This window comes from Pedobacter sp. GSP4 (assembly GCF_051857575.1).
Lineage (GTDB): Bacteria > Bacteroidota > Bacteroidia > Sphingobacteriales > Sphingobacteriaceae > Pedobacter.
Window position 1 is genome coordinate 458,989 of record NZ_JBPZIR010000001.1, and the last position, 57,671, is coordinate 516,659.

Sequence of the window (57,671 nt, forward strand, 5' to 3'; positions counted from 1 at the left end):
GATATTTTATAATATATTGATCGTCAGTTATTAACGTTAGGTTTTCTGCTAATGCTTGTGAAATAATCACTCTATCAAATGGATCTCTATGGATTAATGGCAATGTGAGGTATTTGCTGAGGTGTTGTTTTTGGATATTCAATACTGAAATTCCAAAATTGTTTATTACATCGTACATTTCTTCTAGGTTCCTGGTAACAGTGAGTTTTCCTATATTAAGTTTTATAATAATTTCCCATAAACTGGCAATACTTATAAACTTTTCATTTTCGGAATCTACAATGCGATTTACTATTGATCGGTCAAGATTATGGTCTTCATTGATTAATGCAATAAAGATATGCGTATCAAGTAAAAGGCGCATCACATATAATCTTTTAAATCATCTAATGGTTCGTTAAAATCTTTGGGGATGATAAATAGACCTTTTGCTGCTCCGTACAAGCTTTTTGGTTCTTCAACAATTTTATTTTCGGCATTTCCCGATTTGGGAAAGCTTTTGGCATGTTTGGCTTTTAAAAAATCAATAAAATCTTCTACCTCGTTTACCATGTTATCTGGTAAGGTTTCTAATTTGTGAATGATATTTTTTGTGGCCGTTGTCATAACCAAATATAACAATTTTCTTAAAACTTATCTTTTGCAGCTTTCATAAAGCGGCTGGCAAATACGAAATCGTTTAACTCTGCAATATCAGTATGGGCAATTTCTTTATTGCTGCCTTCCCAAAATTTCTTTCCTTCGTGCAAGAATAAAATATAATCGCCAATACCCATTACCGAGTTCATATCGTGCGTTACCACAATAGTTGTTGTTTTATATTCTTCTGTAATTTCCTGGATCAGCTCATCAATCACGATCGATGTTTTAGGATCGAGGCCCGAGTTGGGCTCATCGCAGAATAAATACTTCGGGTTCATGGAAATGGCGCGGGCAATACCTACGCGTTTCTTCATTCCGCCCGATAACTCTGCAGGAAACAATTTGTTCTTACCCGCCAGGTTAACCCTTTCTAAACAGAAATTAACCCGTTCTATTTTCTCTTTACGGCTTTGATCGGTAAACATGTTTAAGGGGAACATAATGTTTTCCTCAACAGTCATACTGTCAAAAAGTGCCGATCCCTGAAACAGCATGCCAATTTCTTTACGTACCTCAATGCGCTGTTCGTAGGTCATGGGCGTAAAATCACGGCCATCGTACAATACCGAACCCGAATCTGGCTGATGTAAACCCACCATGCACTTTAACAGCGTAGTTTTACCCGATCCAGAACCACCGATAATCAGGTTGGTAATTCCTTCTTGAAACTTTCCAGAAATCCCTTTTAAAACATCGTTCCCGGAGAACGATTTATAAATATCTTTAATTTCGATCATTACAATAACAATTGGGTCACGATATAATCGCAAGCTAAAATAGAAATACAGCTAATTACTACGGCCCTTGTACTGGCCTGAGAAACTTCTAAAGCACCGCCGCGAACGTAAAAACCTTCGTATGCCGGAACCGATGTAATGATAAAACCGAACACAAATGCCTTAACCAGGGCTACCGTAATGGTGTAAGGATTAAAATCAGTGGTAATACCCTGAATGTACTCTGCTGGAGTTACTGCGCCCGAAACCGAACCGCCAATATATCCACCGGTAATGCTTAAAAACATAGAGATAATAACCAGCATGGGTACCATGGTAATGCCCGAAATAATTTTGGGAAGTATAAGATACCCTGGTGCATTGATCCCCATAATTTCCAGTGCATCAATCTGTTCGGTAACGCGCATTGAGCCAATTTCTGATGAAATGGCCGACCCGATTTTACCTGCCAGTACAATTGCGCTGATGGTAGGACTTAACTCCAGGATACTCGAATCCCGGTTAACCGAACCAATAATGGTTTTAGGGATAAAATCGCTAACCAGCTGGAAAGCAATCTGTAAAGTCATTACCGCTCCAATAAATGTAGAAATAATGGCAATGAGGCCCAGCGAACCTACGCCCACGTAGTCCATTTGCTTGGCAATCTCTTTTAGGTATATTTTCAGTTTTTCCGGCCTTCTAAATACAGACTTAAGTAGCAGGATGTATCTGCCGAAATTGGTAAAATTCATTCCGTATGTTGCTTAATTTAAATGATCACTTCTAATACTACAAAGAAACGATAAAAAAGTTGTCGGTCTTTGCTAATTGCAAAAATATTCGTGGTTTTGAATATAAATATGGTTTTTTGTTAACAAAAATTAAACCACAAACAATGAAAGCGGTAATAACTGGTGCAACAAAAGGAATTGGTAGAGCTATTGCGATTAAACTGGCGCAAAACGGATATGATTTGATTTTGGCAGCCAGGGGAGAGCAGGAGCTTGTAAAACTGCAAAAGGAATTGGCTGCCTATGGCCCCGAAATTTTAACCTATGCTGTAGATTTTGCCATTAAAGCAGAGGTTTACCGTTTTTTAAATGCTGATATCAACTTCGGTGATGTAGCCTTATTGGTAAATAATGTAGGTACTTTTTTGCCGGGCAGTATGTTGGATGAGGATGATGAAACCTTTGAAAAACAGCTGGATTTAAACCTCAGTGCAGGTTATTACATCAGTAAGTTTTTTGGCAAAAAGATGCGTTCAGCACAGCGGGGGCATATATTTAACATCTGTTCAGTAGCCAGTAAGGCACCTGTTAAAAATGGCGGAAGTTATAGTGTAACAAAAGCAGCGATGTTAAGTCTTAATCATGTATTGCGGCAAGAGTTAGCACCTCACAATGTTAAAGTTACTGCATTTTTGCCCGGTTCTACCAAAACGTCATCATGGGAAGGAACAACCATTCCGGATGAAAAATTTGTACAGCCAGAAGATATTGCAGAAACATTATTTACCATTTTAAGCTTAAGTAAAGGGGTAAATGTTGATGAGGTATTGATTACCCCGCTCGATTTTTAAACACAAAATGAACAACGTTATGGAAAAGAAGCTTTTTAGAAACGAACACGATAAGATGATTGCCGGTGTAGCTTCGGGACTTGCAGATTACATGCAGGTGGAGGTTACCATAATCAGATTATTGTTTGCCTTATCGGCCATATTTATGGCTGGAGCCGGCTTGGTAGCCTATATAATTATGTGGATCATTGTTCCGGTGAATAACGACCCGGCTGCAAGGTTTTCAAAATTTAACGATTACTTTAACAAGAAAAACCCAGGTGCTGCACCTTTCGGATCGGCCGATCCTTTTACCGGCCCCGCAGGCACAGGCAATACCAATTGGACACAGCCGGTTGATGCCACACAAAAAACACCTTTCGAAACGCAGGCAGATTTTAGCGGTTTTAACAAACCAAACGATACTGGGCGTACCATTGGCGGATTGATTTTGCTCGTGGTAGGATGTTTTTTCCTGATGCGCGAACTCGATTTTATCCCGTATTGGTTCAGTATCAGAAACCTGTTCAGGTACATGTGGCCGTTAATATTTATTGCATTGGGTATTGCCATAATCGCTAAATCGAAAAGAAAAAATGATTGGGCAGCTTTTCAGCATCAACAGGAAGCTGAAAAACAGAAAGCCGATTTTTCTGAAACAATTGTAGAAAACGAGCCGGAAACGCCTGCAAATAAAGATGATAATTCAACAACCCCTAACCCTCAAGTATAAACAACATGAAATTAGATAGATTAATTTGGGGTATTTTACTGCTTTTTATCGGCGGTGTACTTTTACTCGAAAACTTTGGCGTGATTAACTTTTATTGGCGCAATATCTGGAGCTTTTGGCCAATATTCCTCATCATCGCAGGTGTAAATATCCTGTTCAATAAAAACAATTCGCAAACCGGTAGCATCATATCTATTGCGGTTCTGGTAGTGGCTTTATCATTCCTTTTTTATAAAGGGCAACAGGTACCCGATCGTGGTAACTGGTGGGGCAACCACTTTAAAAAAGATGTAGACATCAACATCGATGATAACGACCATGACGATGATAACGATAGTGATACAGCTTTCAACCAGTTAAATTTATCAGAACCCTTTGTAGTGGCTGATAATGCGAAAAAAACGGTTTTGAATATTTCTGGCGGCGGTATTTCATTCAATCTGGATGGCGAAACTTCTGAACTGATTAATGCCGACATTAAAAAAAGGCATGGCAATTTCTCACTAAAAAAATTACTTACTGATAGTGCTACTGTGCTTACTTTCCAAATGGACGATAAAAAGAACAAATGGAATTTTGGCGATGGGGGTAATGATGTAAACTTTAAATTAAATAAAGGAGCCAACTGGGATGTATTGATGAAGCTTGGTGCTGGCGAAGCCAACTTTGATTTTAAAGATTATAAAGTACGTACCTTCCGTTTTGACGGTGGAGCTGCGGCCTTAGATATTACATTTGGCGATTTGTTGCCAATTACCGATGTGGTCGTAAAATCGGGCGTGGCCGATGTTAAAATTAAGGTGCCAACCAATTCGGGCTGTAGGATTAAAACCAAAACCGGTTTATCGGCAAAAGATTTTGACGGATTTGAAAAATTAAGCGACGGTGTTTATGAAACTTCGAACTATAAAACCTCGACCAAAAAAATCTTTATCAATTTAGATGGCGGATTGAGTAACTTTGAGGTTAGCAGATATTAGGGAGGCGGAAGGTAGAGGGATTGAAGGTAGAAGGTGTAGGGTTTAAGGCGTAAGGTCGAAATTCTTTAGTAGAAATCTTTTAAAAAAAACCTGACCTTGCAATTCTAAAAACCCAACAATCCTGATTTTAAATGAGTCCTGATAAAGAATATATAGTTGTAGTTAACGGTAAGCCTCAGGGGCCTTATAGCTTAACCGAGCTTAAAGATTTAAACATCAGCCCGAATACTTTTGTACGCAAGCCAGGAATGGACGATTATAAAGAAGCTCATGCAATTGCAGAATTGCGTGAGCTTCTTGGTTTTAGCTATCAAAAAACAGCCCCTCAATATTTTGCAGCCTTCGATCAGCGCTTACTCGCATCGGTAATTGACCATTTTATCATTTTTGGGTTTTACACCATTATCATTTTAACGAGCTACCTCTTTATCGAAGGGAAAGATCAGCGGATTATGGCTTTCCTAATTCCATTCCCGTCTATATTTCTGGTAAAGCTTATTTATGGCAGCATAGCCGAGGCATCCGCCAGTCAGGCTACCATTGGCAAAAAACTGCTCAACATCAAAGTAACCGATTTAGAAGGCAGCCGGGTTTCTTTCGGAATCTCCATCATCAGGAATTTCTCGAAGATCCTATCTGTAATCCCCGTCTTTTTTGGCTACCTGTACAGTTTCCTGAATAAGAAAAACCAATGCTGGCACGATATAGCGGCCAATACACTGGTGATAAAAGATAGGTTGATATAAATTAGAAAAGCAGGGGCAAAGCAACTGTTACCGTTACCCGCGCTGTACGCTATATCTTTGGCTGGCCTTAAGCTACGCGCAGGCTAACAGCCAAAGGATGCCGCTTCCATCCCGTTTATTAAACCTGGGCCGGGTGCAATGTGGCCAAACCCACCCACCGTTAAAAAAATAAACCAGATCAAAGCGGGATGAGGCTGTCTCATAAATGAATACCTGTCATCCTGAGCCTGTCGAAGGACTTGCTTAAAAGTCTTGCTTGGCGTTTCGACTACTTGTCCCGAAATCGGGAAGCTCAACGTGACAAATTTGGATGAAATTTCAAGTTATGATACACCCTCAGAAGCGGGAGCGGGACTGCATCTGCCAAGCAATACTGCACTTCCGTTAGTGAAAAAGCTTTAAATTTTTTATGATAAAGATCCTTTGATTTAATTACAACTTTCCAACATTAAAACATTCTAACAATCCTTATCTTTGCAGCGCATGGAAAATATATTGGCAAAACATGATCTGGCTGGAGGATATTGCAACAGCCTAACCGCTTATTCGAGGTATTTAACCCGCGAGGTGAACATCGGCGATATTGCATTGGGCGGGCATAATCCAATCCGTATCCAATCAATGACTACCACTGATACTATGGATACCCTAGCTACCGTAGAGCAGACCATCCGTATGGTAGAGTCGGGCTGCGAATATGTGCGCATTACCGCTCCAAGCATTAAAGAAGCAGAAAATCTGGCCAATATTAAAAAGGAGCTGCGTTTGCGCGGTTATCAGGTTCCGTTAATTGCCGATATACATTTTACGCCAAATGCAGCCGAAATGGCCGCCAGGATTGTAGAAAAAGTAAGGGTTAACCCAGGTAATTATGCCGATAAGAAGAAATTCGAAAATATAGAATATACCCAGGATGCTTATAACGCCGAGCTGAGCCGGATTTATAAAAAGTTTATCCCCCTGGTAAAAATCTGCAAAGAATACGGTACCGCCATGCGTATTGGTACCAACCATGGTTCACTTTCCGACCGGATTATGAGCCATTATGGCGATACACCGCGGGGTATGGTAGAATCGGCTATGGAGTTTATCCGGATGTGCGAAGACCAGAATTATTACAATCTGGTAATTTCGATGAAGGCCAGTAATACACAGGTAATGGTTCAGGCGTACCGTTTACTGGTAGAAACCATGGCAAAAGAAGGGATGAACTATCCTTTACACCTGGGCGTAACAGAAGCTGGAGATGGTGAAGATGGACGTATTAAATCGGCTGTTGGTATCGGGACCTTACTGGAAGATGGTTTAGGCGATACCATCCGCGTTTCGTTAACAGAAGATCCTGAATTTGAAGCACCTGTTGCTAAAGCCTTGGCAGACCGTTATTCGAAAAGGAGTTCGGAGTCCGAAGTCGGAACTCCGGAGTTGATTAATTTACGCTCTACGCCCCACGCTCCGCGCCCAACTTATTCTCCATACGAATACAATCGCCGCGTTACAGCTCCAGTACAGCATATTGGTGGTCACTACCATCCAGTTGTGATGATCGATGTATCCAATGAAAATTTAAAGGACCCATATTTTTTAAGTCCGGTTGGTTACAATTACAGTGCTGGTTTAGATAAATATAATCTGGCCGATCAGGCTTGTGATCTGGCTTATTTAGGGGATAAATTGCCATCTTTTTCATTTCCCGGAAATTTAAAGCAGGTGTATAATTACCAAACCTGGTTAAAACTCACAGATAAAAACAACTGTCATCCATTATTTTCATTGGAAGAATTTAAAGGGGCTGAAACTAAGGATGAGTTTTTAAATTTCGTTGAGGTTGATGCCGAAACATTCCAACATGCTAACATCCCAACCTTTCAGGCTAATGTTGTTTTAATCTTAAAAACGACTTCAAGCCACGGAATGGCACAACAAAGGGCGGTTTTTGTTTGGTTACAGGAAAAGAATATTCAAATTCCGGTAATCATCAAAAGAACTTACGCCGATTTGGATGCAGATACTTTAATGCTTTATGCCGCAACTGATATCGGTGCTTTGTTTACCGATGGTTTTGGCGATGGGGTATGGATTGATGCACAAGGACAGAGCCTGGCCCTGATCAACTCGATGAGTTTTGGGATTTTGCAGGCCACACGCACACGTATCAGCAAAACAGAATACATTTCTTGTCCAAGCTGTGGGCGTACACTTTTCGATCTGCAAGAAACAACACAGCTGATCCGTTCCCGTACCGATCATTTAAAAGGGATCAAAATCGGTATTATGGGCTGTATTGTTAATGGCCCAGGTGAGATGGCCGATGCCGATTACGGATATGTGGGTACTGGCCCGGATAAAATTACATTGTACCGTGGTAAAGAAGTGGTAAAGAAAAATGTAACTACTGCTTACGCTTTGGATGAACTGATCGATATCATCAAAGGCGATGGAAATTGGGTGGAAAAAGCTTAATCATTTGAATTTGCCGTGGTGTGTCCCCACAGACCACAGTATGATTAAACTAATAGACTACGGTTTCGCTCTGTGAGGACACAGACCGAGGATTTAAGTTAAGCCACAGATGCACACAGATAAACACAGATTTAATTTTTTGTTATTTTTTGCGCCTTGGTCTTGAGCCGTGGTGTGTGTTCCCACAGACCACTATCTGGTTAAACTGATAGACTATGGTTTTCGTTCCGTGAGGACACAGACCGAGGATTAGATTTTATCTGTGTGTATCCTTTTTATCTGTAGTTAATAATTCATTCGGAAATATGGATAACCCATTTAATTTTCACTGCGCCTTGGTCTTGAGCCGTGGTGTGTGTCCACACAGACCAAGGTATGGTTAAAGTGATAGACTACGGTTTCGTTCTGTGAGGACGCAGACCGAGGATTAGATTTTATCTGTGTGTATCCTTTTTGTCTGTGGTTAATGATTCATTCATAAATACGAAACCCCATTTAATTTCTACTGCACCGTGGTCTGTGTCCTCACAGACCACTATCTGGTTAAACTAATAGACTACTTCGTTCTGTAAGGACACAGACCGAGGAGTTAGAATGACAGCATTAGGAATACCATTTAATTTTCTGCCCAATAAATCCTAAATTGCCTTGATGAAGATACCCGAGTTTCAATCCCTGTTTAACGAACTTAGAAATTGGTTGGCAGTTAAAGGCCTTGTAGGCAGTGAGCTTGTTTATGCTTATTTCTTTATTGGTTTGGTTGGGGTTATTTTATTTCTGTTTATCACCATATTCATCACCAGGCAGGTTTTTATCGGCGTGGTAAAGAGCGCCAAAACTAAGTCAGATTGGCAAAAGGCACTTTTCGAATTTCGCGTTTTCAGGGCATTTGCCTTAATTTTTGGTGCCTATATTATCTACAATGCAGTACCTTACCTGTTCATCGATTTTAAAAACTGGCTTTTTTACGCACTGATATTTGCCAAAATATATATGGTTTTGGCCGTGATGTTTGCCGTTAATGCTTTTTTAAATGCTTTGGTTTCCATTATGGAATCGTCAAAGAAATATGCCGATAAACCCGTTAGAAGTTATAAGCAGGTAGCCAAAATTATTTTTTACATTGTTGGTTTTGTACTTATCCTTTCCATTATTCTGGGCGAATCGCCGTTATATGTTTTTGGTGGTTTTGGTGCCGTTACGGCCGTTTTTATTCTCATTTTTAGAGATCCGATCCTAGGCTTTGTGGCTTCGGTACAAATGAGTGCAATAGATCTGGTTAGGGTTGGCGATTGGATTACGGTAGAAAAATATGGTGCCGATGGCGAAGTAACTGAAATCAATTTAACCACCATTAAAGTACGTAACTGGGATAAAACGGTAACCATTGTGCCCAGTTATGCCATTGTTAGCGAATCGTTTAAAAACTGGCGGGCCATGGAAGAAAGCGAGGGCAGGAGGATTAAACGCCACATCAATATCAAAATTTCGAGCATTAAATTTTGTGATGAGGAGCTGATTGGCAGACTCCAGCAAATCGATTTTTTGAAAGCTTACCTCAAAGAAACCCAGCAATTTATTGAAAGCTATAATGCAGAACATACGGTAGATCCAAATAATCTGGTTAACGGCCGCCACATGACCAATATTGGGACCTTTAGGGTTTATGCAGAAAAATATTTAGAGAGCAATCCACATATCAATACCGATCTAACCTTTATGGTGCGTCAGTTGCAGGCTACAGAGCATGGTCTTCCTATCGAAATTTATGTGTTCTCGAAAGAAAAGGGATTAAAGCGCTTTGAACAGGTTGCGGCCGATATTTTCGACCACCTATTGGCTGCAGTACCTTATTTCGATCTCGAGATATTCCAGAGCCCCAGCGGAAGCGATATGCGCAATTTTGTGAGGAGAGGAGATGATTAGAATTTGCGTTAAAACTCTAATAGGTAATTTTTGTTGAAATAATTTCTTAGGAAAATCAATGAAATAATAATCAAAAAGACTAGAATTCCTTGAAGGGTAATATTTTGTGCTAATCTTTTATTGAAATGCAATATAGTTGCAATAAAAATACCCAAGATTGTGGCTATTAGTCCTAAAAGATCATCCTTAATTATTTGTGATTTGAAGATGATGATCTCATTAGGTTTCTTTAAACCATAGTATTGGATAAAACCGGTTATTTTTGATCTATAAATTAATAATGGATCTTTAGGGTTCGTTACATTGAAGAGTCCAGCTGGAATCTTATATTTTTTATGCGGTGTTTGTGCAATGAAAATGTATCCTTTTCCATTGTTTGAACGACTACCCTTAAAATCATTAATAAATTCGGTATTTGATTCTGCTGTCGAAAAATTACTGTCTAGAAAAATAATGAAGCATAAAAGCAGAGCTAAACCAACTACAATCTGCTTTAATATAGCTTCGTTAAAGTTTGACAGATGAATTTGATCTTGAGCCATAGGTTATAATAGCTCAAGATAATTAATTTATTCTTCCCCCAAAAACGTCAAAACCTTTTCGCAAACTTTAAACAAAAGTGGCGGTAAAGTTTCGTTGGTATAAGGCTGGGTTGCGCCATAAACATGGTTGGCACCCTCAATTTTAACCAATCTGCTGGCCGGATTGGCATCTGCCAGTTGCTGTGCAGTTTCGAAAGCAACATTTACATCATCATCACCATGGATAATTAACCAGGGAATATTAATCCGTTTGGCCGCTTCTACAATGTTTAGGGTAGCAGCATTTTCTTCAAAATCCTTTAACAGTGTTAAGTTTAAAGGCATCTGCTCTTTGGTTCGGGCATTGGTTACAAATATTTTTCCGTTCTTTTTCCATTCGGTTTCCTGTTCCTTTTTCCAAAGGCTGCTAAAATCTGCAATGGCACTCCAGGTAATCAGCTTGTTTATCCTTAAATCGTTAGCCGCTTCAATAATCGATAAACCACCACCACGGCTATGGCCAATCAGGTTTATTTTAGTTGTTGCGCCATATGCTTTTCCGATAAAATCGAGTACGGCATTTAAATCGTAAAGTTCTTTTGACACCGTATTGCTGGCAAAGGCTTCCATATCGGTTACATCTTTAGGATCATTAACCGGAACACCGCTGTGCGATAAATTGAATTTGATGTACCGGAAACCATTGCTGGCAAAGTATCTGGCTACCAGATTATGGGCGCCCCAATCTTTAAAACCTTTAAAGCCGTGAACAAATAGTATGATTGGCGCATTTGGATTTTTCTCGTCGAAAGTAATATCGCCAATAATTAATTTCGCATCAGAACCGCTAAGGCTAAAATCGTTTTGTGTAATCATAGTTGAAATAATTGGTACAAAATATAAACCTACGAAATCTAATTTTGTTGTGTGTTTATAGACATGTCTTTAAGATGAAAACAGATAATTTAACAGCCTCGAATGTGAGCTAAACCTGTAGCAGCTTTCCGATCTTTCATCGGAATTAGCGGATAGCGGAACTAACAGAAAAATGAAAGGCAGGTTTTGCTTTTCGAAAAGAAAATATTTTTAACGGAATAAATTATCCTTTAACGTAATAAAACCAGGCCCATGCGATAAACAATAGCTGTATAGGCAACCTCAGCCAGGCAATAAGTGGGGTAACTAATATCTTTCCCAACATAAATGGCGCCATTTGTATCATGTAAATGTGTGCGGGCAAAAATGCAATTAACATCAGTATAATGCACACTGCAGCATACTTTCTTGTTTTCGTAAACAACAATAAGATGCCCAGAGCAATTTCAATGATGCCCGAAAGGTAAATTAAAAAGCCAGGTGCGGGCAACCATTTTGGCATAATTACGTAATATACAGCAGTGGATAAAAAGTGGTTACATCCGGCTAGAACGTAGAATAGTGCATAAATCCAAAGAAAAATTTTGCCTGTTGCTTTCATGATAAGGTAAATTAAGGGTAATTAATCGTTGGATATTGCTATTTAAAACCGTTCTAAATTAATGTAAATTACAGATCAATGACGTTGACATGCACCAAGCCTGTTACTTTTGTATCCCGATAATAGTTAATAACGGAAGCACTTGGAATATTTAAAAGTAATAGCTTTTACGCATCACCACATCGACCTGAAATCTTTAGGGAAATTAGTTATTTGTGATCAAAGTTTAGATAGCAGGTTGAAGAATGTTCAAGCAGAACTGCCCGTTAGCGAAATTTTTTACATTGGCACATGTAACCGTGTTGAATTTGTTTTTCTTACCAAAGAGAAAACCGATAAAGAATTCGTAACTAAATTTCTCACCGTTTTAGATATGGGACTGCCTCCTGAGTTTATGGAGCGTTTCTTGGATAATGTATCTGTTTACGAAAACGAAGAAGCTTTTAACCATTTGCTCAGAACATCTTGCTCGTTGGAGAGTTTGGTGGTTGGCGAAAAAGAAATCCTTGCCCAGATCCGTAAAGCTTACGAAAACTGCCGCGATGCTGGTTTTACCGGCGATTACATGCGGATGATTATGGATAGGGTAGTTAAAACAGCAAAAGAAGTTTATACCCATACCAACATTTCAAAAAACCCAGTATCGGTGGTTTCATTGGCTTACCGCAAGTTAAAAGAGTTAAATATGTGCGGCAACTCACGTATCCTCATTATTGGCGCAGGCGAAACCAATCAGAATATTGCAAAATACCTGAACAAACATAAATATTCTAACTTTTCGATTTTTAACCGTACGCTTTCTAAAGCACAGTCTTTGGCCGAAGAGTTAAACGGAAAGGCTTATCCATTGGCTGCCCTCGAAGATTTTAACGAAGGCTTTGATGTAATCATAACCTGTACAGGTGCTACAGAAGCCATTATTACCGAAGAGCTTTATGCCAAACTGCTTAATGGCGAAACGGGTAAAAAGGTGATTGTAGATTTAGCCATTCCGAATGATGTTACACCAGCGGTTATCCACAATAATCTGGTACATTATATCGAGGTAGAATCGCTTAAAGAAGTGGCGCGCAAAAATATCCAGGAACGCTATAACGAACTGGTACATGCCGAAGATATTATCAGTAATAACATTACCGAGTTTTTCTCTGTTTTAAAACAACGCCGCATCGAGCTGGCCATGCAAGAAGTGCCCAGAAAGATTAAGGAAATCAAAAATACAGCTATAAACGGTGTGTTTGCTGATGAAATCAGTCAGATGGACGATGCTTCACGCGAAGTTTTAGAGCGTGTAATGAACTACATGGAGAAAAAATACATCAGCGTACCGATGGTTATGGCCAAAGAAATCCTGGTCAATCAATCCTAGGTTTAACCGCAAAGATCGCCAAGCTTGTTTTTTATTATTCTTCTTTCTGTTATTCTGAACGCAGTGAAGAATCTTTATTGTTAATGAAGAATTCAATACAGTAATTCCAAGTTATAATTCTAGCTCATCACCTTGCTGAACTTGTTTCAGTATCTTTCTTGCATAAGATTTTATTCAATAAGAAGCTGTTATCCCTATACCATAACTATCAGGTCTGCTTATAATGATTTATTTCTAATGTTTCGATAATCAGTTTTTTATGATTTTCTTGCAAATGTATAGGCTAGTATGGTTCCAATATTACTAATACGGTAAAATAGGATGTTCAAAAATGGACTTTTAAAACTTAGCTATTCTCTGGTGCCTCAGGTGGTTGATTAAATTCACCCCTTTTTTTTAAATGACCACCTTAGACATCTTAGTTAACAACCGACCTGAATTTAAAGTAAAAAGTAAATGTAAGATGATAACATTTTGTCAAGGAGAGATTCTTCGCTGCGCTCAGAATGACAAACCAGTTCTAATGTCACAGAAATCCTTTAAATTATCCATTCTGTAACCTCACTGTCTCATTTTTAAACAAATCATGGTATAAACCACTATTTAATTTAAATTTGCAGTTCATTTAACCTTTATAGTGAAGAAATTAACCATCGGAACACGCGGTAGCGACCTAGCTTTATGGCAAGCAAATCACATCAAAGATGAGTTGGCTGCAATTGGAATTGAAGCAGAAATAAAAATCATTAAAACACAGGGTGATAAAATCCTGAATTTAAGATTGGACAAACTGGAAGGCAAAGGCTTTTTTACCAAAGAACTGGAAGAAGAGCTTTTGGGCGGAACAATTGATCTGGCTGTACACTGCCTTAAAGATTTACCCACCACACATCCTGAAGGATTGGTTATTGCTGCTTTGCCTCCACGCGAGGAAGCAAGCGAATACCTGTTGATTTTGAAAGACTGTGTTGATGTTTCGCAGAAACTTTCGCTTAAAAAAGGTGCAATGGTTGGTACTTCATCCAACCGCCGTAAAGCGCAGTTATTGGGCTTGCGTCCCGATTTGGAGATTGAAGACTTACGTGGAAACGTGCCAACGCGCATCCAAAAACTCAGAGATGAGGATTATGATGCCATCCTGATTGCAAAAGCAGGTGTAAAGCGTTTAAATCTTGATGTGAGCGATTTACACGTAGAAGAACTCGAAACTACCGAATTTATTCCGGCGCCGGCACAGGGCGCTCTGGCCATCCAGATCAGGGAAAACGATACCGAACTTTTTGACGCACTTCAAAAACTGCACGACCCAGAAACGGCTGAAACCGTAAATGTTGAACGCAAGGTTTTAAACCTTTTTGAAGGCGGTTGCCACATGCCTTTGGGCTGTTATTGCCAAAAGGAAAATGGAAAATTCGAAGTTTGGACTTCAAAAGCCGATACGGCAGATGATTTTCCTGAACGTTTATTTTTACGTGCAGACACCACAGAAGGCTTAGCTGAAAAAATTGTGGCCAAGTTCAGTGCCGAAAGAAAGAAACCGGCAAAGGTTTTTATTTCGCGAGAAATTGGTGAGCACAGTTATTTCCGTAGGGCTTTAGAAAACAATAATATAGAGATAGAAGGCCGTTCTTTAATCCGTACATTTCCAATCGTAACTGTTTTAGATCAGTTTATTTTAAGACATGTAGATTGGATTTTCTTCAGTAGCCGCAACAGTGTTGAATATTTTTTCAACCTAAAACCAGTGCTACCAAAGAAAACCAAGTTCGGTGTAGTGGGCAGGGGCTCGGAAGATGCCTTGCGTAAATTTAACCATTTTGCCGATTTTGTTGGGGCTAGTGGCGATATTACCGAAGTTGCTGAAGATTTTGCACAATTGGTTGCTGGCCAGCAGGTGCTGTTCCCTAGGGCGCAGGATTCTTTGCAATCGATCCAAAAATCGTTACCGGCCGATGCTAAAATAATCGATCTGCCAATTTACGAAACCGTAATCGAAGAAGATATCGATCAGAGTTATGCCGATGTGCTGATTTTTACCAGTCCATCTAATGTTGACGCCTATTTTGCCGATAATTTATTAGAACCGGGCCAGCAGGTAATTGCGATAGGAAACTCTACAGGTAAGAAATTTGATGAGATGGGGGTGACGTACGCTTTGCCATACTCGCCAGATGAACTTGGCTTGGCAGAAGCCGTTTTTGGCATTGAAATGAGGTAGGGTTGGAAGGTAGAAGTTTTAGGGTAAGGTGGAAAGCTGAAAGACAAAAGCGTAAAGCTGATTACCTTTCTTTGGAAAACCATATGTGAAATCCAAAAACTGTATAATCATCCCATAAGGAAAAAATAAAAAGATATTCAGTTCTTGATACTAAAATCATGATACTCGATACTAATAATACAAAAAAATGTTAAACCGTCCGCGTAGATTACGGAAAAATCCGTTGGTGAGAGAGATGGTAGCCGAAACCAGGTTATCGAAAGATATGTTTGTGTATCCTTATTTTGTGGTGCCAGGCAATAATGTTACCCATGCCATTGATGCCATGCCTGGGGTAAACCATTATTCGGTAGATGCATTGGTAAAAGATGTGGAAGCCGGATTAAAAAAAGGACTGAATAAAATCATGCTTTTTGGTGTTGGCGATGAAAAATCGGAAGATGCAAGATCAGCCTATCACGATCATTCTCTGGTCCCTAACGCTGTACGCGAGCTTAAAAAACAGTTTGGTGATGATTTATATGTAATTACGGATGTTTGCGTTTGTTCTTACACTACCCATGGCCATTGTGGTATTATAGAAAACGATTACGTTCAAAACGATAAAACGGTTGAGGTAATTGCTAAAATGGCATTAACACATGCCCAAGCAGGTGCCGATATGTTTGCACCCTCAGATATGATGGATGGCAGAATTGCTGCGATCCGTAATCTGTTAGATGAAAACGGCTTTGTAAATGCGGCTATTATGAGCCATGCTACTAAGTTTGCTTCGGCTTATTATGGTCCGTTTAGAGAAGCTGCAGATTGTGCCCCAAGCAAAGGCGATAGAAAAGCTTATCAGATGGATTTTAGGAACCCAACAGAAGCTTTGCGCGAAGCACAGCTGGATGAGCAGGAGGGAGCCGATGTTTTAATGGTAAAACCAGGATTGGCCTATCTCGATATCATTCAACGCTTAAAACAAGATACCAACTTACCGATTGCAGTTTATAACGTTTCGGGCGAATACTCGATGGTTAAAGCAGCTGCCGAGCGCGGATGGATAGATGAACAGAAAGTAGTAATGGAAACCATGCATGCTTTTGCCCGCGCAGGTGCAAGCATTATTACCACTTACCACATTAAAGATATTTTAAATAACGATTGGATGTAGACAAGCGGAAAGCTTAAAGCTGAAAGACCAAAGGCCAGGTTAGGCGATTGATTCTTTCTTTAGGCTTTAGTCTTTCTGCTTTTAGCTTAATAAAATGTTAGATTCATTAAAGAAAATGTTTTCAGGCAATGAGGCCGATATTCCGGTAAATACAGGTAGCAAACCCGATATTTCGAGAGTAAAATCTGCCGAGCTGTACGAGAAATCAAAAACGTATTTTCCTGGCGGGGTTAACTCTCCCGTAAGGGCCTTCAAATCAGTTTATGGTACGCCACTTTTTATCGAAAAAGGCGATGGCTGCTATATCTGGGATGCCGATGGTAATCAGTTTATCGATTTCTGTGGCAGCTGGGGACCATTAATTTTAGGACATAACAACCCTAAAATCCGCGAAAAAGTTACCGAGGTAATGCAGAACGGAATGAGTTTCGGCGCACCAACCGCATTAGAAAATGAATTGGCTGAGCTAATTATTAAAAACAACCGTTTTGTAGAGAAAATACGTTTCACCAGTTCGGGTACCGAGGCCGTAATGTCGGCCATCCGTTTAGCTAGGGGATTTACAGGTCGTGATAAAATTTTAAAGTTCGAAGGCTGTTACCATGGTCATAGCGATTCGTTACTGGTTAAAGCCGGTTCGGGCCTGGTTACCTTTGGCGAAACTTCTTCTGCTGGTGTGCCTAAATCTTTCGCTGAAGAAACAATCGTAGTACCATTAAATGATACTGCTGCTATTGAGCAGGCTTTTGCCCAATTTAAAGATCAAATTGCTGCGGTAATTATCGAAGGTATTCCGGCCAACAACGGATTAATTATGCAGGATGAAGCCTACATTCAGTTCTTGCGCAAAATATGTACAGATAACGGTTCACTTCTCATTTTTGACGAAGTAATTACTGGATTTAGGGTTGGTTTTGAAGGTGCGGCAGCACACTACGGCATTACACCAGATATCGTAACCTATGGAAAAATCATCGGAGGTGGTTTACCTGTAGGTATGTATGGTGCACGTGCTGAAATTATGGCACACATTTCTCCTGATGGAGGGGTGTATCAGGCTGGAACCTTATCCGGTAATCCGGTGGCTATGGCAGCAGGTATTGCAACATTAACTGAGCTTAATAAATCAAGCTTTTATAAAGATCTAAATGCTAAAGCACAAGAGTTTGTGGCCAGTATTCAGCGTTTTGCAACTGCACGCAATTATAAATTCAAAGTGTTTACCATTGGTTCTATTTTCTGGTTTGCTTTTACCGATAAAGATAAAATCCAATCGGCTGATGATATTGATGCTGGTAGCATGGAGAAATTCAAAATAATGCACCGCGAATTATTAAATAGGGGAATTTATTTAGGCCCATCAGGATATGAAGTTGGTTTCGTATCTTCAGCACATACTAAGATCGAATTGGAGAAAGCCAAACGTGCCATATTTGAGGCATTGGATCTGGTATTTAAGAAGTAAACAGCTTAATACGATATAAATATAACTTTGCACGATGGTTCGTGGCGACACGAACCATGACACACGACCCATGGGGAAACAGTAAATCTGTGTAATCAAACACTTGTGTAATCAAACCGTAAGGAAAAACCTAAAAATGAAGAAATCAATTATCATATTTTACGCGTTATTACTTTACGCACTCATTCAGCTCATTTCGTGGGGTACATTAGTGGTGCGTTTGCAGCCAAGCCGTATGACGATGATTATGGGCGAAGGCTCAGTTTTTTTATTTTTGCTCTGCATAGGCGGGTATTTTTTGCATCAATCTTTAAAGCGCGAGGATAAATTGAGAGAGCAGCAGCAAAACTTTCTCATGTCGATTACACATGAGCTTAAATCTCCTTTGGCCGCCATTAAACTTTCTATACAAACCATTGTAAAAAGAGATTTGGACAAAGCCAGGCAAACTTCATTGTTAAATAATTCATTAAAAGATATAGAGCGGTTGGATGATCTGGTAGAAAATATGCTGTTGGCCACCAAGATCGAAAACCGGTCGTACACCTTTCCGAAAGAAGAATTTAATTTTTCGGAGCTGGTATATAAAATTACCGATAGGCTTCAGGTTCATTCGTGCGGTAACGAACAATTGATCAGCACCCAAATTCAGCCAAATTTGCAGGTTATGGGTGACAAATTTGCCTTATCGTCAGTAGTGACCAATTTAATCGAGAATGCAGTAAAGTATTCGAGCCCTTGTGATGAGATAAATGTGCATTTAAACAAAGTGGATGGACATATTCAACTAAGTGTGATTGATAAAGGACCAGGTATTTCAGATGCCGAAAAAATGTTGATATTTGATAAGTTTTACCGCGTTGGTAACGAGAATGTCAGAAAAGCGAAAGGAACAGGTTTAGGCTTGTTTATTGTGAAAGAGGTTTTACAATACCATGATGCAGATATTACAGTAAAAGACAATTTGCCTCAAGGAAGTATTTTTGAAGTAACATTTAGTTAATCTCAATTATGTCACAAAAATTAAGAATTCTGTTGGTAGAAGACGAAGATCATTTGTTGGATGCCATTAAATTAAACCTCGAACTTGAGGGTTATAAAGTTCACGCCGTTAAAGATGGCAAAACCGCTCTTAAAATTTTCAAAGAAGAACGCTTCAATCTCATTGTTTTAGATGTAATGTTGCCAGAAATGGATGGTTTCCAGGTTTGTGAAACAATCCGTCTGGAAAATGCTGAGGTTCCGATTATGTTTTTAACGGCTAAAAACACTTCAGAAGACCGTGTTTTAGGTTTGAAAAAAGGAGCTGACGATTATTTGGTTAAACCATTTAACTTAGAAGAACTGATTCTCCGCGTAGGTATTTTGGTTAAACGCAGTTTAAAATCTGATGATTTAAAAGAATTGAATTCTTACAAAATCGGCGATAAAACAATCTATTTTAACTCTTTCGAATTAAAACACGATGATGGTACCATTACACCGTTAACCAAAAAGGAAACGATGTTGCTGAAACTGTTAATCGAGCGTAAAAACGACGCCGTTTCTAGAGAGCAGATTTTGGAAACCGTTTGGAATTATGATGTTTATCCATCAACCAGAACAATTGATAACTTTATCTTAACGTTCCGTAAGTATTTCGAGCCAGATCAAAAAAATCCAGTTTATTTTCATTCGATCCGTGGCGTTGGTTATAAATTCACTGATAGTCATTAATGTACAATAACAAGGGCAGGTATGCTTTAATGGCAGTTTTTGTGCTTGCTGCATTGGTTTGTATGTTCTATAACCAATATCAGCTGGCTGCTGTTTCGGGGCTTTTATTTGCCTTCGTGGTTTGGAGCCATTTCAAGCACAGCTCGGTATTAATGGCGTCGAAGCATTTCAAGAATAACGAATTTGCTAAAACCAGAGCGCTATTGGCCGAGGTGGCAAAACCCGAGCGGTTAGCGAAAAGCCGCAGGGGCTATTACGAATTTATGCAGGGCAATATGGCCCTTAAAGAGCAGGATTACGATAAGGCCGAATATCATTTTCAGCTGGCCAGCCGTTTTCCGGTAGGAGGGAAGAACGAGAAATCTTACGTGCTTATCCATTTGGCTAATCTTGCCTTGAGAAAAAAAGATAAAGAACGTGCAGAAGCTTATACCAAGTTGGCCAAAGAACTTGCCGAAACGCAACGTTCAAAAGATATTATTGTTAAAATAGAAAAGGAAATCAGCAAAATACAATAGAAGTATTGTCATTTTGAACAACGAAGCACCGGTTTAGTGATAAAAAGGTACTTCGTTTTTTTTTTATTTATACCTTTGCAAAATTAAAAATTTAGGCAGCCCGTCATCCTGATCAGATAAATATCGGATTCAGTCAGGATCTAACTAAAGAAAGATGCTGAAATAAATTCAGCATGACGCGTAGTGTGATACCAAATACAGATCAATGAAGAATAACTTATTTTTAGACGCAGCATTTTCAAAACAAACAGAACGCCCACCCGTATGGATGATGCGTCAGGCAGGTCGTTTTATGCCGCAATATTGGGAAATTAAAAACAAATACTCTTTTTTAGAGATGTGTAAAAATCCTGAAATTGCCGCTGATGTAACGATGTTGCCGGTTGATTTGTTGGATATTGATGCCGCGATTTTGTTCTGTGATATTTTGGTAACAGGCGAAGCCATGGGTGGCGATTTAAGTTTTACCCAGGGTGTTGGTCCTAAGTTTGCCAACCCGGTTCGTACGGCGAAAGATATTGAAAACCTAAATGTTGATTGTATTGGTGAATTACAATATGTTGCCGATGCCATTAAGGTAATTCAGCAGCGTTTAAATGGAAGTATTCCTTTAATCGGTTTCGCAGGTGCCCCTTTCACTGTAATGAGCTATTTAATTGAAGGAGGCTCATCTAAAGATTTCAAATTAACGAAACTTTTTATACACAACCAACCAGAACTGGCACACCAGCTTTTGGCTAAAATTGCCAAAGTAACTGCCGATTATCTTAACCTTCAGATTGCTGCCGGTGTAAATGCCATTCAGATTTTTGATAGCTGGGCGCTTGCCCTATCTTGGAACGATTACCAGGAATTTTCTCACCGCTACATTCAGGAAATCATTGCTAATTTAAACAGAAAAGATATTCCGGTAATTTCTTTCTGTAAGGGAAGTTCGGTTTTTGCACCAATGATGGCAGAAGCCAGGCCAGATGTAATTTCGGTTGATTGGAATGCAGATTTATTGAACATTAAAAATGCTTTACCAAAAGGTATTGCTGTACAGGGAAATTTAGATCCACATATTTTATATGCCGATAAAGCGGTAATTAAAGCGCAGATCCATAAATTATTTGAGCGCATGCGCGGTACCGAAGGCTTTATCTTTAACTTGGGTCATGGCATTATGCCTGATATTCCTTTCGATAATGTGAAGTATGCGATTGAAGTAGTGAAGGAGTTTAGGTATTAATCAAATCGTTTTGATTTTCGTATATTAGCTCTGTAACTCAAATAGTATGACTGTTAAATCATTAGATGACGAGGATAAGTTGCCAATTAAGCAATTAATTAAGGCTGTTAATAAGAAAATGGATGATGTTCTGAGGGTTGTTGATGCTTTAAACCTGGGCAGGACTGAAGTAAAGGCCGATGGCGTGTACAGAACATTTAATAACGGAGATACAGTTAAAGTAGCCGATGGCAATTTTAAAAAAAGAAGGGTTTCTGTAAAAAGAATTAAACTTTTTTAATGCCTCGAAAGCCCAAATTGAGAATTTTTGCAGGCCCGAATGGCTCTGGTAAAACGACTTTATTCGATTCTATAAGACCAAGTTATTTTTCCACAAAAATTTTTGTCAATGCTGATTTGTTGGAAGAGGAGTTTAAAAGAAAAAGTTTTCTAAACTTATCTGATTTCGAAATTGATGTTGATAATGCTGATTTTGAATTGTTTTGTTTTCAAAACGGACTTTTTGTAAAAGCAGGTTTTGACAAGATTAGCTGGAATCTGATTATAAAAGAAAATGTTATTGTAAAAAATACATCTGAACTGGTAACATACAATTCCTATCACTTTGCCATTATCGCTGATTTTATTCGACATGAGTTAATCAAAGGCAAAAAATCTTTTAGTTTTGAAACGGTATTTTCTCACCCTGCAAAATTGGATCTAATCGATTTTGCCCATCTTAATGGTTATAAGGTTTATCTCTATTTCATTGGTACAGAAACACCAAAAATGAATGTTGAGCGGGTAAAAGATAGGGTTTTAAAAGGTGGGCATTTAGTTGATGCAGAAAAGATTGAGAAGCGATACTTTTTGACATTTAATTTATTACTTGAGATTATAAAAAAGGCAGACCAAACTTATCTTTGGGATAATTCGGAAAGTAAGCATAGCTATGTTGGTGAAATCCGTAATGGAATTTTAGATTTAAAACTTACCAATATACCAAACTGGATTGATACCTATATTTTGAATAAAATTAAACAATGATAGAAACCTTATTGCCATACTACCAATATTTTAAAGCAGTACACATTGTGTTTGTAATTAGCTGGATGGCTGGGTTATTTTATATTTTAAGTCTTTTTATTTACCATACCGAGGCTAACGATAAGCCCGAACCGGAAAAAAGTATCCTCCAGAAACAGTTTGTTAAAATGGAGGCTACTTTATGGAAAATTATCGCCACCCCGGCCATGATTATTTCGGTATTGGCTGGAGCTGGCATGCTTACCTTAAACAGTTCGCTGTTACAGGCCGATTGGATGTGGGTAAAACTGGCTTTTGTTGTAGGTTTACTCATTTATCATTTCATTTGCCAAAACATCGTAAAACAACTTAAAAACCATCAATACAAGCTAACCAGCTTTCAGTTGCGTTTGTGGCGCGAGTTGGCCACCATTTTTATGATTGCCATTGTATTTGTGGTTATCCTCAAAAATGCCCTAAACTGGGTTTATGGTTTAATTGGCATCATGGGCGTTGCCATGGCCATCATGATTGCGGTAAAGCTGTATAAAAACTATCGTTTGAGGAAATGAGCAGAAAGCTCAAAGACTAAAGCTAGAGGCTAAATGAGGAAGTCTTAAAATTAATTTACTGAGTCTTTGTTTCCTTTGCGTAAACTTAGTATTCTTTGCGGTTAAATAAACCAAAAACTATCCTAAATTTGGTCCATAAAATCCATTCGCATGTTTACAGCCACAGGTTTGAAAAAGACCTTACTCTCCATAACCTTACTTTTTAGTACCTATCTTGCTTCGGCACAGTTTAATCAATCGGCTTTTGAAAACAGGATCCGTCCTGATAGCAGCTTGACCAACGAGGTACACTTTAATTTTTACAATTTAAATTACGTCCGCAATTACGAGTATACCAACGATTTCCATGATGGTTATACACTCTACGGAACACAGTTGCAGCCCCAACTGGTTTATTATGCTCATCCAAACCTGGCCATTACTGCCGGTGCTTTTATCAGAAAGGATTTTGGCCGGAACGGCATTACGGATGCAAAACCTTTATTCAGCGTTAAATACCATAAAAGAAACCTCACTTTAATTTTTGGAAGTTTGGAAGGTAACATTCAGCACAAATACATCGAACCTTTGTACGATTTTGAACGAACCTTAACTACCCCGATTGAGTACGGAACGCAGTTATTGGTTGAACGTAAAAAGTTTATCCTGGATGCCTGGATTGCCTGGCAGAAAATGATTTATAAAGGAGAGCCGGCCAAAGAAGAAATTATCGGCGGTTTATCTACTGAAAGCTTTTTAGTAAAAAATGATGGCTGGCAATTGAGTATTCCGGCGCAATTTTTAGCTTTTCACCAGGGCGGTCAGATTGATGTGCTTAAAGAAATCCCAATCAGTACCGTATTTAATGGTGCCACCGGCTTTAAACTTCATAAAATGGTTAATACCAACATTAAACAGGTATACACCGATAACTATGTGGCCGTTTACAAAGATTTATCTCCAGATAAAAGAAGGGCATTCGAAGGTGGCTTTGGCTTATGGCTAAATGCAGGGGTAGAAAGTAAATGGGGGAGTTTAGTGGCCTCATACTGGAAAGGCAATAATTTTATTTCGATTAAAGGTATGCCACTTTATGAATCAGTTTCAGATAATTTATACAGTCCGGGTTTAAGGCAGAGTGCCCGAAACATTGTTTCGTTGCGTTATGCTTATCAAAAAGAATTGATCCCGCATTTATATCTTGATGTTCGTTTCGAACCACATATTGATCTCGATCATACCGATAAACAGCTTCAGTTTAACCATTCATTTTTCTTAACCTATAAGCAGGATTTCAAATTGTTTAAGGTCAATAAAGGTAAAAGCGAAAACTAAACCCTTGTTTCTTCATTCATAGCTTCTGACTGAAGTCAGAAGCTATGAAATAATTTTTAAACCTCGTAGATTTCTAAAACCTACAGGGTTTATTATTTTTGAGCACTACATTATGTTTTTAAACCCGATAGAAGCGAAAAACCCGAAGGTGAAGAATGAACCGAGGCTTTGAAGCGGATAGCGGGACTGCTGCCCACCATGAAATGCTGAATGTTCATTTTCAAATAAAAATCTATATCTTTCCTGAAAAATGCTTAGAATCATCTTGCTGATAATCAGTTGGTATATGGTTAATTTTAACTTTATTTAACTTTTTTTTCTCCCCCCATGCAACCATTGTTTGTAATCTGCCATCTTCTATATACAAACACACAATGAAATTGACGCATACCTATACAATAAACGATTTGATGGAAGGCTGCAAAGCTGGCGACCGGAAGATGCAAGAGCTGCTTTACAAGCAAACTGCATCGAAAATGTTGGCCGTTTGTATGCGCTACGCCAAAGATAAAATGGAGGCTGAGGATGTGCTGCAGGTAGGCTACATTAAGGTTTTCCAAAAAATAAAAGAGTACCGTGGAGAGGGATCTTTTGAGGGATGGATTAGAAGGGTGATGGTGAATACTGCAATTGAAAGTTACCGCAAAAATTTACGGAGCTTAAATGTAGTTGAAATTGATGAAGCTTACGAGCAACCATCAACAGGCTTTGATTTTGGCACTTTAGGCATGCAGGATTTGATGAAAGTGATACAAAAACTGGCAGATGGTTACCGCATGGTTTTTAACATGTACGTAATTGAAGGCTATTCGCACAAAGAAATTGGAGAAACGCTTGGCATTTCGGAAGGTGCGAGTAAATCGCAACTATCAAGAGCAAGGGCAATATTAAAAGAAGAAATTATAAAAATGGAGGGATTTGGTTATGCAACCTATACGGGATAAGGATTTCGATCAGTTATTTAAGGATGCTTTTGCTGATGCAGAGGTAACACCTTCGAGGGATTTGTGGAGCGGTATTGAAAGCGAAATAACCCCAAAGAAAAAAAGGATTGTACCGGTTTATTGGCTATCGGCTGCCGCGGTATTGTTAATGGCCACCATCGGTATTTTGGTTTACCAACAGCAGGATACCGTTACAAGTGGAGGTAAAAAATTAGCCAGCAATGCCATTGAAAAAACTAAACCGGTGGTAGAAGTACCAGCAGTAAAAGACTCAGCAGTTGCGGGTGTTGAACCGGTTGAAAATACAGCGCCAATTTTGCCCCTTCGCCATAAAGCAGTAAGTACTGTTGCTAAAACGAAGGTTAAGCAAGAGGTTGTTAAACCGGTAGAAAAACCAATTATTGTTACAGCACCCGATGCGCAAAAACAGGATGCAATGATTGCCCAGGTTCAAGCACCTAAAAATGATATCAAAACAATAATTGATGATGTTGTTGCACAAACCAAAACGGAGACTGTAACCGCAAGCGACATTACATCAATTAAAACTGATGATCCAATTAATGATAACGAGCAGAGCAGTAAAGGCATCCGTAATGTTGGAGATGTGGTAAACCTGATTGTAAACAAAATGGACAAAAGAAAGGATAAGCTGATCCAGTTCCGTACAGATGATGATGATTCTTCTTTAGCCTCGATCAATATTGGGCCCTTTAAAATTGGTAAACGCAAAAAATAATAGTTTTCAATTGGCAATTATCGGTTTCCAGTATCTAACATTATAAATTACAACATTTAATATTCAACATAGTACCCATTCAATCAATAATTCACTCATTAAAATAACAAACACACAGATATGAAACGTCTAATTTTTACAACACTTTTGGTAAGCGGGCTTGCCGGTGTTATGGCTCCAGGTGCTTTTGCACAACAAGATACCACTAAAAAGAAAATGGATTATAGCGAAGGGCATGGTATTATCATAAAAACTAAAGCAGCTGATTCTGCTAAAAAAGGCCGTTTTGTAGGCGGAATTACCTTTACCCGCGTTGATTTAGGCTTTTCGAGACTGATAGATAATGGTAGTTTCAATTTATCGCCATCCAACGATTTTTTGGATTATAAAGGAGGAAAAACCAGTACATTCTCTTTTGATGTTTTACAGCTAGGTTACCGTTTTAACTCCAATTTTAAGGTATACGTAGCCGGTGGGTTTGATTGGACTTTGATCCGCCTAAGAAAAGACATTACCATTGCCAAAAACTCTAATGAGTTTGTTTACAGCCAATCGGATGTACACTTTTCTAAAAACCGTTTCTCGAGCAGCTATGTACATATTCCATTAAACTTCGAGTTCCGTACCAAAGAAAATAACAACGGTAAAAGATTTTACCTGGTTTTAGGTCCTGAAGTTAGCTTTTTGTTAAATGGAAAAATTAAACAGATCAGTGATGAGCGCGGTAAAGAAAAACAGTACGATAGCTATCACTTCCAATCGGTTCGTTACGGAGGTACAGTAAGGTTTGGTTACGGAGGTTTAGGCTTATTTACCAAATACTACTTTAACGATATGTTTACCACCGGTCAGCAAGCTGGTTTGAAAAATATGAGTTTCGGGGTTACTTTTGGATTAAACTAACTCCTAAGTCCTTACCGCGTCTTAATCTCCCCTTCAGGAAGTCCGAAGGACAGCGAGGTGCACACAAATAAACAGATCCTGTTTCGGTTAGGCGAAACAGGATTTTTTGTTTTACCCTTACCCTAAACCTTCCACCTCAAAACCCTCTACCTTTTTCTTATCTTTACCCTGTGAGCAATACCATAATCAGCGTTAAAAATTTAACCAAGCAATATCAGGCAGAACAGGCCGGAGGGATTAAAAATGTAAGTTTTGAAATCAAAAGAGGTGATGTTGTGGCCATTATCGGCGAGAGCGGAAGCGGAAAATCGACCTTGTTGAAATCCATTTACGGGCTTTTAAAAACCGATGAGGGAGAAATTTACTTTGAAGACAAAAGGGTTAAAGGACCGGATGAGCAGTTGATTCCCGGCCACAAGCAGATGAAAATGGTTACGCAGGATTTTTCGTTAAACATTTACGCTAAAGTTTATGATAACATTGCCTCACAGTTATCAAATACGGATCTTAAAACCAAAGCCGAAAAAACGCTTCAGATTATGGAGCATCTCCGCATTTTACCGCTTCAGCACAAAAAAATTATTGAACTGAGCGGCGGAGAGCAACAGCGTGTAGCCATTGCAAAGGCTATGGTTGCCGATACACAGGTGCTACTGTTGGATGAGCCTTTTAGTCAGGTTGATGCTTTGCTTAAAAACCAGCTGAGGGCAGATATTAAACGGGTAGCTTCGGAAACAGGTGTTACCGTAATTCTGGTTTCTCACGACCCCGCCGATGGTTTATTTTTGGCGGATCAGTTACTGATCTTAAAAAACGGCGAATTGCTGCAGACCGGAAAACCTGCCGAAATTTATCAACATCCGAAACACATTTACACCGCTCAGATTTTAGGCAATGCTGTGGTTTTGCCCAAAGAAGAAGCGGAGAAAATAGGCTTAAAAACGCAAAAAGATACTGTTGTATTTTATCCGGAATGGGCAGAGATGAACAGCAACTGGAGCAGCAGGCGCTTTGAAGTAAAGGATGTTTACTATAAAGGTTTTTACGATGAACTGCTTTTAGAGCGGAATGGGGTTAGCATCCGTGCACTGCAATTGAACAGGGGAGAACATAAAAAAAACGACCACGTTCAATTGAACATCAGTCGTTTTTTAGAGTTTTAAATATTTTAATTAGAAGAAGAAGCAACCAAAACAATCCTGGCTCCTATACTTGCCGAAGGTCTTAGTGGCGCACTGTTTCTATTGTCTCTATTTTGCAGGTACACCCTAATCCTACCAGGAAAAGAACTGTAACTGTAAGAATCTACACCGTAGGTAAATGGTAAAGCGTCATAACCATCATCGTTAAAACGGGCAAATGATAAAATAATACCATCATCTTCATATTGCTCTATTCGCGAATCGGCAATATCAACATATAGGTACGAACCATTACTATCACTTGTACTTATCCAACTATTGGGCTGGATCGTTTTGTAAATAGTAATATTAGGTGTGTTTTCAACAATGGTGTCTTTTTTGCAGGAAGCTAGGCCTAGCGTAGCGATGCAAAGCATTAAGATGGTCAGTTTTTTCATTGTGATTAGTTTTATTTGTGTGTGTGATATTGGTATTACAAATCTTTTGCCAAAAAAATACAATCGGAGATTTATGGATTAATTATTGTGCAACAGATTAAATACAAAAATATTGGACCCCTATTTTTTTAGCTATGAAGCTCTTTTTTCGCCTCTTACCTTGGTTAATTTTAGTCGTTGCAGGATACCTTTTTATTTTCAAAAAGTTCAGCATCAATACCTCTGTTGAAAGCAAACATCAACTTTTGGTAGAGAAAATTGAGGCTATTGGTAAATTGGAGCTGGTAAGGTATCAGATCAGCGATGTTTTGGAACACAAGAACAAAACCGATTTTTTGCCCGAAGCCAGTGTGCTGTTAATTGTGAAAGCCGAAGCAGTAGGCTGTATCGATTTAAATAAAATTACAAAATCGGATATTGATATTGATGCAGATACAGCTGTAGTAAATTTACCACAGCCCGAAATCTGTTATGTAAAAATCGATCATAAAAACTCGCGGGTTTACGATACCAAGATGGCTTTTTTCCGTGAGGCCAGTTTGGTTGATGAAGCCTATAAAGCGGCTGAAAGACAGGTAACTGCCGAAGTTAAAAAATCGAGTATTTTAGCGCAGACCAAAACCAATGCTACAACAGTACTTAAGCCGATTATTGAAGGTTTGGGATATAAAAATGTGAAGTTTACCTTTGAATGAAGTGGAAGGTAAAACGTTAAAGGTTCCTAACGATCGGCACTTTAGATCCCGTCATCTCAACCGAAACGCAGTGTAGCGGAGAGATCTATCTTGAGACAGATGGTAGACTTCCGAAGGTTGCCAAGCATTTGGGGTTAGAAAACTTCGGAAGTCTGAAAGCGTATCCAAACCTGCGACTTTCCGACTGCGGACCTCGGTCTCATTTCAAAAAATCTTCCCTATGTGGATTAAAAACATCGATCAATAATCCTGCTTGTAAGCAAAGCACACCATGGAATACGTTTGATGGTGCAAAGAAAACATCGCCTTCGTTCAGTATCTTTTTTTCATTGCCCATGGTTACTTCAAAACTACCTTTGGCCACATAACTCAATTGCAGGTGTGGGTGGTTGTGGATAGTACCGATGGCACCTTTTTCAAAATCAACCTTAACCAACATCAGTTGATCATCGTAAGCCATAATTTTGCGTTTCACACCTGCACCTAAGTCTTCCCAGTCGATATCGCTATCGGAAATTAATGTTTTGTTTGTTAGGTTTTTGAAATTCATTTTACTTAATTTTTTTGTGAGGAAAGCCGTCATCTCTCCATTCCGCTCGAAATGACGGCTTGGTTTTGCGGTTATCCTTCGACAGGCTCAGGATGACAAGTTGATTCGATTACATAACACTTAGTGCCCTTTGCGAAAAACTTCGTGTGCTTTGCGGTTAACCCTTAAACCAAATACTCAAACAAAGTCTGATCCTGGTTCAGTTCAATTATTTCAAATTTAAAATCTTTCATGCGCTGCAATAAGCTGGCATAATCATTTTTGTTAGAAAGCTCTATACCAACCAGGGCAGGGCCATTTTCTTTATTGGTTTTTTTAATAAACTCGAAACGGGTAATATCATCCTGTGGACCTAAAACCTCGTTCACAAATAATTTCAAAGCACCTGGTCTTTGCGGAAAACGTACAATGAAATAATGTTTCAAACCTTCAAAGAGCAAAGATTTCTCTTTAATCTCCTGCATGCGCTCTATGTCGTTGTTTCCGCCGCTTACAATACAAACTACTGTTTTGCCTGCAATCTGGTCTTTCAGTTGATCTAAAGCCGCAACAGATAGTGCTCCTGCAGGTTCAACAACTATGGCATCTTCATTATAGAGTTTTAATATGGTTGTGCATATTTTTCCTTCAGGGATTAAGTGCATCTGATCTAAAAGCTCTTTACAGTACTCGTAAGTAATATGGCCTATTCGTTTTACGGCAGCTCCATCCACAAAACGGTCTATTTCCTCTAAAGTAAAAGGGCCGCCATGTTCCATTGCAGTAACCATAGATGGGGCACCCAGTGGCTCAACGCCTACCAGTTTTACATCAGGTTTAACGGTTTTCATGTAAGCACTAACACCCGATGCCAAGCCACCACCGCCAACAGGCATTACCACGATATCCAAATCGGGTAAATCTTCATAAATTTCAACACCAACTGTGGCCTGTCCCTCAATTACTTTTTCATCATCAAAAGGAGGAATAAACGTAGCCGAGTTTGCGGCACTGTATGCAAGCGCTTCTTTCAAACAATCGTCAAAAGTATCGCCAACTAAAACAACTTCAACATTATCGCCACCGAACATGTAGGTTTGTTTAACCTTTTGTTTAGGGGTAATTTCGGGCATAAAAATAACACCTTTAATGCCCAGTTTTTTGCACGAATAGGCAACACCCTGCGCGTGGTTTCCGGCACTTGCGCAAACTACACCGTTAATTAAGGCATCTTGCGGCAACGAGCTGATTTTATTGTATGCACCACGTAATTTGTATGAACGTACAATTTGAAGGTCTTCTCTTTTTAAATAAATATTGGCATTGTAATGAGAAGAAAGTCCGGCGTTAAACTCTAAAGGGGTACGTTTTACCACGCCCTTTAACCGTTGCGATGCAGATTGAAAATCTAATGTATTCGGTGTTGTTGTATTCATTTTTTTAGTATCAGGAAGAGAGAAATCTGTTTGATGTGCTTAGAATTAATTATCTGGTATCAAAACTGATGTTCTCGCTTATATGTTTTTGTAAAGCAGGGGTTGGCATTCCATCGGGTGCAGCAGTCCTGCTTTACATTTTATTCCGCTACCGATATAAAATCGGCACGAGTTACGCTTCATGCTCATTCCAATCAGGTTTAAAGGGCAAAGCTTGTGTTTCAAACTCAGACCCTCCCCCCTTGCCCCCTCCGAAGGGGACACCCCTTAAAGTTTTTTAGGCAATCAGCTAGTTGCTTTTAGCTTTGTTTTTTAACCTTTCGGCTTTTATGCTAGGTGCAAAGCTACCAACTGGTTCAAATCAGTATCGTTAATCCCCTGTTTGCTATCAGCTAAAACCAAAAACTGTTTGTAAACGATATCTAAGTGGTCTTTTTCCAAATTATGGCCTAAGCGCTCTAAATGGTGTTTTAAGGCATGGCGACCGCTTCTTGCTGTTAACACGATGGTGGCATCAGGGAAACCCACATCTTCAGGTTTAATGATTTCGTAGTTCTCGCGGTTTTTTAAGAAACCATCCTGGTGGATGCCCGAGCTATGCGAAAATGCGTTTCCGCCAACAATGGCTTTATTTGGCTGTACCGGCATATTCATCTGGTTTCTGACCATGTGGCTTATTTCGTAAAAACGGGTAGCATCTATCTGGGTGTTTAAGCCTAAAACTTTGTGCGTTTTCAAAATCATCACCACTTCTTCCATAGAGGTATTGCCTGCACGCTCGCCGATACCGTTAATGGTACATTCTACCTGGCGGGCACCGTTCTGTAAACCAGCAATAGAGTTTGCTGTAGCCAAGCCTAAATCGTTGTGGCAATGCACTGAGATAATGGCATTGTCGATATTTTTAACATTTTCTTTCAAGAAAAGGATTTTCGAACCATATTGGTCGGGAAGGCAATAGCCATTCGTATCTGGGATGTTAACCACCGTTGCACCAGCAGCAATTACAGCTTCAACCATTTTAGCTAAAAACTCAATATCTGCACGGCCAGCATCTTCGGCATAAAACTCTACATCCTCTACATATTTTTTGGCATATTTTACGGCTTCAACGGCACGTTCCAGAATATCTTCGCGCGTACTGTTAAATTTATGTTTGATGTGAAAATCAGAAGCACCTATTCCAGTATGGATACGTGGTCTTTTTGCATAACGCAAAGCATCTGCAGCCACATCGATATCGTTTTTGTTTGCACGGGTTAAAGCGCAGATAATCGGGTTGTTTACCGCTTTCGATAACTCGATAACGCTGTTAAAATCGCCAGGGCTAGATACCGGGAAACCAGCTTCAATCACATCAACACCTAAAAGTTCAAGTGATTTTGCGATTTCTACTTTTTGGTTTGTATCCAATTGGCAGCCTGGAACCTGCTCACCGTCACGTAATGTCGTGTCGAAAATATAAACTTTGTTCGGGTCGTGAATCATAATCTTAAGTTTAGGATGTGATTAATTTTTGGGATAAGAATTTTAATACCAATTTACCCATTTCGGCTGTGCCCAAAACTTTAAATCGGTTTGTGTTTTGATCGGCAATATCGTGTGTTCTAAAACCTTCTTTCAATACCTGATCGATGGTATCGACCAATAATTTGGCTTCTTCTTTTAATCCGAAACCAATTTCGAGCATTAAAGCTGCTGATAGGATAGAGGCTAGCGGATTAGCCAGATCTTTCCCGGCAATATCATGTGCCGAGCCGTGTATCGGTTCGAAGAAACCTGTACTTTCGCCAACTGATGCGGAAGCCAGCATACCCATTGACCCTGCAATCTGCGAAGCCTCGTCTGTTAAAATATCCCCAAACAAATTGGCGGTTAACACCACATCAAATTTCTTAGGGTTTTTGATCAACTGCATGGCTGCATTATCGATAAACATGTGCTCGGTTTCTACGTCCGGATATTGTTTTGCAATTTCCTGAACGGTTTCGCGCCACAAGCGCGAGCTTTCCAAAACGTTTGCCTTATCTACCGAACATAATCTTTTGTTACGCTGTTGTGCAGCCTGGTAAGCTTTGTGGGCAATACGCTCCACCTCATAACGGTGATAGATCATTAAATCGGAAGCTGTATTACGGTCTTCTGAACGCGTTTTCTCGCCAAAATAAACATCACCAGTTAATTCACGGAAGAATAAAATATCGGTTCCCCTTAAAATTTCTGGTTTAATGCTCGAAGCCTGAAGAAGTTCGTCGAATAGTAATATTGGGCGGAGGTTGGCAAATAAACCGAGCTCTTTACGGATTTTTAATAAACCTTGCTCTGGTCTAACTTTTAAACTTGGATCGTTATCGTATTTGGCATGACCAATGGCTCCAAAGAGGATGGCGTCGCTTTGTCTTGCTTTTTCCAAGGTTTCATCTGGCAGTGGCTCGCCGGTAACTTCTATGGCCGCATGGCCCATTAAAGCCTCTTCAAATACAAATTCATGGCCAAAAATTTCGCCAATTTTTTCTAATGCTGCTTTTCCCCAAGTGGTAACTTCGGGTCCAATACCATCTCCAGGTATTACTAAAATGTTCTTCTTCATTGTTGACTCCTCTTTTGCCGGTGCTGTTTTTGCCACAGATGATCACAGATAAACACAGATTGATCTCTGCCATGGTTTGTGTCTTTAACAAACCATTGGGTTTTTATCTGTGTCCATCTTTTTTATCTGTGGTAATTATGCATCAGCTTAATATTTCTGTGTTTAACCTTTCGACGACTTTTACTTCGCCTTTTTCTAACAATATTCTTTTTTCAATGCAGGTTGGCAGCTGCGATTCAAAATGGCCAACGTAAATTAAAGTCATTCCATTGCTGCACAGTTCATCAACCAGTTGGTTAAAATGCTGTGTTTGCTGCTGGTCTAAACCTTGACAAGGCTCATCCAGAATTAACAATTCCGGATTTTTTATAATGGTGCGCGCCAACAGTACCAACCGTTGTTTGCCCAGTGGGAGTGCGCTTAACAGTTCATTTTTGTTTTCGGTTAAGCCAAAGTAGGCTACCAATTCATCAACCTGAGTACTTTTGGTGTACGGCAATTGCTGAAATAAGCCTACGGTATCATAAAATCCTGAGGCAATGCTCTGCCAAACGGTTGCTGTAGCATCGAAATACCAGTGAAATTCTGGCGATATTAAACCAATGTGCTGCTTAATATCCCAAATGCTTTCGCCGGTACCGCGCCTGTTGCCGAACAGATAAAGTTCGTTGGCATAGGATTGTGGATGATCACCGTTTACCAAGCTCAGCAGGGTAGATTTCCCAGAACCATTGTGGCCTTGTAAAAGCCATTTTTCTCCTGCTTTAACTTCCCAGTTGATGTTTTTTAAAACCTGTTTTTCGCCATAACTGATGTTTACATTAACCATTTTAACAATGTTTGTTGAGCTGTAAACAGGCGATTGTTTTAAGAAAGCAGGAATCTCCCTGAAATTGCTTTCGGTAATGGCAGGAGTTTCCAAGGCATCTACTTCAACCAGATGACCGTCTTTAATTTCGGCAAATGATGTAATGCATGTGGGCAGTTCCGTATCATTGCTGATCAAGATCAATTGCACACCTTCATTGGCAATTTTATCCAGTAAAATATTTAAGTTTTTGCGCGATGCGGCATCTAAACCGGTATAAGGCTGATCGATGATCAACAATTGTGGTTTTAACCATAACGCTTTAACCAGTTGAAGCTTTTTGTGTTCGCCGCTTGATAATTCAATCAATTGTGAACTGGCAAATGTAGCAAAGCCCAAAGCTTCTAAAATAGGTTCAACCCGATCGAAATGAAGTTCTTTTTCTTTGCCATAAGCAACCAGTTCTGCGTGAACGGTTAAAGTTTCTTTGGCCTGCTGGCTGGTATAGCGTTGTTGGTAGTAAAAATTAGCAACGCCTTCCAAATTTTTAAATTGGTACCAGCTTTCTACAAATAAGGTTTCGGCCGGTAATTGACTTGTATGATCGAAGTTAATGTTGATATCTCCCGAAGCACTTTGTAAGCCAGCTATCATTTTGGCTAATGAAGTTTTTCCGCTTCCACTGATTCCGCCCAATACCCAGTTTTCTCCGCGATTGGTAAGCCAATTCAAATCCCTTAGCACAGCTTTTTGCTGAAACTTTAGGTTTAAATTTTGAATGCTGACGAAACTTTCTTTCATATTTCCTGCGGCTTGATTACCCAGATTAGGGGATTACACCGATTTTTTATCTTTGGTATTTTTGCCTTAGTCTTTTAGCTATACTCTGGCTTGTTCAAATTCTTCGATTAATTTTGTTTGTGCCAGGATGAAATCGATATCATCATAACCATTGATCAGGCACGATTTTTTATAGGCATTGATCTCAAAAGATTCTTGTGCTCCTGTTTCTACGATGGTAACGGTTTGGTTTTCCAAGTCAACTTCTAATGCTGATTTTGGATTCTGCTCAACCGCTTTGAAAATCTCCGCCAAGAACTCATCGCTTACCTGGATAGGCAACAAACCATTGTTGAGTGCATTTCCTTTAAAGATATCGGCAAAGAAGCTGCTGATTACAGCATCAAAGCCAGCATCTTGAATGGCCCAAGCAGCATGCTCGCGGCTACTGCCACAACCAAAATTTTTGCCTGCAACTAAAACCTGACCGCTGTAGGTTGGGTTATTCATCACGAAATCGGCTTTGGGCTGATTATCGTTTTCATAGCGCCAATCGCGGAATAGATTTTCGCCAAAACCCTCGCGGGTAGTTGCTTTCAAAAACCTCGCAGGAATAATCTGGTCGGTATCGATGTTTTCTATATTTAAAGGCACTACTGCCGATGTTAATTTTGTGAATTTTTTCATGTCAATTAGTATCAAGTAGGGAATAATAAGTATCAAAACTTATATTCAACTTTTTATCTTTTATCTTAGGCCTTTTGCTTGATCGTGGTAACTTTATATTTTACCCTCCACCTTAAGCCTTAAACCTTATACCTTAGTAAAGTGTTCCACTGTTGGAAAAGGATCATAAAAATGGTGCAATAACTTTTTCCAGTCCTGGTATGCCGCCGATCCTCTGAAACCTTCGGTATGTGCCTCCAGCGTTTCCCAATTTACCAGCAGTACATATTTGTTTTCTACTTCCAAGCATTTTTGAAGCTGATGCGAAATGTAACCCTCCATTGAAGAGATGATTTTTTGTGCTTCGTTAAAAGCTTTTTCAAAATCAGCCGATAATCCGGCTTTAACATTTAATATGGCAACTTCTAGAACCCCCAACCCCCTTGAGGGGGCTTTTGATTGCGTGCTAATAGTATTATTATTCATCGTACTAAAGTCCCCTTTAGGGGTTAACCTTCTCCAAAAGATCCCTTACATCGGTAATTTTCCCGGTTACTGCTGCTGCTGCTGCGGTAAGTGGGCTTGCCAATAAGGTACGTGCATTTTGCCCCTGTCTTCCTTCAAAGTTTCTGTTCGATGTAGATACACAATATTTACCTGCAGGAATTTTATCTTCGTTCATTCCTAAACAGGCACTACAGCCCGGTTCGCGCAACTGGAAACCAGCGGCTTCGAAAATTTTATCCAAACCTTCGTTTTTAGCCTGCTGCTCTACCTGTTTCGATCCTGGAACAATCCAAACCGTAACATTATCGGCTTTGCGTTTATCTTTAACAAAATCGGCCACTTCACGTAAATCTTCAATACGGGAGTTGGTACAGCTTCCGATGAAAACATAATCAATCGGTTTTCCGATTAGCGATGCATCATCATCAAAGCCCATATAATCTAAAGCTTTTTTGTACGATACTTTTTCAGTTTCTGGTTGTGCAACTGTAGCCGGGATATGTTCCTGTATACCCATGCCCATACCTGGGTTGGTACCATAGGTAATCATTGGCGCAATGTCTGTAGCATCAAAAGTTAAAACACTATCAAATTTTGCATCAGCATCGCTATACAATGTTTTCCAGTAAGCCAAAGCTTTATCCCATTCTTCGCCGGCAGGAGCAAACTCTCTTCCTTTTATGTAATCGAATGTGGTTTGATCTGGGGCAATTAATCCACCGCGTGCACCCATTTCGATGCTCATGTTACAGATGGTCATACGGGCTTCCATACTTAAAGCCTCGATTGCAGAACCTGCATATTCAATAAAATAACCTGTACCGCCAGCGGCAGAGATTTTGGCAATAATGTATAAGATAATGTCTTTTGCACCAACACCTTTCCCAAGTTCGCCATTAACTTCAATTTTCATGGTTTTCGGTTTCGATTGCAATAAACATTGCGTGGCGAAAACCTGCTCCACCTGTGAAGTACCGATACCAAATGCAATGGCACCAAAAGCACCATGGGTAGAAGTATGGCTATCGCCGCAAACCATTGTCTTACCTGGTAGGGTAATGCCCAGCTCGGGGCCGATAACGTGAACAATTCCTTGAAATGGATGGCCTAAACCATACAGCTCTACGCCGAATTCTGCACAGTTTTTGGTAAGCATATCTACCTGATAGCGCGAAAGTTCTTCTTTAATCGGCAACAACTGGTTTAACGTAGGTACGTTATGATCGGCAGTTGCTACGGTTTGTTTAGGACGGAAAACAGGTAAACCTCTTTTGCGCAGGCCATCAAATGCCTGTGGAGAAGTTACCTCGTGTATTAAGTGTGTATCAATGTATAAAATATCAGGAAATCCTTCTTCACTTTTTACAACGTGAGCATCCCAAATTTTTTCTACTAATGTTTTTGACATTTTAACCCCCGGCCCCCTAAAGGGGGAATTTAAGTTTGTAATTATTATTTTTATAAGACCTTCCAAAGTCCCCTTTCCTAAAGGAGAGGGGATTTAGGGGAGAGGTTATGCTGTTTTAATCGCCTTCATTGCAGTCATTGCCTTACGCAAAGTTGCCCCAATTTGTTCTACCTCGTGCGAGCGGATAGCCTCGTTAACATCAATTAACTGCCTGTTATCCACAGCACCATCTTTACCTTCGTTAAAGTTTTTACCAACAAGATCGGTATCTACTTTTTTCATGAAATCGCCTAAAAGTGGTTTACATGCCTGATCGAACAGGTAACAGCCGTACTCTGCAGTATCAGAAATTACACGGTTCATTTCGAACAGTTTTTTACGGGCAATGGTATTGGCAATAAGTGGCGTTTCGTGTAACGATTCGTAATAAGCAGACTCTGGTTTAATACCTGCCTGAACCATCGTTTCGAAAGCCAATTCAACACCTGCACGGACAAAAGCTACCATTAAAGTATAGTTGTCGAAATATTCCTGCTCACCGATTTTTACATCACCAGCTGGCGTTTTTTCAAATGCAGTTTCGCCGGTTTCAGCTCTCCATTTTAATAGGTTTTTATCGCCATTTGCCCAATCTTCCATCATGGTACGGCTAAATTCGCCACTCATGATATCATCTTGGTGTTTTTGGAACAATGGACGCATAATGTCTTTCAATTCTTCTGAGATTTCGAAAGCTTTGATTTTGGCCACATTGCTCAATCTATCCATCATTGCAGTAATACCGCCTTGTTTTAAGGCTTCGGTAATTACCTCAACTCCGTATTGAACCAATTTAGAAGCGTAACCGGCATCAATTCCTTTTTCTACCATTTTATCAAACGATAGGATAGAACCGGTCTGCAATAAACCACAAAGGATGGTTTGCTCGCCCATTAAATCAGATTTTACCTCAGCTACGAACGATGATTTTAAAACACCTGCCCTGTGACCGCCTGTACCTGCACAATAGGCTTTTGCCTGTGCCAATCCTTTACCTTGAGGATCGTTTTCAGGGTGAACAGCAATTAAGGTAGGTACACCAAAACCACGAACATATTCTGCCCTTACCTCACTACCCGGACATTTAGGCGCAACCATAATAACCGTTAAATCTTTACGGATCTGCATGCCTTCTTCTACGATATTGAAACCGTGAGAATATAATAAAGTAGCACCTTCTTTCATTAAAGGCATAATTGCATTTACTACTGCAGTGTGCTGTTTATCTGGAGTAAGGTTAATTACCACATCTGCATTTGGAATCAGCTCTTCGTAGGTACCAACTGTAAAATTGTTTTCAGTTGCATTTTTCCACGAATCGCGTTTGCCTTCAATTGCTTCCTTACGTAAAGTGTAGCTTACATCTAAACCACTATCTCTTAAATTTAAACCTTGGTTTAAGCCTTGAGCGCCGCAACCTACAATTACCAGTTTTTTGCCTTTTAATGCGCTAACGCCGTCTAAAAATTCAGAACTGTCCATGAAGTCGCAAACACCTAATTGGTTTAATTTTTCTCTAAGAGGTAATGTGTTAAAATAATTTGCCATTGTTTTTTATTGGTTAATTTCTAGTTTAATTATCGTTTTATATATTATTTTTTTCCTTCGGTATGATTTCACAGATTTATAGATTTCACTGATTTTTCTTTTATTCTTCAGGTGCTATATCCCTCATCCATTTTCCATCACACCTCTTCCATGTTACACGAATTTCTTCAGCGCATTTGCATAACCATAATGCACATTATCATGCCCAACGGTTGTAATCAGTATTTCTTCTATGCTGTTTAATTGTTTACCATAGGTTGCTGTTGTAAAAGGAGTGATGTTCGCAAATGCACCATTGGCATAATCATGTTTTATTTTTTCAATGCTCTCCATGGCTATCGCTTTCAATTCTGCAACTTCCTCAGCTGATACAGTATAAACAGGTTTGGTATCTTTTTTATAATAGTCGTTAAACTTTACCGAATCAGCATTTTGCAATACTCCGGTACGCACATAACAAAGTGTTTGCGTGCTCACTACGATGTGCCCAAAATTCCAGATGATGTTGTTGTTATAACCATCGGGGATTTTATTCAGCGCTTCGATGGTTAAGCTATCGATTAACTGGATAAATGCTTTTCGTGAGTTTATGATAAATTCAAATACTTCGTTCATGTAGTTTTCTATCTTAATTTGTGTTTTAGTTTTGGTCTTCAGTTTTTGAGCTTTCGGCCTCACTTAACACTTCATTAAAGGTAATCTTGTTAAAAAATGGATCGTTTACGGTTACGGCCCAGGTTCCATAAAAAGTTTTCTCCAAACCCGGTCGGTTATATTTGTACTTCTTATCGATGAGTTCTTTATGAAATGCTTTTAAGCCTGTACAATCGATATGGACATGTGCGCCCGGCGAACTGTCGCCATGATGCTCGCTCAAATGCAGTTCGATACCGTTTAACGAAACCTGCATGTAAACCGGGGTATTTTCTTCAAAAGTATGTTCCCAGTCTATTTTAAAACCCAACCAGTTTACATAAAACTCAACTGCTTTATCGTAATCGAATATTCTTAAAATCGGTATGGTTTTATTGCATTTCATATTTTGTTTTTTTACCGCAGAGGGCGCTAAAGTTTTCGCAAAGTTCGCTGAGCATTATGCTTTTACCTTCAACCTTCCACCCTCTACCTTTTACCTTACATAGTGAAGATCTTCCCGCCTTTTTCTAAAAACTCGTTTTCCACTAATTCTTCTCCTGGTTCGAAAGCCTCAAATTCTTTAAGTTTTTCATGAAAACCAGCGCTATCTTTAATAATGGCTACACGTGCCGAACGGACAAACTCAATCAGTTCGTAAGGTTCTAAGGCTTTTACCAGGGCATCGGTTTCTTCTCTATGACCAGTAACTGCAAAAACAGTGTAATCTTTGCGGATTACTACCGCGCTAGCGCCAAATTGTCTTAATAACCGCTCTACAGTTACTTTTTCGGCAATCTCATCTGTAGAAACCTTGTAAAGTGCCAATTCTTGCCAAATGATTTCTTCGTTGGTGTTAAAATAAACTTTAAGTACTTCAATCTGTTTTTCAATCTGGCGGGCAAGCTTCCTTACCACTTCATAACCTTCGTGGATTACGATATTAAAACGGTGGATACCATCAATTTCTGATGGAGAGGTGTTCAAGCTTTCGATATTGATCTTCCTTTTGGAGAAAATGATCGCAATCCTGTTTAACAAACCGATACGGTTTTCGGCATAAACCGTGATGGTATATTCCTGCTTTCCGTCTAAATCGGCCTTATCTATTTTATGTTGTATTGTGTTTTCAGTACTCATGATAATTCTTTTGACAATAATTCGTTTTGGATTGACTTTCTATCGCTTTAGGATTGCTTCGTGCCTCGCAATGACGATTTTGGCTATCGGATTTTAACCTTAAACCTTCCGCCTTCCTACCTTCAACCTTATTTCAATCTGATTTCGCTTACACTCATTCCTTGTGGAACCATTGGGAAAACGTTGTTTTCTCTTCCAACCATAACCTCTAATAAGTAAGAGCCTTCGTGGTTGATCATGGTTTCTAAAGCCTGTCGTAAGTTGGCGCGTTCATCAACTTTGCTGGCTTCGATATAGTAAGATTTAGCCAGGGCTACAAAATCAGGGCTGGTGATATTGACGAAAGAATAGCGTTTATCGTGAAATAACTGTTGCCATTGGCGAACCATGCCTAAAAAGCGGTTGTTTAAAATCAGGATTTTAACGGCGGCACCAAACTGCATAATGGTACCTAGCTCTTGCGGGGTCATTTGGAAACCGCCATCACCAATAATGGCGATAACCGTTTTATCAGGAGCGCCATATTTAGCCCCAATAGCAGCCGGTAAACCAAAGCCCATGGTACCTAAACCACCAGAAGTAATGTTACTGCGGGTATTGTTAAATTTAGCGTAACGGCAAGCTACCATTTGGTGCTGACCAACATCGGTAACTATTACAGCATCGCCGCCACAAATTTCATTAATGTTGCGCAATACTTCGCCCATGGTCATTTCATCACCCGTTGGGTAAAGTTCAGGCGTAATAACCTGGTCTATTTCCTGTTGATTGTAATCTCTGAACTTAGCTAACCAATCTTCGTGTTTATTTTCGTTAACCAAATTGGTTAATAGGGGTAGAGTTTCTTTACAGTCGCCCCAAACACCCACTTCGGCCTTAACATTTTTATCTATTTCGGCTGGATCGATATCTAAGTGAACCACTTTTGCCTGTTTTGCATATTTATCTAAACGGCCGGTTACACGGTCATCAAAACGCATACCGATGGCAATAATTACATCGGCTTCATTGGTCAATACATTTGGTCCGTAATTACCATGCATACCCAACATACCAACGTTTAAAGAGTGTGACGTCGGAATAGCGCCTTCGCCCATAATGGTCCATGCGGCAGGAATTCCGGCTTTATCAATGAAAGCTTTAAACTCTTCTTCGGCTTTACCTAAAACTACACCTTGACCAAATAAAACAAATGGCTTTTTAGCTGAGTTGATTAATGCTGCTGCCTGTTCAATATACTCTACCCTAACTTTTGGTTTTGGGCGGTAACTGCGGATGTGGTTACATTTTATATACTCGGGAAACTCCTCTAACTGTAACTGTGCATTCTTGGTAATATCAATTAATACGGGGCCCGGCCTGCCACTTTTTGCAATGTAAAAAGCTTTGGCCAGTACCTCTTGGATTTCTTTTGCATCGGTAACCTGATAGTTCCATTTGGTAACTGGGGTGGTAATGTTAATTACATCCGTTTCCTGAAAGGCATCGGTACCTAATAAGTGTGCGAAAACCTGTCCGGTAATACAAACTAAAGGTGTACTATCTATCTGTGCATCGGCTAAACCGGTAACCAGGTTGGTTGCGCCCGGTCCGCTGGTTGCGAAAACTACACCAACTTCGCCACTGGCTCTTGCGAAACCTTGAGCGGCGTGGATACCACCTTGTTCATGGCGGACTAATATATGTTCTAATTTATCGGCATAATCGTAAAGGGCATCATAAATAGGCATGATTGCTCCACCCGGATAACCAAAGATTGTGGTTACACCTTCTTCAATTAATCCATTCAACAAAACCTGCGAGCCTGTTCCTTTAAAGGTTTTTGAGGTTCCTGCTTTCGCCTCTGTTTGTTGTATTGTTTCTTGTGCAGTTTCCATAGTTATGTTTTTGCGGTTCTATTATTCTTTAATTTTAAACCCTATTCTTTCTCTGTCTTTCCACTTTATCTGAGCAATTTTCTCATCGATTAAATTTTCCATTGCATCATAAAGCTCGTTTAGCTGAATATCGTGTTCGCCAATGCGCTCTTTAATCTCTGTTAACTGTTCGTTAATGCTGCTTTGTTTGAGCAAAATTTTACGTACATCAACAAAAGCCCTCATAATGGCGATGTTCATATTAATGGCTTTATCGCTATTTAAAACACCGCTCAACATGGCTACACCTTGTTCTGTAAAGGCGTAGGGCAAATATTTGCTTGTCCTATTTTGTGGTATGTTACCCATCATCACAATTTGTGATGATGGATTTTTAACTTGGGATGCAGTCACAATTTGCGACTGCATCTCTTGCCACTCTACAGGTGTAAGCTGAAACATAAAATCATCCGGAAAACGTTTGATGTTGCGCTTTACGGCTTGATTTAATACTCTTGTTTCAACTTCATAAAGTGATGCCAGATCGAAATCGAGCATTACTCTTTGTCCCCTGATTTCATAAATCCTATGCTGAATACTTTTAATTATTTGCATAAACTGTTTTTAAATAATCAATTAATCTAGGGGATGATTTTTTGATCTTAATACTCGTCGGTTACGCAACCATTCGCTGCATCCGATACTGTTTTAGCATATTTATATAAAACACCTTTTGTTACTTTTAATGCAGGTTGAACATAGTTCTTTCTGCGTTCGGCAATTACTTCTTCGCTTACTTGTAAACTGATGATATTATTCACAGCGTCGATTAAAATCGGATCTTCATCCTCAACAAGGCCAATTAAACCACCTTTGTATGATTCAGGAGTAATGTGTCCAACTACAAAACCATGTGTACCACCAGAGAAACGTCCATCGGTAATTAAAGCAACCGATTTACCTAAACCGGCACCGATAATGGCTGAAGTTGGTTTTAACATTTCGGGCATACCCGGGGCACCAACCGGACCAGCGTTTTTAATTACGATAACATCACCAGGTTTTACGCGCCCGCTGGAGATACCGGCAATTAAATCGTGCTCGCCATCAAATACACGGGCAGGACCTTCAAATTTCTCGCCTTCTTTTCCACTGATTTTAGCAACAGAACCTTTTTCGGCCAAGTTGCCGTAAAGAATCTGTAGGTGGCCTGTAGCTTTAATCGGCTCGCTTAGTTTTTGAACAATTTTCTGATCGTAATCCATGATTGATTTTACATCAGCAAGGTTTTCAGCTATTGTTTTTCCGGTTACGGTTAAACAATCGCCATGTAGCAAACCTTCGTTCAATAAATATTTTAGTACTGCTGGTATACCGCCATATTGGTGCAGATCCTGCATCAGGTATTTACCACTTGGTTTAAAATCGGCCAAAACTGGTGTTTCATCACTCATGCGCTGAAAATCATCCTGGGTAATTTCTACACCAATAGCTTTACCCATAGCGATAAAGTGCAATACTGCATTTGTACTTCCACCTAAAATAATGATAGAACGGATTGCGTTTTCGAAAGCCTTTCTGGTCATGATATCAGATGGTTTGATATCTTTTTCTAATAAGATCCTGATGTATTTACCAGCATCTAAACATTCTTGTTTTTTTTCTTCACTAACCGCCGGATTTGAAGAAGAATAAGGTAAACTCATACCCAAAGCTTCAATTGCCGAAGCCATTGTGTTGGCCGTGTACATCCCGCCGCAGGCTCCTGCACCTGGACAGGTATGTTTAATGATACCCTGATAATCTTCTTCAGAAAGATTGCCGCAGATTTTTTGCCCTAAGGCTTCGAAAGCCGAAACAATATTCAGTTCTTCGCCTTTATAGTGGCCTGGGGCAATTGTACCGCCGTAAACCATAATTGATGGACGGTTTAAACGCGCCATTGCCATAATGGCTCCCGGCATATTTTTATCGCAGCCCGGTATCGAGATAATCCCGTCGTAATATTGACCACCACAGATGGTTTCGATGCTATCGGCAATTACATCGCGGCTTACCAATGAGTAACGCATACCATCGGTACCATTGCTCATGCCATCACTTACACCAATGGTATTAAAAACCAAGCCCACTAAATCATTGTTCCAGACCCCTTTTTTGACATCTTTTGCCAAATCGTTCAGATGCATATTGCAGGTGTTACCATCGTAACCCATGCTTGCAATACCGACCTGTGCCTTAGCCATATCTGCATCGGTTAAACCGATTCCATAAAGCATAGCTTGTGCTGCTGGTTGTGTTGGGTCTTGTGTAAATGTTTTACTGTACTTGTTTAATTCGCTCATTGTTTAAAATGTATATTCTGGTTCTGTTAGTTGTATAATTTTGAGGCAAAAAAAAACCGCCTCGTTTCGGAGGCGGTTTCGATAGGGTATATTTTTTATATTATACGCAACGATTTCCACCTCCCTGTTGAGAAATGACAATAATTAGGTTGCTAATAATGTTTGTGTTTATATTCATGCTGATGAACCACAAACATACTAACTTATTAAAAAATGCAAAGAACTATTTTATATTATTTCTCTATTTTTTTACTCCGATTACAATCCCTGTTGCCCAAACCTGTTTGGTAAGGTGCAGGTCATCGCGCGATTCTAAATCTTTGATCAACTTCACGGCCTTTTCCTGATGTCCTTCAGGCCAGTTTTGTTGAGGCAACATATCATCGATGATATAAAGGCCTCCCTTGTTTAGCATGGCAATTGCTTCATCTAAAAGCAAATACTTTCCGTGCCAGGTATCGGCAAATATGTAATCAAATTTCTTTTCCTTATTTTTTTCAATCCATTCAGCACCATCTGTCGAAACCAGGTTCAAGCGGCTATCGTCTCCTAAATATTTTTTGGCGATGTTCAGAAACAGGTTGTCGTTATCAATAGAAGTCAATGTCGAATCCTGATCAATTCCATCCAATATCCAGGCAGTTGATAATCCCGTACCTGTTCCCAGTTCTAAAAAATTGCCCGAAGGTTTGGAACTGGCCAAAGTTTTTAACAACGAACAGGTCAGCACGTCAGAAGCCATATCAAAGCCCGAAGCCTTTGTGGCCTCGTTAATTTGCTGATAAGCTTTTGGGTATTGCTGGTTAATTTCCTGGTTCATTGGTGCTTTTTTCTATAATGGGTAAATTGCTTTCTGATGGAACTACTACCTATATAATTACCTCGTAATTGATTTTTTCCAATACTAGGTTTTTATAAGCGCGCTGTATGGTATAACCGATAGATTCTCTCCACAACGGGCGGTAAACAATATCATCAATTGAAGCAATACCTGCTATTTCAGTTGCTGTGCCGCACAAGAAAGCGCTATCTGCTTGCTTTAAATCTTCTATGGTTAATTTCTTCTCCGTGCACTCTATATCCAAAACAGTACAAAGTTCTTTTACCGTTGCACGTGTAATGCCCGGTAAAATATTCCCTAACGATGGCGTATACAACTTCCCATCTTTTTCTAAGAAAATGTTTGCACCCGATGCCTCAGCTACGAAACCATGCATATCTAAAAGCAAAGCTTCATCGTAGCCCTTAATATTTGCTGCAGTGGTAGCTAAAATTGAATTTACGTAGTTTCCGCTCAATTTTGCTTCCATCGGAGTTGATTTAGGGTTTGGCCTTTCGTAATCAGAAACCGTTAACTTTAACAGTTTATTGCCCGAATACGCATCCCATTCCCATGCACAGATTAAGATCGAAACACCACTAGGTTCATTTAATTTCATGTTTGGGTGGCAGAATACCAGCGGACGGATGTAGGCATCTTTCAGCTTGTTTAACTGAAGCAATTTATATGTGGCTGCTATAAGTTCCTGTTTATCCCAGGGGAAAGGAATATTTGCCAATTGGCAAGAACGCTCCAAGCGGTCGAAATGTGCAGCCGCTTTGAAAATACGGTTGCCATTATGTGTTTTATAAGCCCTAATACCCTCGAAAGCGGCATAACCGTAATGTAGAGACTGGCCATAAAGATCAGTGCTGCTATTAACAGCTTTTTCAAAAGCTCCATCAAGATAGATAATCGTATTAGAATTATAGTATTTCATCTGTTTATTTTTATTGTTTTTTCATCAGTCAGATGGAGCTTACCATGATTAAATAAGCATTCCATTTGTTGTTTTGGCTTTTTAATCATGAACGGTTCATAATACTGTGTTTTGTTATTTAAAAAAAGCGTCCCGTTTGTATCGGGACGCTTTAGGTATATTTAGTTTTTTCAAATCTATTTATAAGCAGCCCGTTTTCTTTCCTAATAAAATGTTTAGGAGCAGGAGGTTAAGTAAAATGACTGGTAACAACACAACATAACCGCTTGCATGAGCAATGGTAGTGATGTAAAGTGTGTCGTTCTGAGTGGTCATTATTATCTTATTGTTTATAAAAACCAATTTAGTTTTTGGTTCATTAATATGCAAGAGAAATCAGAAAAAAGTTAAATCGGAATATTATTCTTATAATAAGACTGTATTCGGAATATTATTCTTAATTGGTGTTGGATTAGTGATTTAATGCCGACGGCTGTAGACCAAATATCAAAACGGTATACGGTATGTTTGTTATGCTTGCATTATAAATTTTCTGTTTTTCTGCCTAAAATGGGTTAAGGCCTCTTGAAAATTGAAAATTTTGGTGGTCTGTAAGGCCAAAAAGCTGTGGGAAAAATGGATTATCGGCTGGGGAATTCTGGGTGTTGGTAGTGCATCATCTTCATGCCGTAATACCACCTATCCTTCAGGTTTAAAAGTTGACCTTCAAATTCATAGCCGGGCATTAACCGCGAAAAGAAATTCTCCTTTCTCAGTAACTTCTCCAGCTTGGCCAACGATGCGGGACTTAGTTTTTGGTAATAAGGTTCGATCAGTTGCTGCTCTTTTAACAATAGTACGCCGTCCCATGTCTCGGCTGCTTTTTCTTTTAAGGGTTTGGCGGTGTAAAGCGATTTCAGCTCTTTCCAAATATCGTTAAATATAATCTCGTTTCCATCTATAACAAAAATGCGGATCTCGCTGTTGGTAATGCCACATAGGGAGGCTGCATTGGTTAGGAGTTTTTCGAGTTTTTTTGTGGTAATTGCCGCTGCATAACCCCATTTTGTTTCGAAGCCCAAAGAATCGGTCCGGTGCTGAAACCATACGTAAAAATCGGAGCGCTCGGCAATACTGGTATATTCTTGATAGCCTTTGTCTTTTTTGATGTTTACTTCATTCGCCCTGTTCCAAACGGGGGTGTTTTTTTGCCGGTCTGTTTTTAACCAATTGCCATCTTTTCCATCGATAATGGCCGCGGGGAAAATTTTTAAATAAGCTGCTGCAGAGGTAAACTCTTTGGCTTCAATTTTATTTAAAGCAAAGATTGTTAGGAAAGAAATTAGCAGGCTTTTTCTGAAGAACATTTTATTGCACCTTTATACATACTGTTTCGGTAGCAGTGTTTGCGTATATAAGATACGATAATAATGGCCAGGCGGTTGCCATAAAACAAAAAAAAGTCCCGATAAATCGGGACTTTTCAAATGAGTTAACTTATTTTAAGCAATGCCTTCTGCCAAAACAACAATTTTATTGTGAATGGCTTCCACTACACCGCCTTTAATAAAAAAGCGTTGCTCATCGGCTTTGTTTGCTTTTATAATAACTTCTCCATCTTCTAAAGTAGAGATGATAGCGGCGTGGTCTTTTAAAATTTGAAAAGAACCTAAAGTGCCAGGAACCGTAACTGCTGTTACTTCACCTTCGAAAACTTTTTTATCTGGAGTTAATATTTCTAAATTCATTTTTTTTTAGTTTGGCGTAGAGCGTAGAGCGCGGGGCGTTTAAAACGCTTGGCCCTTAACGCTTAGCGCGTTTCTTAGTTCGCTTCTGCTAATAATTTTTTACCTTTTTCGATTGCATCTTCAATGCTACCAACTAAGTTAAATGCAGCTTCAGGATACTCATCAACTTCACCATCCATGATCATGTTAAATCCTTTGATGGTATCTTTAATGTCAACCAATACACCTTTTAAGCCTGTAAACTGCTCAGCTACGTGGAAAGGTTGAGATAAGAAACGTTGAACACGACGCGCTCTTGATACGACTAATTTATCTTCCTCAGATAATTCGTCCATACCTAAAATTGCGATGATATCTTGTAATTCTTTATAACGTTGTAAAGTTTCTTTAACGCGTTGTGCAGTGTTATAGTGCTCATCGCCTAAAACAGCAGGAGAAAGGATACGTGAAGTAGAATCCAATGGATCTACCGCAGGGTAAATACCTAACTCAGCAATTTTACGTGAAAGTACTGTAGTTGCATCTAAGTGGGCGAAAGTTGTTGCCGGAGCAGGGTCAGTTAAATCATCCGCTGGTACGTATACCGCTTGTACTGATGTAATTGATCCACGTTTTGTTGAAGTAATACGCTCTTGCATTAAACCCATCTCAGTTGCCAATGTTGGTTGGTAACCTACTGCAGATGGCATACGACCTAGAAGGGCCGATACCTCAGAACCTGCCTGAGTAAAACGGAAGATGTTATCAACGAAGAAAAGGATATCTTTTCCTGCGCCTTCACCATCACCATCACGGAAATATTCAGCAACTGTTAATCCTGATAGGGCTACACGTGCACGTGCACCAGGAGGCTCGTTCATTTGTCCGAAAACCAATGTTGCTTTAGATTCTTTTAATTTTTCGGTATCAACAGCGTTCAAATCCCATCCACCTTTTTCCATTGAGTGTAAGAATTCATCACCATAGTTGATTACGCCTGATTCGATAAACTCACGAAGTAAATCGTTACCTTCACGTGTACGCTCACCCACACCAGCGAATACTGATAAACCAGCATATGCTTTAGCGATGTTGTTTACCAACTCCATGATCAATACCGTTTTACCTACACCAGCACCACCGAACAAACCGATTTTACCACCTTTTGCATATGGTTCTAATAAATCGATTACTTTAATACCTGTAAAAAGTACTTCAGTTTCAGTTGATAAATCTTCGAACTTAGGAGGAGTTGCGTGGATAGGACGACCATCTGTTTTATCAACTGTGTTGATACCATCAATCGCTTCACCAACTACATTAAATAAACGACCTTTAATCTGGTCGCCAACTGGCATTTTAATTGCAGCACCAGTATCAACTACATCCATTCCACGAACTAAACCGTCTGTAGAGTCCATCGAAATTGCACGTACACGGTCTTCACCTAAGTGCTGTTGAACTTCTAAAACAATTTTTTGTCCATTTTCTTTCGTTATCTCTAACGCATCAAAAATTTTAGGTAGATGGGCATCATTAGCAAAGCTAACGTCAACCACTGGGCCGATAATTTGTGCTATTTTTCCTAAGTTAGGCATATCTGTTGTGAGTAAATTTATTACAGTCAATGAATTAAAGCTGTTTATAGGGGCTCCAATTCGGTTGGCAAAGTTAAGTTATTCTTACTTAATTTTAAATATATATTATAAATTTTTTTAACAGTGTTTTTGTGGATAATTTAGAAGCATAAATTGCATGCATGAAAACCATTTTAACAACAGGCAGTAACGGCCTTTTAGGGCAGAAATTAACCGAGAAAATTTTAATCGAAGGGAGGCTTAAGTTGATTGCAACTTCAAAAGGCGCAAACCGTTACCCCGTTAAAGATGGTTATCATTACGCAGAAATGGATATCCTTAACCCTGCACAGGTAAAGCAGGTAATCAAAAAGTATAAGCCCGATGCCATTATACATACAGCGGCGATGACCAATGTAGATACTTGCGAGGCGAATAAAGTACTTTGCCATCAGTTAAATGTAGATGCGGTTCAAACCTTGATATCGCTTTGCGCTGAGCATAGTATTCAATTGGTACATTTGAGTACCGATTTTGTATTTGATGGTGCCGATGGGCCGTACAGGGAAGAAGATACGGTAAACCCGGTGAGCTACTACGGCGAATCGAAAGTTTGGGCAGAAGATTTGGTGAAGCAGTCAACATCACCTTGGGCAATTATCAGGACAATACTGGTTTATGGGATTACAAATGATATGAGCAGGAGTAATATTGTGCTTTGGGCCAAAGGTGCTTTAGAAAAGGCATCACCAATTCATGTGGTGAACGATCAATGGCGCATGCCAACACTTGCCGAAGATTTAGCCGAGGCCTGTATTTTGGCTGTGGAAAAGAATGCCCAGGGAATTTATCACATTTCGGGTAAAGATTACATGAGTATTGCAGATTTAGTGCGGAAAGTTGCCGATTATTGGTCGCTCGATAAATCCCTTATTCAGGAGGTGAGTTCGGCGAGCTTAAACCAAACCGCTAAACGGCCTGTAAAAACAGGTTTTGTTTTGGATAAGGCAATTAATGATTTGGGTTATCAACCACATAGCTTTGAAGAAGGTATGGCGGTATTGGCCCAGCAGATGAAAACAGTGTTTTAATTGCTGAGCCTTAAAACAATTGAGCAATAAAAGTATTTAACCATATAATAAACTTAACCATAAAATAAATATGTCATTACAAGTAGGCGATCAAGCTCCAGATTTTAAATTATACAGTTCTGATCTTGCAGAAATTTCACTTTCTGGTTTTAAAGGCAAGAAAGTGATCATCCATTTTTTTCCGATGGCTTTTACCGGAACATGTACGGAGCAGTTATGCACCATGAGGGATAATTTTAGTTACTATGAGGGGATTAATGCACAGGTGATCGGTATTTCTGTAGATTCTCCTTTCTCTTTGGCCAAATTTAAAGAGGCGCAGAGTTATCAGTTCCCTTTATTGTCTGATTTTAACAAAGAAGTATCGGCAGCTTATGGTGCGTTTTATGATGAATTTGTGTTCGGATTGAAAGGTGTATCGAAAAGAGCTGCATTTGTGATTGATGAAGAAGGAAAAATTGCTTATTCCGAAGTTTTAGAAGATGCGCATGACTTGCCTGATTTTAAAGCAATTAATGATGCATTAAGCGCATAAGGCATAAACTGCGAAATATATTTTGAGATTTTTTTTAAAATTTAATTGGAAATTAAAATATCAAATTATACCTTTGCAGTCCGTTAACGATACGGAAACGCATTTGTAGCTCAATTGGATAGAGCATCTCACTACGGATGAGAAGGTTTGGGGTTCGAATCCCTACAAGTGCACCTTTGCGGAGTACAAATCTTTTAAAGATTTTGCTCCGCTTTTTTTATGTCCTAACTTTCTGTTAATGTGATAGATAAGTTGGAACACTTCATTGGTCTCAGGGGTTCGATGTGCTTCGCCGTCAAAAACCCATTTTTCAGGATATATCGAACCCACAATTGCTCGTTTTATATCAGAATCAGCCGTGGCGTAGAACTCAGGCAGGTTTTTAAGGTTAATTGCAGCCAATTCTGCCAGACCCTCAATATTTAGATCATCATCTGCCTGCTCGCTAATTTCTTTTAGCTCTGCCTCATGCCTTAGGATGGCATTTTCGCACTCTTTTTTGATTTGTCGATACTCCTCTTCGGAGATCGTTTTATTGATCAGTAGTTCCAGTACCCTTGATTTCCGTTTATTTTGCTCGGCTATCTGTTCGAGTTTTTGATTCTGGTATCGAAAGGTTCTTCCACCATTATCGACGTAGGAATCGCAGATTATTGACTTGAAAAGCTCGTCCATTCCGGGTTTGGGCACATATTGGCTTAGTTCGCGCTCAAAAAGTGTATTTGTTTTTTCAGCCTGGAATCTTGCCCCGCAAGTGGCAGTGCAATGGTAATAGGGGTAGTAGGCTTTATGTCTTCCCCTGGAGGCGCTGCCAGTCATGATCTTGCCGCATTTGGGACAGATCAGAAATCCACGCAGAGCAAGCGAACGGGGAGATACAGCTTTGGTGCCTTTTTTTTCGAATCTTCTTTTGCGGCTCTCTATTATTTCCTGCACGCGGTAGAAAAGACTTTCTGAGATGAGTGGCTCGTGTTGCCCGTCAGCCAAATGGGCTTCCTCATCTTTAAAGGCAGGAACGGGGACTTTTCCGATATAGCCGGGATTGGTGACATGTCTCCAGAAACTGGTACGGCTGCATTTTAGACCACGTTCCTTCGCTTTCATCCAAACGTGGTCGGTTGCAAGAATTCCTTCGGCGATCTGCTCAAACGCCCATCTCATGTGGCTGGCCTGTGGTTCATCTATAGCAATGTATTTTCTGCCGTTCTCAGTGATTTTGTTTTTATAGCCAGCAGGTGCCAGTCCCATCCAGCGTCCTTCTTTTTTGGCTCTGCGCATGCCATAAGTTACATTTAAGGCCCGGCGGTCATTTTCTACTTCCGGCATGGACAGGTATACCGCAAGGATGGTCTTACTTTCCGGCACGCTCAGGTCTAATGGCTGCTCAATGGCTACAGGTTCGATCAGGTAATCCACTGTTAGTGTCCGGATCATCTGGTAGGCATCTGCGGTATTCCGGCTAAACCTATCCCATTTGGTGAACATGACATAATCGAAGCCGTTACCTTTTGATTTTCTCAGCTCAATAAGCAATTTTGTCCATTCGGGACGGATAAAGGTTTTAGCCGAATAATCTTCAAAGATGATCTTTGTGACTTCGATGTTGTTTTTTGCGCAATGGATTTGCAGGCGTTCGGCCTGGTCTCTTTGTGAAAATCCTTTGTCAGCCTGTTCATCGGTACTTACCCTGATGTATAAACACGCTTTTTTCATGTTGTTTCTCCTTTCATTTCTGATTTTTAATTCGTTTTATCTGAACAGCTGCCTTGGTGTTTTTTTATCCGGTAATTTTTGTCCGGAATGCGTGCTAAGTGTCTGTTCAACTGATAATTTAGCGAATTTATAGAGGAAATCCAAAAGAAGTTTTGCGCTTTCCGGGCTGATGTCTATGCCGTATTTATAAAGGATTTTGATTGCTTTTTGGGCAGTGATATTTCGTCTGCCGGTAGGGGTGAAGTTTTTCATGGCACCAATACTAGGGTTTTCCTTGGCGACGAATACCCTAGTAGATATAATTCGGTGTTTTCAGGGGTGGCATTTAAAAACAAATTCTCTCTAGTAGCTTCCTGTGGTTTTCTGGCATGTAGTTGAAGTACTTACGCCTAAATCAGATTATTTTTTTAATTTTCTGATCTACGCAAATAGACTGCGTAGCGGCTGTGTTTCTTTGTCATTAGATAAGATCACCACTGGTTGAAAATAAAAAACTTAGAATAATATGGATGCAAACGACTCTTTAAACAATTTTGATTATGAAGGTTTTATGACCAGGGAATTTCCCATGCCTGAAGGTAAATATCCTGATATCGGGCGATCACTGGAGCATCTCAACAAGATTACCAAATTGCTATTGGAGTGTGCCTTGCAAAGTATCAGGATTGCTGAGCGTGATCCAAACGCGTCTGCCGTGCATGCCAACACGCAGTATACCATCGTTTGCAATTACAGGCTAAGAACGATCAACCTGATCAAGATCTTTACCTGAGCTTTTGGATTTAAAGGGCGGTTCGATCTTCGATGAGGGAACGGCAAATATTGTTGCACGAAGCCTGCTGGAAAGCTATCTGGTGTATTATCGGCTATATAATGGCTGCAAGGGAGACAAGGAGTTGCAGGAACTTTATTTTGGTTTATACGAGCTTTCTTCACGGTTGCATTTTCTAAAGTTTGGGGTTACCCTTCACATGGTAAGTCCGGAGAATTTTGATGAAGGTAAACTCAGGGCGCAGATTGGGAAATTGATCAGTGAGGTCAAGAGCAATAAAAAGTACCACAAATTACCACAGGCAATACCGAATGCTATTCAGAAGATCGAAGCTGGTAAGCAGGATTATCTGAGTCTGTTTAATTTCAACAAACTCATTAAGGAAAGTCCGTTACCAACGGAATTCGTTACTGCGTACTATTCGTATACCTCTTCTTTTGCGCACGCTGAAGGGTTCAGTTCCGTTGTATCACAGGTATATTTTCAAGCCAGGAAAGACTGGAAGGCGTTGAATGAAATGCTCAAATTTAGATTAATCTATCCTTTGCTGGCAGTTTCCGCTCAATTTTATATATCCCATATTGAATATGATAAGACGCAGTTGGCGGATGATAAGCAGAATGAAGTATGGGAAGTATTATCACTCTGTAACTATTACCTGACTGCTTTCAACCTGAATAAGTAGTATAGTCAAAATGAGATCGAAAATGACTCTATTTTTAAAATCATAGAATCCACACAAAGACTGATAGCTGAATTTACTGAAACAATCGAGGAAGGATATTACACCCCCATTTTAAATCAAAAAGATGCAACATTTAGGATGGTCTTTCAGGACTGGGAACTTATGGAAGAATATTTCATTGCAAAGGGTATTTTACCTTCCCTGGATTATAAAGAAAACAAGGATGCCGATAAATTGCCGGAGACTGTGACCAAGAAAGATACTAGAGCATTTCATGTCATGGCAAGGATAAAATAGTTCTATCCCTGAGCTTTTAGGCATTTTCAGCACTTCCTTCTGTTTGATCGGGCTGTTTAAACACGTGATGTATATCACCCTTTATTCCATAGAAATATAAATAAACGCCATGATTGGTAACCTGAAAATGAGTACCCCATTCTTGCCCAATTCCTGCTGAAATCAGAAATGCAGCATTGTCGTCGAACTGTGAATATCCTTTGTAGAAAGGCGATTCTAATGCCGCTAACTCGTGAAAATAATCAGTAGCAGATAGGTTAAGGCGCTCAACGCAATAAGAAAGACTTAAAAAGCCTTCCCAATCGTACTTGTCATTTAAATGAGCTAGAAATAAGTTGGCCAGTATCTTCGATTTAGAAATTTCAAGAAAGCGATCGTTTAGTACCATTATCTGCTCGACAACTGAGTCACGATATTTTTCATCGGCATTAAACTTTTCTTTAAACTGCGCTTTCTTTTCATCAGGCAACGTTCCGCTATGAAACTCCTTTAAAAAAGTAACCAGTTTTTTAGCAAAATAAATTTCCCTGATTTTTAACCCGCCTTTGAATAATCCGACAATGGATTTTACAACTGGAATTTCCTTAACAGCGTCATTATCCATAAAGGAATCCAATGCAAGTTCCGCGTAGTCAAGAGCTAGATCAAAGTTGGGATTTTCAAGCCCCTCTTTAACCGTTTTTTCGATTGATTTTTCTTCGTTATTATTTTCGTAAGATTCCATCGCTATTTATTCAATCAGTTTTTTATAGATACTTTTTTTAAAGGCCATTCAATAATCTAGCAGTATTGTACTGCAACTCTCCAACTGTTGCAAATAATGAGGTTTTAATTGCTTTACTGTCAATTTTACCATCTACAAAATCTAAATACAATGTGAGTAGCTGAGCTGTAGTAAGAAGGCAAAGTTGCATTCTTTCCGAATACCCTAACATCTGGGTTGGAAATATCTTTTCAGTTCTTTCTTGTAGTGGCTTTTCGCGAAAACCATTTATGATTAAAATACCTTTTGGTTCCATGCCATGATCTGAATGATAGGTTGTAACCCATTTCATCAATTGAGCGGCGTGATTCTCACCAGCAGAGCCTTTAACTCCCTTTACTTCAATAACCGCAATTTGTTCATCTGCCTTTATAATTAGATCATCTCTATTGTGCCCGGCAGGCAGAATAGTAAACCCTAATTCAGAAAAAACGAATTCTACCATTGCTTCCAGTGATTTTCCGCTTTCAGTAAGTAGTTGTTTTAGCTGTTTGTATTGTTTCAGCTTTTCCTGTTGTTGTGAAATTGATTCCTCAATTTTACTTTTTTCGTCCAGAAATTTGTCTAGCTGATTTAAATCATCGCCTTCATTGCCAATGATAAGAGAATCACACCATTCAGGTAAATCAAGTTCAAGCGGTAGTCTAACATTCAATCGTAGATTATTGGCCAGTTCGATAGTACCTTTCTTGGTTTTACTAACCCGCATCTGAAAGTCGTTGTAATCTTCAGCATACAACGCTAGTTTGGGCAATAAAACGACCAAGCCTTTTCCTTTCGGTACTGCAACTGAAACGACCTGATGTGTGTTCTTCACTTTGGCAATCGGAAAGCCTACATATTTTGAATAAGAAAACTCATAAGAACAATCCCAATATCTAAAATACTCTTCAAAGTCAGGATCAGGGTAGATCATACTATTCCCTTCCATAGTGACTGTTGGAAAGTCTTTCTTGTCAAGTTGGATTAGATTATAAAAGTCAAATTGAATTTCAGTTTTATCGCCATTGCCATCCTCTACAAGGAGACCTACTACTGGTTTAGCATCTGTTAAAACAAATAAGTTCCCACCTTTATTGAGGTATTCTCTTAGTTGTTCATTTCGTTGGATAATTTTTTCCTGGAATTTTTTATAGGCAGGTGCTGGAAGAACCATTTCTCCCCCCAGATGAGTTGATTTCAATTGCTTATCCACCTCAAGAATTAATGCTCTGATACTCACAAAAATAATGTCAGCATCCAGAAGATAATAGTCTGAGAGGTAGTCAACCTGATGTACATAGTCTTGATCAAAG

At 39.5% G+C, this 57,671-nt stretch carries 60 protein-coding genes and 1 tRNA gene (2 of these 61 only partly in view); 29 read left to right on the forward strand and 32 right to left on the reverse strand.

Translation table 11 applies throughout. From position 1 onward, the window contains the following. The 4 genes in view from ACS5PU_RS01815 to ACS5PU_RS01830 are tightly spaced (at most 20 nt apart) and all read right to left on the reverse strand, a layout consistent with a single transcriptional unit that may run on beyond the window. Positions 1-364, reverse strand: the 5' portion of a protein-coding gene (locus tag ACS5PU_RS01815) for a type II toxin-antitoxin system VapC family toxin (protein ID WP_439457555.1). The gene continues 26 nt to the left of window position 1, outside the view; only the first 364 of its 390 coding nucleotides appear in the window; it begins with the start codon at positions 362-364; the stop codon falls past the left edge of the window. Beyond that, positions 364-606 carry a type II toxin-antitoxin system VapB family antitoxin gene (gene vapB / locus ACS5PU_RS01820; RefSeq protein WP_439457556.1) on the reverse strand — a complete coding sequence of 81 codons (243 nt, stop codon included), beginning with the start codon at positions 604-606 and terminating at the stop codon, positions 364-366. Before vapB ends, ACS5PU_RS01815 begins: the two co-directional genes overlap by 1 nt. A 20-nt stretch (positions 607-626) precedes the next feature. Beyond that, the gene (locus ACS5PU_RS01825; RefSeq protein ID WP_439457557.1) at positions 627-1,379 is read right to left on the reverse strand and encodes an ABC transporter ATP-binding protein; all 753 of its coding nucleotides are present in this window, start codon (positions 1,377-1,379) and stop codon (positions 627-629) included. After that, a complete protein-coding gene (locus ACS5PU_RS01830) occupies positions 1,379-2,113 on the reverse strand; it encodes an MlaE family ABC transporter permease (protein ID WP_113949422.1) in 735 nt (244 codons plus the stop codon). The genes ACS5PU_RS01825 and ACS5PU_RS01830 overlap by 1 nt, the downstream gene beginning before the upstream one ends. 143 nt (positions 2,114-2,256) lie before the next feature. Between ACS5PU_RS01830 and ACS5PU_RS01835 the strand changes: the two genes are divergently transcribed. From ACS5PU_RS01835 to ACS5PU_RS01860, 6 genes are all read left to right on the forward strand, one after another. Next, positions 2,257-2,943 carry an SDR family oxidoreductase gene (locus ACS5PU_RS01835; RefSeq protein WP_439457558.1) on the forward strand — a complete coding sequence of 229 codons (687 nt, stop codon included), beginning with the start codon at positions 2,257-2,259 and terminating at the stop codon, positions 2,941-2,943. 19 nt (positions 2,944-2,962) lie between these two features. Further along, positions 2,963-3,655 carry a PspC domain-containing protein gene (locus tag ACS5PU_RS01840; RefSeq protein WP_439457559.1) on the forward strand — a complete coding sequence of 231 codons (693 nt, stop codon included), beginning with the start codon at positions 2,963-2,965 and terminating at the stop codon, positions 3,653-3,655. Between the two features lie 5 nt (positions 3,656-3,660). Continuing rightward, positions 3,661-4,635, forward strand: a complete 975-nt coding sequence (locus tag ACS5PU_RS01845; RefSeq protein ID WP_439457560.1) for a LiaF transmembrane domain-containing protein — start codon at positions 3,661-3,663, stop codon at positions 4,633-4,635. Between the two features lie 131 nt (positions 4,636-4,766). Further along, positions 4,767-5,381 carry an RDD family protein gene (locus ACS5PU_RS01850; RefSeq protein ID WP_439457561.1) on the forward strand — a complete coding sequence of 205 codons (615 nt, stop codon included), beginning with the start codon at positions 4,767-4,769 and terminating at the stop codon, positions 5,379-5,381. 483 nt (positions 5,382-5,864) lie between these two features. Beyond that, positions 5,865-7,844: a (E)-4-hydroxy-3-methylbut-2-enyl-diphosphate synthase gene (gene ispG / locus ACS5PU_RS01855; RefSeq protein WP_439457562.1), complete on the forward strand. Its 1,980-nt coding sequence runs from the start codon at positions 5,865-5,867 to the stop codon at positions 7,842-7,844. Between the two features lie 651 nt (positions 7,845-8,495). Then, complete coding sequence (locus ACS5PU_RS01860) at positions 8,496-9,770, forward strand: mechanosensitive ion channel family protein (RefSeq protein WP_439457563.1); 1,275 nt, start codon at positions 8,496-8,498, stop codon at positions 9,768-9,770. 8 nt (positions 9,771-9,778) lie between these two features. Here ACS5PU_RS01860 and ACS5PU_RS01865 read toward each other — a convergent pair whose 3' ends face one another. From ACS5PU_RS01865 to ACS5PU_RS01875, 3 genes are all read right to left on the reverse strand, one after another. Next, entirely contained in the window at positions 9,779-10,312 is a 534-nt protein-coding gene (locus ACS5PU_RS01865; RefSeq protein WP_439457564.1) for a hypothetical protein, read from the reverse strand. 27 nt (positions 10,313-10,339) lie between these two features. Beyond that, entirely contained in the window at positions 10,340-11,167 is an 828-nt protein-coding gene (locus ACS5PU_RS01870) for an alpha/beta hydrolase family protein (protein ID WP_439457565.1), read from the reverse strand. 223 nt (positions 11,168-11,390) lie between these two features. Beyond that, positions 11,391-11,768, reverse strand: a complete 378-nt coding sequence (locus ACS5PU_RS01875) for a DoxX family protein (protein WP_439457566.1) — start codon at positions 11,766-11,768, stop codon at positions 11,391-11,393. Between the two features lie 142 nt (positions 11,769-11,910). On the opposite strand from ACS5PU_RS01875, the gene hemA reads away from it, so the two are divergent. The 16 genes from hemA (at position 11,911) to ACS5PU_RS01955 (ending at position 28,081) form a co-directional block, all read left to right on the forward strand. Continuing rightward, positions 11,911-13,137, forward strand: a complete 1,227-nt coding sequence (gene hemA / locus ACS5PU_RS01880; protein ID WP_439457567.1) for a glutamyl-tRNA reductase — start codon at positions 11,911-11,913, stop codon at positions 13,135-13,137. 637 nt (positions 13,138-13,774) lie between these two features. Then, the gene (gene hemC, locus ACS5PU_RS01885) at positions 13,775-15,355 is read left to right on the forward strand and encodes a hydroxymethylbilane synthase (protein WP_439457568.1); all 1,581 of its coding nucleotides are present in this window, start codon (positions 13,775-13,777) and stop codon (positions 15,353-15,355) included. A gap of 187 nt (positions 15,356-15,542) precedes the next feature. After that, complete coding sequence (gene hemB / locus ACS5PU_RS01890; protein WP_439457569.1) at positions 15,543-16,511, forward strand: porphobilinogen synthase; 969 nt, start codon at positions 15,543-15,545, stop codon at positions 16,509-16,511. Positions 16,512-16,605: 94 nt separating this feature from the next. Continuing rightward, positions 16,606-17,976 (forward strand): glutamate-1-semialdehyde 2,1-aminomutase, encoded by a 1,371-nt coding sequence (gene hemL, locus ACS5PU_RS01895; protein ID WP_439457570.1) that lies wholly within the window; start codon positions 16,606-16,608, stop codon positions 17,974-17,976. A gap of 136 nt (positions 17,977-18,112) precedes the next feature. Beyond that, positions 18,113-18,979 (forward strand): sensor histidine kinase, encoded by an 867-nt coding sequence (locus tag ACS5PU_RS01900; protein WP_439457571.1) that lies wholly within the window; start codon positions 18,113-18,115, stop codon positions 18,977-18,979. A gap of 8 nt (positions 18,980-18,987) precedes the next feature. Beyond that, on the forward strand, positions 18,988-19,692 hold the full coding sequence (locus ACS5PU_RS01905; RefSeq protein ID WP_010602455.1) for a response regulator transcription factor: 705 nt from the start codon (positions 18,988-18,990) through the stop codon (positions 19,690-19,692). Further along, entirely contained in the window at positions 19,692-20,210 is a 519-nt protein-coding gene (locus tag ACS5PU_RS01910) for a hypothetical protein (protein ID WP_439457572.1), read from the forward strand. Before ACS5PU_RS01905 ends, ACS5PU_RS01910 begins: the two co-directional genes overlap by 1 nt. A 205-nt stretch (positions 20,211-20,415) precedes the next feature. Further along, positions 20,416-21,441 (forward strand): uroporphyrinogen decarboxylase, encoded by a 1,026-nt coding sequence (gene hemE, locus ACS5PU_RS01915; RefSeq protein WP_439457573.1) that lies wholly within the window; start codon positions 20,416-20,418, stop codon positions 21,439-21,441. Positions 21,442-21,487: 46 nt separating this feature from the next. Next, positions 21,488-21,721 (forward strand): hypothetical protein, encoded by a 234-nt coding sequence (locus ACS5PU_RS01920; protein ID WP_439457574.1) that lies wholly within the window; start codon positions 21,488-21,490, stop codon positions 21,719-21,721. Next, positions 21,721-22,467, forward strand: coding sequence for a zeta toxin family protein (locus ACS5PU_RS01925; RefSeq protein WP_439457575.1), 747 nt, complete (start codon positions 21,721-21,723; stop codon positions 22,465-22,467). Before ACS5PU_RS01920 ends, ACS5PU_RS01925 begins: the two co-directional genes overlap by 1 nt. After that, the gene (locus ACS5PU_RS01930) at positions 22,464-23,018 is read left to right on the forward strand and encodes a CopD family protein (protein WP_439457576.1); all 555 of its coding nucleotides are present in this window, start codon (positions 22,464-22,466) and stop codon (positions 23,016-23,018) included. The genes ACS5PU_RS01925 and ACS5PU_RS01930 overlap by 4 nt, the downstream gene beginning before the upstream one ends. Before the next feature lie 150 nt (positions 23,019-23,168). Then, entirely contained in the window at positions 23,169-24,332 is a 1,164-nt protein-coding gene (locus ACS5PU_RS01935) for a hypothetical protein (RefSeq protein ID WP_439457577.1), read from the forward strand. A 374-nt stretch (positions 24,333-24,706) separates the two neighbouring features. Next, the gene (locus ACS5PU_RS01940; RefSeq protein ID WP_439457578.1) at positions 24,707-25,276 is read left to right on the forward strand and encodes an RNA polymerase sigma factor; all 570 of its coding nucleotides are present in this window, start codon (positions 24,707-24,709) and stop codon (positions 25,274-25,276) included. Then, positions 25,257-26,015, forward strand: a complete 759-nt coding sequence (locus ACS5PU_RS01945) for a hypothetical protein (protein ID WP_439457579.1) — start codon at positions 25,257-25,259, stop codon at positions 26,013-26,015. The genes ACS5PU_RS01940 and ACS5PU_RS01945 overlap by 20 nt, the downstream gene beginning before the upstream one ends. Before the next feature lie 120 nt (positions 26,016-26,135). Then, on the forward strand, positions 26,136-26,918 hold the full coding sequence (locus ACS5PU_RS01950) for an outer membrane beta-barrel protein (protein WP_439457580.1): 783 nt from the start codon (positions 26,136-26,138) through the stop codon (positions 26,916-26,918). 170 nt (positions 26,919-27,088) lie between these two features. Continuing rightward, a complete protein-coding gene (locus tag ACS5PU_RS01955; RefSeq protein WP_439457581.1) occupies positions 27,089-28,081 on the forward strand; it encodes an ABC transporter ATP-binding protein in 993 nt (330 codons plus the stop codon). A 5-nt stretch (positions 28,082-28,086) separates the two neighbouring features. On the opposite strand, the gene ACS5PU_RS01960 is transcribed toward ACS5PU_RS01955, so the two are convergent. After that, the gene (locus ACS5PU_RS01960; RefSeq protein WP_439457582.1) at positions 28,087-28,497 is read right to left on the reverse strand and encodes a hypothetical protein; all 411 of its coding nucleotides are present in this window, start codon (positions 28,495-28,497) and stop codon (positions 28,087-28,089) included. A 134-nt stretch (positions 28,498-28,631) separates the two neighbouring features. Here ACS5PU_RS01960 and ACS5PU_RS01965 point away from each other — a divergent pair, with 134 nt between their 5' ends. Beyond that, entirely contained in the window at positions 28,632-29,192 is a 561-nt protein-coding gene (locus tag ACS5PU_RS01965) for a DUF4230 domain-containing protein (protein WP_439457583.1), read from the forward strand. Between the two features lie 199 nt (positions 29,193-29,391). Here the strand turns inward: ACS5PU_RS01965 and ACS5PU_RS01970 are convergent, their stop codons facing one another. From ACS5PU_RS01970 to atpD, 20 genes are all read right to left on the reverse strand, one after another. Further along, positions 29,392-29,742, reverse strand: a complete 351-nt coding sequence (locus tag ACS5PU_RS01970; RefSeq protein ID WP_439457584.1) for a cupin domain-containing protein — start codon at positions 29,740-29,742, stop codon at positions 29,392-29,394. 164 nt (positions 29,743-29,906) lie between these two features. Further along, positions 29,907-31,157, reverse strand: a complete 1,251-nt coding sequence (ilvA, locus tag ACS5PU_RS01975; RefSeq protein ID WP_439457585.1) for a threonine ammonia-lyase IlvA — start codon at positions 31,155-31,157, stop codon at positions 29,907-29,909. Between the two features lie 327 nt (positions 31,158-31,484). After that, positions 31,485-32,645 (reverse strand): 2-isopropylmalate synthase, encoded by a 1,161-nt coding sequence (locus ACS5PU_RS01980; protein WP_439457586.1) that lies wholly within the window; start codon positions 32,643-32,645, stop codon positions 31,485-31,487. A gap of 10 nt (positions 32,646-32,655) precedes the next feature. Continuing rightward, positions 32,656-33,747, reverse strand: coding sequence for a 3-isopropylmalate dehydrogenase (gene leuB / locus ACS5PU_RS01985; RefSeq protein WP_439457587.1), 1,092 nt, complete (start codon positions 33,745-33,747; stop codon positions 32,656-32,658). A gap of 142 nt (positions 33,748-33,889) precedes the next feature. Continuing rightward, a complete protein-coding gene (locus ACS5PU_RS01990) occupies positions 33,890-35,356 on the reverse strand; it encodes an ATP-binding cassette domain-containing protein (protein WP_439457588.1) in 1,467 nt (488 codons plus the stop codon). 78 nt (positions 35,357-35,434) lie between these two features. Then, positions 35,435-36,022, reverse strand: a complete 588-nt coding sequence (gene leuD / locus ACS5PU_RS01995) for a 3-isopropylmalate dehydratase small subunit (RefSeq protein ID WP_439457589.1) — start codon at positions 36,020-36,022, stop codon at positions 35,435-35,437. 126 nt (positions 36,023-36,148) lie between these two features. Further along, positions 36,149-36,487, reverse strand: coding sequence for an antibiotic biosynthesis monooxygenase family protein (locus ACS5PU_RS02000; RefSeq protein WP_439457590.1), 339 nt, complete (start codon positions 36,485-36,487; stop codon positions 36,149-36,151). A gap of 16 nt (positions 36,488-36,503) precedes the next feature. Further along, positions 36,504-37,916, reverse strand: a complete 1,413-nt coding sequence (gene leuC / locus ACS5PU_RS02005; RefSeq protein ID WP_439457591.1) for a 3-isopropylmalate dehydratase large subunit — start codon at positions 37,914-37,916, stop codon at positions 36,504-36,506. 105 nt (positions 37,917-38,021) lie between these two features. Continuing rightward, positions 38,022-39,503 carry a ketol-acid reductoisomerase gene (gene ilvC, locus ACS5PU_RS02010; protein WP_439457592.1) on the reverse strand — a complete coding sequence of 494 codons (1,482 nt, stop codon included), beginning with the start codon at positions 39,501-39,503 and terminating at the stop codon, positions 38,022-38,024. 153 nt (positions 39,504-39,656) lie between these two features. Then, positions 39,657-40,118, reverse strand: coding sequence for a DinB family protein (locus ACS5PU_RS02015; RefSeq protein WP_439457593.1), 462 nt, complete (start codon positions 40,116-40,118; stop codon positions 39,657-39,659). A gap of 25 nt (positions 40,119-40,143) precedes the next feature. Next, positions 40,144-40,542: a glyoxalase superfamily protein gene (locus tag ACS5PU_RS02020; RefSeq protein ID WP_439457594.1), complete on the reverse strand. Its 399-nt coding sequence runs from the start codon at positions 40,540-40,542 to the stop codon at positions 40,144-40,146. Between the two features lie 95 nt (positions 40,543-40,637). Further along, entirely contained in the window at positions 40,638-41,276 is a 639-nt protein-coding gene (gene ilvN, locus ACS5PU_RS02025) for an acetolactate synthase small subunit (RefSeq protein WP_439457595.1), read from the reverse strand. Positions 41,277-41,404: 128 nt separating this feature from the next. Beyond that, positions 41,405-43,153: a biosynthetic-type acetolactate synthase large subunit gene (ilvB, locus tag ACS5PU_RS02030; protein WP_439457596.1), complete on the reverse strand. Its 1,749-nt coding sequence runs from the start codon at positions 43,151-43,153 to the stop codon at positions 41,405-41,407. Between the two features lie 21 nt (positions 43,154-43,174). Further along, positions 43,175-43,747, reverse strand: a complete 573-nt coding sequence (locus ACS5PU_RS02035; protein ID WP_439457597.1) for an ORF6N domain-containing protein — start codon at positions 43,745-43,747, stop codon at positions 43,175-43,177. 47 nt (positions 43,748-43,794) lie between these two features. Continuing rightward, positions 43,795-45,477, reverse strand: coding sequence for a dihydroxy-acid dehydratase (gene ilvD / locus ACS5PU_RS02040; protein ID WP_439457598.1), 1,683 nt, complete (start codon positions 45,475-45,477; stop codon positions 43,795-43,797). Positions 45,478-45,718: 241 nt separating this feature from the next. Further along, positions 45,719-46,297, reverse strand: a complete 579-nt coding sequence (locus tag ACS5PU_RS02045) for an O-methyltransferase (RefSeq protein ID WP_439457599.1) — start codon at positions 46,295-46,297, stop codon at positions 45,719-45,721. 49 nt (positions 46,298-46,346) lie between these two features. Continuing rightward, positions 46,347-47,237 (reverse strand): branched-chain-amino-acid transaminase, encoded by an 891-nt coding sequence (gene ilvE / locus ACS5PU_RS02050; protein ID WP_439457600.1) that lies wholly within the window; start codon positions 47,235-47,237, stop codon positions 46,347-46,349. Between the two features lie 620 nt (positions 47,238-47,857). Then, positions 47,858-48,583 (reverse strand): hypothetical protein, encoded by a 726-nt coding sequence (locus ACS5PU_RS02055; protein WP_439457601.1) that lies wholly within the window; start codon positions 48,581-48,583, stop codon positions 47,858-47,860. A 135-nt stretch (positions 48,584-48,718) separates the two neighbouring features. Beyond that, complete coding sequence (gene atpC / locus ACS5PU_RS02060; RefSeq protein ID WP_025145830.1) at positions 48,719-48,964, reverse strand: ATP synthase F1 subunit epsilon; 246 nt, start codon at positions 48,962-48,964, stop codon at positions 48,719-48,721. Between the two features lie 74 nt (positions 48,965-49,038). Beyond that, entirely contained in the window at positions 49,039-50,541 is a 1,503-nt protein-coding gene (atpD, locus tag ACS5PU_RS02065; RefSeq protein ID WP_439457602.1) for a F0F1 ATP synthase subunit beta, read from the reverse strand. A 161-nt stretch (positions 50,542-50,702) separates the two neighbouring features. On the opposite strand from atpD, the gene ACS5PU_RS02070 reads away from it, so the two are divergent. The 3 genes from ACS5PU_RS02070 (at position 50,703) to ACS5PU_RS02080 (ending at position 52,319) form a co-directional block, all read left to right on the forward strand. After that, positions 50,703-51,611, forward strand: coding sequence for an SDR family oxidoreductase (locus ACS5PU_RS02070; protein ID WP_439457603.1), 909 nt, complete (start codon positions 50,703-50,705; stop codon positions 51,609-51,611). Positions 51,612-51,681: 70 nt separating this feature from the next. Further along, on the forward strand, positions 51,682-52,146 hold the full coding sequence (locus tag ACS5PU_RS02075) for a redoxin domain-containing protein (RefSeq protein WP_439457604.1): 465 nt from the start codon (positions 51,682-51,684) through the stop codon (positions 52,144-52,146). 99 nt (positions 52,147-52,245) lie between these two features. Continuing rightward, positions 52,246-52,319 (forward strand) — tRNA-Arg (locus ACS5PU_RS02080). Here the strand turns inward: ACS5PU_RS02080 and ACS5PU_RS02085 are convergent. Then, a complete protein-coding gene (locus tag ACS5PU_RS02085; RefSeq protein WP_439457605.1) occupies positions 52,309-53,859 on the reverse strand; it encodes a recombinase family protein in 1,551 nt (516 codons plus the stop codon). The two genes, ACS5PU_RS02080 and ACS5PU_RS02085, sit on opposite strands and share 11 nt — an antisense overlap. Before the next feature lie 36 nt (positions 53,860-53,895). Next, complete coding sequence (locus tag ACS5PU_RS02090; protein WP_439457606.1) at positions 53,896-54,111, reverse strand: hypothetical protein; 216 nt, start codon at positions 54,109-54,111, stop codon at positions 53,896-53,898. Between the two features lie 253 nt (positions 54,112-54,364). Here ACS5PU_RS02090 and ACS5PU_RS02095 point away from each other — a divergent pair, with 253 nt between their 5' ends. The 3 genes from ACS5PU_RS02095 (at position 54,365) to ACS5PU_RS02105 (ending at position 55,613) form a co-directional block, all read left to right on the forward strand. Then, a complete protein-coding gene (locus tag ACS5PU_RS02095; RefSeq protein WP_439457607.1) occupies positions 54,365-54,631 on the forward strand; it encodes a hypothetical protein in 267 nt (88 codons plus the stop codon). 4 nt (positions 54,632-54,635) lie between these two features. Further along, positions 54,636-55,316: a hypothetical protein gene (locus tag ACS5PU_RS02100; protein WP_439457608.1), complete on the forward strand. Its 681-nt coding sequence runs from the start codon at positions 54,636-54,638 to the stop codon at positions 55,314-55,316. A 162-nt stretch (positions 55,317-55,478) separates the two neighbouring features. Further along, the gene (locus tag ACS5PU_RS02105) at positions 55,479-55,613 is read left to right on the forward strand and encodes a hypothetical protein (protein WP_439457609.1); all 135 of its coding nucleotides are present in this window, start codon (positions 55,479-55,481) and stop codon (positions 55,611-55,613) included. Between the two features lie 16 nt (positions 55,614-55,629). Here ACS5PU_RS02105 and ACS5PU_RS02110 read toward each other — a convergent pair whose 3' ends face one another. Together ACS5PU_RS02110 and ACS5PU_RS02115 are read right to left on the reverse strand one after the other, a co-directional pair. After that, on the reverse strand, positions 55,630-56,337 hold the full coding sequence (locus ACS5PU_RS02110; protein WP_439457610.1) for a hypothetical protein: 708 nt from the start codon (positions 56,335-56,337) through the stop codon (positions 55,630-55,632). A 37-nt stretch (positions 56,338-56,374) separates the two neighbouring features. Next, positions 56,375-57,671, reverse strand: partial view of a hypothetical protein gene (locus ACS5PU_RS02115; RefSeq protein WP_439457611.1) — the 3' portion only. 26 nt of this gene lie beyond the right edge of the window; 1,297 of the gene's 1,323 nt are visible here — the last part of the coding sequence; its start codon lies beyond the right edge, outside the window; the stop codon is at positions 56,375-56,377.

Coding starts and splice junctions, on each gene's coding strand:
- ACS5PU_RS01990 (WP_439457588.1), bottom strand. CDS start 35,356: ATGAAAGAAAGTTTCGTCAGCATTCAAAATTTAAACCTAAAGTTTCAG.
- ACS5PU_RS01940 (WP_439457578.1), top strand. CDS start 24,707: ATGAAATTGACGCATACCTATACAATAAACGATTTGATGGAAGGCTGC.
- ACS5PU_RS01860 (WP_439457563.1), top strand. CDS start 8,496: ATGAAGATACCCGAGTTTCAATCCCTGTTTAACGAACTTAGAAATTGG.
- ACS5PU_RS02045 (WP_439457599.1), bottom strand. CDS start 46,297: ATGAACCAGGAAATTAACCAGCAATACCCAAAAGCTTATCAGCAAATT.
- ACS5PU_RS01900 (WP_439457571.1), top strand. CDS start 18,113: ATGAAGAAATCAATTATCATATTTTACGCGTTATTACTTTACGCACTC.
- ACS5PU_RS01840 (WP_439457559.1), top strand. CDS start 2,963: ATGGAAAAGAAGCTTTTTAGAAACGAACACGATAAGATGATTGCCGGT.
- ACS5PU_RS02105 (WP_439457609.1), top strand. CDS start 55,479: ATGGAAGAATATTTCATTGCAAAGGGTATTTTACCTTCCCTGGATTAT.
- ACS5PU_RS01980 (WP_439457586.1), bottom strand. CDS start 32,645: ATGATTCACGACCCGAACAAAGTTTATATTTTCGACACGACATTACGT.
- ACS5PU_RS01825 (WP_439457557.1), bottom strand. CDS start 1,379: ATGATCGAAATTAAAGATATTTATAAATCGTTCTCCGGGAACGATGTT.
- ACS5PU_RS02085 (WP_439457605.1), bottom strand. CDS start 53,859: ATGAAAAAAGCGTGTTTATACATCAGGGTAAGTACCGATGAACAGGCT.
- ACS5PU_RS02055 (WP_439457601.1), bottom strand. CDS start 48,583: ATGTTCTTCAGAAAAAGCCTGCTAATTTCTTTCCTAACAATCTTTGCT.
- ACS5PU_RS01925 (WP_439457575.1), top strand. CDS start 21,721: ATGCCTCGAAAGCCCAAATTGAGAATTTTTGCAGGCCCGAATGGCTCT.
- ACS5PU_RS01870 (WP_439457565.1), bottom strand. CDS start 11,167: ATGATTACACAAAACGATTTTAGCCTTAGCGGTTCTGATGCGAAATTA.
- ACS5PU_RS01835 (WP_439457558.1), top strand. CDS start 2,257: ATGAAAGCGGTAATAACTGGTGCAACAAAAGGAATTGGTAGAGCTATT.
- ispG (WP_439457562.1), top strand. CDS start 5,865: ATGGAAAATATATTGGCAAAACATGATCTGGCTGGAGGATATTGCAAC.
- atpC (WP_025145830.1), bottom strand. CDS start 48,964: ATGAATTTAGAAATATTAACTCCAGATAAAAAAGTTTTCGAAGGTGAA.
- vapB (WP_439457556.1), bottom strand. CDS start 606: ATGACAACGGCCACAAAAAATATCATTCACAAATTAGAAACCTTACCA.
- ACS5PU_RS01970 (WP_439457584.1), bottom strand. CDS start 29,742: ATGAATTTCAAAAACCTAACAAACAAAACATTAATTTCCGATAGCGAT.
- ACS5PU_RS02035 (WP_439457597.1), bottom strand. CDS start 43,747: ATGCAAATAATTAAAAGTATTCAGCATAGGATTTATGAAATCAGGGGA.
- ACS5PU_RS02075 (WP_439457604.1), top strand. CDS start 51,682: ATGTCATTACAAGTAGGCGATCAAGCTCCAGATTTTAAATTATACAGT.
- hemE (WP_439457573.1), top strand. CDS start 20,416: ATGAAGAATAACTTATTTTTAGACGCAGCATTTTCAAAACAAACAGAA.
- ilvN (WP_439457595.1), bottom strand. CDS start 41,276: ATGAGTACTGAAAACACAATACAACATAAAATAGATAAGGCCGATTTA.
- ACS5PU_RS02090 (WP_439457606.1), bottom strand. CDS start 54,111: ATGAAAAACTTCACCCCTACCGGCAGACGAAATATCACTGCCCAAAAA.
- ACS5PU_RS01865 (WP_439457564.1), bottom strand. CDS start 10,312: ATGGCTCAAGATCAAATTCATCTGTCAAACTTTAACGAAGCTATATTA.
- leuD (WP_439457589.1), bottom strand. CDS start 36,022: ATGAAAAAATTCACAAAATTAACATCGGCAGTAGTGCCTTTAAATATA.
- ACS5PU_RS01930 (WP_439457576.1), top strand. CDS start 22,464: ATGATAGAAACCTTATTGCCATACTACCAATATTTTAAAGCAGTACAC.
- ACS5PU_RS01830 (WP_113949422.1), bottom strand. CDS start 2,113: ATGAATTTTACCAATTTCGGCAGATACATCCTGCTACTTAAGTCTGTA.
- ACS5PU_RS02070 (WP_439457603.1), top strand. CDS start 50,703: ATGAAAACCATTTTAACAACAGGCAGTAACGGCCTTTTAGGGCAGAAA.
- leuC (WP_439457591.1), bottom strand. CDS start 37,916: ATGTCAAAAACATTAGTAGAAAAAATTTGGGATGCTCACGTTGTAAAA.
- ACS5PU_RS02095 (WP_439457607.1), top strand. CDS start 54,365: ATGGATGCAAACGACTCTTTAAACAATTTTGATTATGAAGGTTTTATG.
- atpD (WP_439457602.1), bottom strand. CDS start 50,541: ATGCCTAACTTAGGAAAAATAGCACAAATTATCGGCCCAGTGGTTGAC.
- ACS5PU_RS01945 (WP_439457579.1), top strand. CDS start 25,257: ATGCAACCTATACGGGATAAGGATTTCGATCAGTTATTTAAGGATGCT.
- hemB (WP_439457569.1), top strand. CDS start 15,543: ATGTTAAACCGTCCGCGTAGATTACGGAAAAATCCGTTGGTGAGAGAG.
- ACS5PU_RS01960 (WP_439457582.1), bottom strand. CDS start 28,497: ATGAAAAAACTGACCATCTTAATGCTTTGCATCGCTACGCTAGGCCTA.
- ACS5PU_RS02000 (WP_439457590.1), bottom strand. CDS start 36,487: ATGAATAATAATACTATTAGCACGCAATCAAAAGCCCCCTCAAGGGGG.
- ACS5PU_RS02015 (WP_439457593.1), bottom strand. CDS start 40,118: ATGAACGAAGTATTTGAATTTATCATAAACTCACGAAAAGCATTTATC.
- ACS5PU_RS01845 (WP_439457560.1), top strand. CDS start 3,661: ATGAAATTAGATAGATTAATTTGGGGTATTTTACTGCTTTTTATCGGC.
- ACS5PU_RS01905 (WP_010602455.1), top strand. CDS start 18,988: ATGTCACAAAAATTAAGAATTCTGTTGGTAGAAGACGAAGATCATTTG.
- ilvA (WP_439457585.1), bottom strand. CDS start 31,157: ATGAATACAACAACACCGAATACATTAGATTTTCAATCTGCATCGCAA.
- ACS5PU_RS01965 (WP_439457583.1), top strand. CDS start 28,632: ATGAAGCTCTTTTTTCGCCTCTTACCTTGGTTAATTTTAGTCGTTGCA.
- ilvB (WP_439457596.1), bottom strand. CDS start 43,153: ATGGAAACTGCACAAGAAACAATACAACAAACAGAGGCGAAAGCAGGA.
- hemL (WP_439457570.1), top strand. CDS start 16,606: ATGTTAGATTCATTAAAGAAAATGTTTTCAGGCAATGAGGCCGATATT.
- ACS5PU_RS01935 (WP_439457577.1), top strand. CDS start 23,169: ATGTTTACAGCCACAGGTTTGAAAAAGACCTTACTCTCCATAACCTTA.
- ACS5PU_RS01950 (WP_439457580.1), top strand. CDS start 26,136: ATGAAACGTCTAATTTTTACAACACTTTTGGTAAGCGGGCTTGCCGGT.
- ACS5PU_RS01910 (WP_439457572.1), top strand. CDS start 19,692: ATGTACAATAACAAGGGCAGGTATGCTTTAATGGCAGTTTTTGTGCTT.
- ACS5PU_RS02020 (WP_439457594.1), bottom strand. CDS start 40,542: ATGAAATGCAATAAAACCATACCGATTTTAAGAATATTCGATTACGAT.
- ACS5PU_RS02110 (WP_439457610.1), bottom strand. CDS start 56,337: ATGGAATCTTACGAAAATAATAACGAAGAAAAATCAATCGAAAAAACG.
- ilvC (WP_439457592.1), bottom strand. CDS start 39,503: ATGGCAAATTATTTTAACACATTACCTCTTAGAGAAAAATTAAACCAA.
- ACS5PU_RS01850 (WP_439457561.1), top strand. CDS start 4,767: ATGAGTCCTGATAAAGAATATATAGTTGTAGTTAACGGTAAGCCTCAG.
- ACS5PU_RS01875 (WP_439457566.1), bottom strand. CDS start 11,768: ATGAAAGCAACAGGCAAAATTTTTCTTTGGATTTATGCACTATTCTAC.
- ilvD (WP_439457598.1), bottom strand. CDS start 45,477: ATGAGCGAATTAAACAAGTACAGTAAAACATTTACACAAGACCCAACA.
- ACS5PU_RS01920 (WP_439457574.1), top strand. CDS start 21,488: ATGACTGTTAAATCATTAGATGACGAGGATAAGTTGCCAATTAAGCAA.
- leuB (WP_439457587.1), bottom strand. CDS start 33,747: ATGAAGAAGAACATTTTAGTAATACCTGGAGATGGTATTGGACCCGAA.
- ilvE (WP_439457600.1), bottom strand. CDS start 47,237: ATGAAATACTATAATTCTAATACGATTATCTATCTTGATGGAGCTTTT.